The 57031-nt window shown below is 54.2% G+C and carries 57 protein-coding genes (1 of these 57 only partly in view); 41 read left to right on the top strand and 16 right to left on the bottom strand.

The genetic code is table 11. The features are described from left to right. Positions 1 to 140: 140 nt before the first annotated feature. Positions 141 to 1172, bottom strand: a complete 1032-nt coding sequence (gene apbE, locus WG891_RS05430; protein WP_337261814.1) for an FAD:protein FMN transferase ApbE — start codon at positions 1170 to 1172, stop codon at positions 141 to 143. 140 nt (positions 1173 to 1312) lie between these two features. Here apbE and WG891_RS05425 point away from each other — a divergent pair, with 140 nt between their 5' ends. Next, entirely contained in the window at positions 1313 to 2416 is a 1104-nt protein-coding gene (locus WG891_RS05425) for an SLC13 family permease (protein ID WP_337261813.1), read from the top strand. A gap of 28 nt (positions 2417 to 2444) precedes the next feature. On the opposite strand, the gene pepT is transcribed toward WG891_RS05425, so the two are convergent. Further along, positions 2445 to 3677 (bottom strand): peptidase T, encoded by a 1233-nt coding sequence (gene pepT, locus WG891_RS05420; protein ID WP_337261812.1) that lies wholly within the window; start codon positions 3675 to 3677, stop codon positions 2445 to 2447. Between the two features lie 178 nt (positions 3678 to 3855). Next, positions 3856 to 5355, bottom strand: coding sequence for a MocR-like pyridoxine biosynthesis transcription factor PdxR (gene pdxR / locus WG891_RS05415; protein ID WP_337261811.1), 1500 nt, complete (start codon positions 5353 to 5355; stop codon positions 3856 to 3858). 54 nt (positions 5356 to 5409) lie between these two features. On the opposite strand from pdxR (WG891_RS05415), the gene WG891_RS05410 reads away from it, so the two are divergent. Then, positions 5410 to 5862 carry a rhodanese-like domain-containing protein gene (locus WG891_RS05410; protein ID WP_156292536.1) on the top strand — a complete coding sequence of 151 codons (453 nt, stop codon included), beginning with the start codon at positions 5410 to 5412 and terminating at the stop codon, positions 5860 to 5862. On the opposite strand, the gene flk is transcribed toward WG891_RS05410, so the two are convergent. Further along, on the bottom strand, positions 5859 to 6884 hold the full coding sequence (flk, locus tag WG891_RS05405; RefSeq protein WP_337261810.1) for a flagella biosynthesis regulator Flk: 1026 nt from the start codon (positions 6882 to 6884) through the stop codon (positions 5859 to 5861). The two genes, WG891_RS05410 and flk, sit on opposite strands and share 4 nt — an antisense overlap. Before the next feature lie 179 nt (positions 6885 to 7063). Between flk and WG891_RS05400 the strand changes: the two genes are divergently transcribed. From WG891_RS05400 to WG891_RS05385, 4 genes are read left to right on the top strand one after another with little or no spacing between them, the layout of a single operon-like run. Continuing rightward, positions 7064 to 7429, top strand: a complete 366-nt coding sequence (locus WG891_RS05400) for a copper resistance protein (protein WP_156292538.1) — start codon at positions 7064 to 7066, stop codon at positions 7427 to 7429. 49 nt (positions 7430 to 7478) lie between these two features. Continuing rightward, positions 7479 to 9503, top strand: coding sequence for a protein-disulfide reductase DsbD family protein (locus WG891_RS05395; protein WP_337261809.1), 2025 nt, complete (start codon positions 7479 to 7481; stop codon positions 9501 to 9503). Further along, positions 9500 to 10204: a DsbA family protein gene (locus WG891_RS05390; RefSeq protein ID WP_337261808.1), complete on the top strand. Its 705-nt coding sequence runs from the start codon at positions 9500 to 9502 to the stop codon at positions 10202 to 10204. The genes WG891_RS05395 and WG891_RS05390 overlap by 4 nt, the downstream gene beginning before the upstream one ends. After that, positions 10197 to 10697 (top strand): protein disulfide oxidoreductase, encoded by a 501-nt coding sequence (locus tag WG891_RS05385; RefSeq protein WP_337261807.1) that lies wholly within the window; start codon positions 10197 to 10199, stop codon positions 10695 to 10697. The genes WG891_RS05390 and WG891_RS05385 overlap by 8 nt, the downstream gene beginning before the upstream one ends. On the opposite strand, the gene pdxR (WG891_RS05380) is transcribed toward WG891_RS05385, so the two are convergent. Further along, positions 10694 to 12148 carry a MocR-like pyridoxine biosynthesis transcription factor PdxR gene (pdxR, locus tag WG891_RS05380; protein WP_337261806.1) on the bottom strand — a complete coding sequence of 485 codons (1455 nt, stop codon included), beginning with the start codon at positions 12146 to 12148 and terminating at the stop codon, positions 10694 to 10696. The two genes, WG891_RS05385 and pdxR (WG891_RS05380), sit on opposite strands and share 4 nt — an antisense overlap. 170 nt (positions 12149 to 12318) lie before the next feature. On the opposite strand from pdxR (WG891_RS05380), the gene WG891_RS05375 reads away from it, so the two are divergent. Next, the gene (locus WG891_RS05375; RefSeq protein ID WP_337261805.1) at positions 12319 to 13308 is read left to right on the top strand and encodes a DMT family transporter; all 990 of its coding nucleotides are present in this window, start codon (positions 12319 to 12321) and stop codon (positions 13306 to 13308) included. A 30-nt stretch (positions 13309 to 13338) separates the two neighbouring features. Here the strand turns inward: WG891_RS05375 and WG891_RS05370 are convergent, their stop codons facing one another. The 3 genes from WG891_RS05370 to WG891_RS05360 are packed head-to-tail and all read right to left on the bottom strand — an operon-like array spanning position 13339 to position 16297. Beyond that, complete coding sequence (locus WG891_RS05370) at positions 13339 to 14859, bottom strand: tripartite tricarboxylate transporter permease (protein ID WP_156292542.1); 1521 nt, start codon at positions 14857 to 14859, stop codon at positions 13339 to 13341. 11 nt (positions 14860 to 14870) lie between these two features. Continuing rightward, positions 14871 to 15302 carry a tripartite tricarboxylate transporter TctB family protein gene (locus WG891_RS05365; protein ID WP_076941640.1) on the bottom strand — a complete coding sequence of 144 codons (432 nt, stop codon included), beginning with the start codon at positions 15300 to 15302 and terminating at the stop codon, positions 14871 to 14873. A 14-nt stretch (positions 15303 to 15316) separates the two neighbouring features. Next, on the bottom strand, positions 15317 to 16297 hold the full coding sequence (locus tag WG891_RS05360) for a Bug family tripartite tricarboxylate transporter substrate binding protein (protein ID WP_076941639.1): 981 nt from the start codon (positions 16295 to 16297) through the stop codon (positions 15317 to 15319). Between the two features lie 122 nt (positions 16298 to 16419). On the opposite strand from WG891_RS05360, the gene tctD reads away from it, so the two are divergent. Both tctD and WG891_RS05350 read left to right on the top strand, forming a co-directional pair. Continuing rightward, positions 16420 to 17094: a transcriptional regulator TctD gene (gene tctD, locus WG891_RS05355; RefSeq protein WP_076941638.1), complete on the top strand. Its 675-nt coding sequence runs from the start codon at positions 16420 to 16422 to the stop codon at positions 17092 to 17094. Next, positions 17081 to 18493, top strand: a complete 1413-nt coding sequence (locus WG891_RS05350; protein WP_337261804.1) for a sensor histidine kinase — start codon at positions 17081 to 17083, stop codon at positions 18491 to 18493. Before tctD ends, WG891_RS05350 begins: the two co-directional genes overlap by 14 nt. A gap of 13 nt (positions 18494 to 18506) precedes the next feature. On the opposite strand, the gene WG891_RS05345 is transcribed toward WG891_RS05350, so the two are convergent. Beyond that, positions 18507 to 19418, bottom strand: a complete 912-nt coding sequence (locus tag WG891_RS05345) for a DMT family transporter (protein ID WP_337261803.1) — start codon at positions 19416 to 19418, stop codon at positions 18507 to 18509. 108 nt (positions 19419 to 19526) lie between these two features. Here WG891_RS05345 and WG891_RS05340 point away from each other — a divergent pair, with 108 nt between their 5' ends. From WG891_RS05340 to hisP, 15 genes are all read left to right on the top strand, one after another. After that, positions 19527 to 20300: an AraC family transcriptional regulator gene (locus WG891_RS05340; protein WP_337261802.1), complete on the top strand. Its 774-nt coding sequence runs from the start codon at positions 19527 to 19529 to the stop codon at positions 20298 to 20300. Positions 20301 to 20374: 74 nt separating this feature from the next. Beyond that, positions 20375 to 21496: a DUF3410 domain-containing protein gene (locus tag WG891_RS05335; protein ID WP_337261801.1), complete on the top strand. Its 1122-nt coding sequence runs from the start codon at positions 20375 to 20377 to the stop codon at positions 21494 to 21496. Between the two features lie 201 nt (positions 21497 to 21697). Further along, on the top strand, positions 21698 to 22708 hold the full coding sequence (locus WG891_RS05330; RefSeq protein ID WP_076941633.1) for an aspartate-semialdehyde dehydrogenase: 1011 nt from the start codon (positions 21698 to 21700) through the stop codon (positions 22706 to 22708). Next, positions 22708 to 23529 (top strand): tRNA pseudouridine(38-40) synthase TruA, encoded by an 822-nt coding sequence (truA, locus tag WG891_RS05325; RefSeq protein WP_076941632.1) that lies wholly within the window; start codon positions 22708 to 22710, stop codon positions 23527 to 23529. Before WG891_RS05330 ends, truA begins: the two co-directional genes overlap by 1 nt. Before the next feature lie 80 nt (positions 23530 to 23609). Then, entirely contained in the window at positions 23610 to 24272 is a 663-nt protein-coding gene (locus WG891_RS05320; protein ID WP_076941631.1) for a DedA family protein, read from the top strand. Positions 24273 to 24505: 233 nt separating this feature from the next. Beyond that, positions 24506 to 25414, top strand: a complete 909-nt coding sequence (gene accD / locus WG891_RS05315) for an acetyl-CoA carboxylase, carboxyltransferase subunit beta (RefSeq protein WP_337261800.1) — start codon at positions 24506 to 24508, stop codon at positions 25412 to 25414. A gap of 119 nt (positions 25415 to 25533) precedes the next feature. Then, positions 25534 to 26799: a bifunctional tetrahydrofolate synthase/dihydrofolate synthase gene (folC, locus tag WG891_RS05310; protein ID WP_337261799.1), complete on the top strand. Its 1266-nt coding sequence runs from the start codon at positions 25534 to 25536 to the stop codon at positions 26797 to 26799. Beyond that, the gene (gene dedD / locus WG891_RS05305) at positions 26800 to 27546 is read left to right on the top strand and encodes a cell division protein DedD (protein WP_337261798.1); all 747 of its coding nucleotides are present in this window, start codon (positions 26800 to 26802) and stop codon (positions 27544 to 27546) included. It begins immediately after the preceding gene. Positions 27547 to 27835: 289 nt separating this feature from the next. Continuing rightward, on the top strand, positions 27836 to 28336 hold the full coding sequence (cvpA, locus tag WG891_RS05300) for a colicin V production protein (protein ID WP_037402622.1): 501 nt from the start codon (positions 27836 to 27838) through the stop codon (positions 28334 to 28336). A gap of 21 nt (positions 28337 to 28357) precedes the next feature. Next, positions 28358 to 29875 carry an amidophosphoribosyltransferase gene (purF, locus tag WG891_RS05295; RefSeq protein WP_337261797.1) on the top strand — a complete coding sequence of 506 codons (1518 nt, stop codon included), beginning with the start codon at positions 28358 to 28360 and terminating at the stop codon, positions 29873 to 29875. Between the two features lie 153 nt (positions 29876 to 30028). Then, a complete protein-coding gene (locus WG891_RS05290) occupies positions 30029 to 30601 on the top strand; it encodes a UbiX family flavin prenyltransferase (RefSeq protein WP_337261796.1) in 573 nt (190 codons plus the stop codon). Between the two features lie 301 nt (positions 30602 to 30902). Beyond that, complete coding sequence (hisJ, locus tag WG891_RS05285) at positions 30903 to 31685, top strand: histidine ABC transporter substrate-binding protein HisJ (RefSeq protein WP_337261795.1); 783 nt, start codon at positions 30903 to 30905, stop codon at positions 31683 to 31685. A 103-nt stretch (positions 31686 to 31788) separates the two neighbouring features. Beyond that, a complete protein-coding gene (locus WG891_RS05280) occupies positions 31789 to 32475 on the top strand; it encodes a histidine ABC transporter permease HisQ (RefSeq protein WP_076941624.1) in 687 nt (228 codons plus the stop codon). Further along, the gene (locus WG891_RS05275; RefSeq protein ID WP_337261794.1) at positions 32472 to 33179 is read left to right on the top strand and encodes an ABC transporter permease; all 708 of its coding nucleotides are present in this window, start codon (positions 32472 to 32474) and stop codon (positions 33177 to 33179) included. Before WG891_RS05280 ends, WG891_RS05275 begins: the two co-directional genes overlap by 4 nt. Before the next feature lie 17 nt (positions 33180 to 33196). After that, on the top strand, positions 33197 to 33970 hold the full coding sequence (gene hisP, locus WG891_RS05270) for a histidine ABC transporter ATP-binding protein HisP (RefSeq protein ID WP_337261793.1): 774 nt from the start codon (positions 33197 to 33199) through the stop codon (positions 33968 to 33970). Positions 33971 to 33986: 16 nt separating this feature from the next. Here hisP and WG891_RS05265 read toward each other — a convergent pair whose 3' ends face one another. The 5 genes from WG891_RS05265 to WG891_RS05245 form a co-directional block, all read right to left on the bottom strand. After that, positions 33987 to 34892 carry a TIGR01777 family oxidoreductase gene (locus WG891_RS05265; protein WP_337261792.1) on the bottom strand — a complete coding sequence of 302 codons (906 nt, stop codon included), beginning with the start codon at positions 34890 to 34892 and terminating at the stop codon, positions 33987 to 33989. Between the two features lie 27 nt (positions 34893 to 34919). Beyond that, entirely contained in the window at positions 34920 to 35297 is a 378-nt protein-coding gene (gene folX, locus WG891_RS05260; RefSeq protein WP_076941610.1) for a dihydroneopterin triphosphate 2'-epimerase, read from the bottom strand. 116 nt (positions 35298 to 35413) lie between these two features. After that, positions 35414 to 36043 carry a GSH-dependent disulfide bond oxidoreductase gene (gene yfcG / locus WG891_RS05255; RefSeq protein WP_076941609.1) on the bottom strand — a complete coding sequence of 210 codons (630 nt, stop codon included), beginning with the start codon at positions 36041 to 36043 and terminating at the stop codon, positions 35414 to 35416. 214 nt (positions 36044 to 36257) lie between these two features. Continuing rightward, entirely contained in the window at positions 36258 to 36581 is a 324-nt protein-coding gene (locus WG891_RS05250) for a cupin domain-containing protein (RefSeq protein WP_076941608.1), read from the bottom strand. A gap of 26 nt (positions 36582 to 36607) precedes the next feature. Then, positions 36608 to 37774, bottom strand: coding sequence for an oligogalacturonate lyase family protein (locus WG891_RS05245; protein ID WP_156292554.1), 1167 nt, complete (start codon positions 37772 to 37774; stop codon positions 36608 to 36610). Positions 37775 to 38222: 448 nt separating this feature from the next. Here WG891_RS05245 and WG891_RS05240 point away from each other — a divergent pair, with 448 nt between their 5' ends. The 11 genes from WG891_RS05240 to WG891_RS05190 all read left to right on the top strand — a co-directional run bounded on the left by WG891_RS05240 (position 38223) and on the right by WG891_RS05190 (position 49184). Continuing rightward, positions 38223 to 39797, top strand: coding sequence for an MFS transporter (locus tag WG891_RS05240; RefSeq protein ID WP_337261791.1), 1575 nt, complete (start codon positions 38223 to 38225; stop codon positions 39795 to 39797). A 450-nt stretch (positions 39798 to 40247) separates the two neighbouring features. Further along, positions 40248 to 41009: a 2-dehydro-3-deoxy-D-gluconate 5-dehydrogenase KduD gene (kduD, locus tag WG891_RS05235; RefSeq protein WP_337261790.1), complete on the top strand. Its 762-nt coding sequence runs from the start codon at positions 40248 to 40250 to the stop codon at positions 41007 to 41009. A 43-nt stretch (positions 41010 to 41052) separates the two neighbouring features. Further along, positions 41053 to 41697, top strand: coding sequence for an RpiB/LacA/LacB family sugar-phosphate isomerase (locus WG891_RS05230; protein ID WP_076941604.1), 645 nt, complete (start codon positions 41053 to 41055; stop codon positions 41695 to 41697). A 93-nt stretch (positions 41698 to 41790) separates the two neighbouring features. Continuing rightward, on the top strand, positions 41791 to 42342 hold the full coding sequence (gene yfcE / locus WG891_RS05225; RefSeq protein WP_337261789.1) for a phosphodiesterase: 552 nt from the start codon (positions 41791 to 41793) through the stop codon (positions 42340 to 42342). Between the two features lie 194 nt (positions 42343 to 42536). Further along, positions 42537 to 43112 carry an NUDIX hydrolase YfcD gene (gene yfcD / locus WG891_RS05220; RefSeq protein ID WP_337261788.1) on the top strand — a complete coding sequence of 192 codons (576 nt, stop codon included), beginning with the start codon at positions 42537 to 42539 and terminating at the stop codon, positions 43110 to 43112. A gap of 383 nt (positions 43113 to 43495) precedes the next feature. Further along, positions 43496 to 43870 carry a hypothetical protein gene (locus WG891_RS05215; RefSeq protein ID WP_337261787.1) on the top strand — a complete coding sequence of 125 codons (375 nt, stop codon included), beginning with the start codon at positions 43496 to 43498 and terminating at the stop codon, positions 43868 to 43870. Positions 43871 to 43943: 73 nt separating this feature from the next. Then, the gene (locus WG891_RS05210) at positions 43944 to 44834 is read left to right on the top strand and encodes a carbohydrate ABC transporter permease (protein ID WP_076941601.1); all 891 of its coding nucleotides are present in this window, start codon (positions 43944 to 43946) and stop codon (positions 44832 to 44834) included. Next, on the top strand, positions 44827 to 45741 hold the full coding sequence (locus WG891_RS05205; RefSeq protein ID WP_156292557.1) for a carbohydrate ABC transporter permease: 915 nt from the start codon (positions 44827 to 44829) through the stop codon (positions 45739 to 45741). The genes WG891_RS05210 and WG891_RS05205 overlap by 8 nt, the downstream gene beginning before the upstream one ends. Positions 45742 to 45754: 13 nt before the next feature. Then, positions 45755 to 46882: an ABC transporter ATP-binding protein gene (locus tag WG891_RS05200; protein WP_337261786.1), complete on the top strand. Its 1128-nt coding sequence runs from the start codon at positions 45755 to 45757 to the stop codon at positions 46880 to 46882. Positions 46883 to 46897: 15 nt separating this feature from the next. Next, positions 46898 to 48187, top strand: a complete 1290-nt coding sequence (locus WG891_RS05195; RefSeq protein ID WP_337261785.1) for an ABC transporter substrate-binding protein — start codon at positions 46898 to 46900, stop codon at positions 48185 to 48187. Positions 48188 to 48488: 301 nt separating this feature from the next. Then, positions 48489 to 49184, top strand: a complete 696-nt coding sequence (locus WG891_RS05190) for an oligogalacturonate-specific porin KdgM family protein (protein ID WP_337261784.1) — start codon at positions 48489 to 48491, stop codon at positions 49182 to 49184. A 138-nt stretch (positions 49185 to 49322) separates the two neighbouring features. Here WG891_RS05190 and WG891_RS05185 read toward each other — a convergent pair whose 3' ends face one another. Further along, positions 49323 to 50342, bottom strand: coding sequence for a LacI family DNA-binding transcriptional regulator (locus WG891_RS05185; RefSeq protein WP_337261783.1), 1020 nt, complete (start codon positions 50340 to 50342; stop codon positions 49323 to 49325). Between the two features lie 465 nt (positions 50343 to 50807). Here WG891_RS05185 and WG891_RS05180 point away from each other — a divergent pair, with 465 nt between their 5' ends. The 6 genes from WG891_RS05180 to WG891_RS05155 all read left to right on the top strand — a co-directional run bounded on the left by WG891_RS05180 (position 50808) and on the right by WG891_RS05155 (position 56506). Next, positions 50808 to 51251, top strand: coding sequence for a PTS sugar transporter subunit IIA (locus WG891_RS05180; RefSeq protein WP_337261782.1), 444 nt, complete (start codon positions 50808 to 50810; stop codon positions 51249 to 51251). Positions 51252 to 51497: 246 nt separating this feature from the next. After that, the gene (locus WG891_RS05175; RefSeq protein ID WP_076941594.1) at positions 51498 to 51779 is read left to right on the top strand and encodes a PTS sugar transporter subunit IIB; all 282 of its coding nucleotides are present in this window, start codon (positions 51498 to 51500) and stop codon (positions 51777 to 51779) included. A 23-nt stretch (positions 51780 to 51802) separates the two neighbouring features. Continuing rightward, complete coding sequence (locus WG891_RS05170; protein WP_337261781.1) at positions 51803 to 53182, top strand: PTS ascorbate transporter subunit IIC; 1380 nt, start codon at positions 51803 to 51805, stop codon at positions 53180 to 53182. Positions 53183 to 53196: 14 nt separating this feature from the next. Beyond that, the gene (locus tag WG891_RS05165) at positions 53197 to 54042 is read left to right on the top strand and encodes a transketolase (RefSeq protein ID WP_337261780.1); all 846 of its coding nucleotides are present in this window, start codon (positions 53197 to 53199) and stop codon (positions 54040 to 54042) included. Next, positions 54035 to 55000, top strand: a complete 966-nt coding sequence (locus WG891_RS05160; RefSeq protein WP_337261779.1) for a transketolase family protein — start codon at positions 54035 to 54037, stop codon at positions 54998 to 55000. The genes WG891_RS05165 and WG891_RS05160 overlap by 8 nt, the downstream gene beginning before the upstream one ends. Positions 55001 to 55981: 981 nt before the next feature. Further along, positions 55982 to 56506, top strand: coding sequence for a fimbrial protein (locus WG891_RS05155; RefSeq protein WP_337261778.1), 525 nt, complete (start codon positions 55982 to 55984; stop codon positions 56504 to 56506). An 80-nt stretch (positions 56507 to 56586) separates the two neighbouring features. Here the strand turns inward: WG891_RS05155 and pta are convergent, their stop codons facing one another. Next, positions 56587 to 57031, bottom strand: the end of a protein-coding gene (gene pta, locus WG891_RS05150) for a phosphate acetyltransferase (protein ID WP_337261777.1). Its footprint extends 1715 nt past the window's final position; the window shows 445 of its 2160 coding nt (coding positions 1716-2160); the start codon falls outside the window, past its right edge; its stop codon occupies positions 56587 to 56589.

The raw sequence follows: 57031 nt of genomic DNA, 5'->3' as shown, positions 1-57031 counted from the left end.
GGCTCTTGAGCCCCCTGCTCGGTCGCGTTCACTTTGAGTTAGGGTGAATATAAAGCGTCTAGCGACCGAAAATGATAACTATCCCAGTATGTAAACGAAAAACAGTTCGTAATAACCTTCACTATTTATGCCTAATGAGATTACTGCACCAAAAACGCCTTAAACTGCGGTGTCATTACCGCGCTGAAACCGTCGTCGGTCTTGCTGATCAGATACACCGCCAGCCCTTGCTCTTCCGCCAGCTTCAGCGCTTTTTCCGTGCCCAAGACCATCAGCCCGGTATCCCAGCCGTCGGCTTCCAGCGCCGTGGGGGCGATCACCGTGGCGGAAACCAGCCGGTGGTTAATCGGGCGGCCGGTGGCGGGATCGATCACATGGGAATAACGCTGCCCGTCCTGTTCGAAATAGTTACGGTAACTGCCCGAGGTGCTGATGCCATAACCCTGTAGATCGACCATGGCCTGTACCGCGTTTTCACGGTCGGTAGGTTTCTGAATCGCCACACGCCAAGGCTTGCCCTGGCCGTTGACGCCGCGTGAGGAGACGGCACCGCCCACCGACACCAGATAGTTGGTAATGCCCTTACGCGCCATCAGGCGCACCAACTGATCCACGCCATAACCTTCGCCCAGCGTGGAGAGATCGACATACATCTGCGGCAAATCTTTCTGCAGCCATTCGCCGCGGTTATCGCTGAGCAGTTTCAGGTGCTGCAGGCCGGTATTGCGCTTGGCTGCGTCGATTTGTGGTTGCTGTGGCGCCTTCACCACCCGCTTATCCGGCCCGAAGCCCCACAGGTTCACCAACGGGCCGACGGTGATATCCATCGCACCATGGGTATCGCGGCCAATGCGCTGGGCCATCAGGATAATATCGGCCATGCCGCGCGGAATGGGCTGCGGTTCGCTGCTGTGCGTCTGATTGAAGCGGGATAACACCGAATTCGGGCGATAGGTGGAAATATCGTCGTTGGCCTGTTCCAGCAGGGCATCGATCTCCTGCTGCAACTGCTGTTTATTCTGCTCAATCTCACCGCTGATCTTCACGCTGTAGAAGGTGCCCATGGTTTTGCCTTCAATGTCAATTTGCGGGCGGGTTGTGGTGTCGTTACAGGCGGCAAGCAGGGTGAGTGCTGCGGCCAGCAGTAACCTCTTGGCAAAGGTGTGAACCATGGGAGGATCCTTAAAAGTAAACGAAAGATGATGGATATAGAGCAAAGTGCGGCAAATGAAAAGCTTTTTCAGTGGCGTAATCTGCGCGCTTCGGCTAACGTCTTTGGCCTGCATTCTGGCTGTTTTGCGAAGCGAAAAATATGAGTTCACATGCTGTAACCCGCCTGTTGAGGCCGTTTCTTCACGACCGTTTTTTGCACGCGCTGCTGCTGATCGGCGTGCTGCTGTTTGCGCTTGAGCCGCAGCCGCTGGCCCAGTTTATCGACTGGCGTACCATTATTACCCTGCTGGGGCTGATGCTGCTGACCAAGGGCGTTGAGGTCAGCGGCTATTTCGATTTTATTGGCCGCCTGATCGTCAACAGGCTGCGCAGCGAGCGCTGGCTGGCGCTGTTTCTGGTGTTTTCCGCCGCGCTGCTGTCGTCATTCCTGACCAACGATGTGGCGCTGTTTATCGTCATTCCCCTGACCATTACGCTGAAAAAGCTTTCTGCGTTGCCGGTTAATCGGCTGATTATCTTCCAGGCGCTGGCGGTGAACGCCGGTTCGCTGCTGACGCCGATCGGTAACCCGCAAAATATTTTGCTGTGGAGCAAGTCGTCGTTGTCATTCCTCGGGTTTATCGGCCAGATGGCCCCTTTCGGCGTGGTGATGATGCTCAGCCTGTTGGCGGTGACCTGGTTCAGCTTTCCGGCGCGCGATATTGTGAAAAAGGCTCAAGCTCAGAGTTATCCTTATCAGAAACCCTTGCTGATCGGCTGTTTGGTGCTGTACGGGGTGTTCCTGATCTGCCTGGATTTTGCGCTGCCGCTTTACGGGCTATTGGCGGTGTTCGTCGGTTTCCTGCTGTTGGCGCGGCGGGTATTGCTGCAAATCGACTGGAGCCTGATTTTTGTGTTTATCACCATGTTTATCGATGTCGGACTGTTCACCCGCTTGCCAGCGATGCAGCCATGGTTTAGCCATATCGCTGCGCTGCCAGAGGGAGCGGTGTATGCCTTGGGCATCGGCCTGTCGCAGATTATCAGTAATGTGCCCGCCACCATTTTGCTGCTCAACTATGTGCCTTCCAGCGCCTTGGTGGCCTACGCGGTGAACGCCGGGGGCTTTGGCTTGGCGATCGGCTCCTTGGCTAACCTGATTGCGCTGCGGATGGCGGGGGATCGGCGGATCTGGCTGCGTTTCCATTACTATTCGCTGCCGTTTTTAGCATGGGCGGCGTTGGTTGGCTGGTGGCTGTTATAACGCCGCGGGGTGCCCCGCGGCGTGAAGGTTAACCGCGTGCGGCCAGCAGGCAGATGCTGCGGGTAACCTGATAGGACTTCACGAAGGAACTGATCGGCAGAAACTCGAAGCGCGAATGGAAGTTGTGCGCGCCAGTGAAGTAGTTTGGGGTGATCAGGCCACGGCTGGAAAGCGCTGCGCCGTCGGTACCGCCGCGCATCGGGATCACTTTCGGCGTAATGCCGTGTGCGGCCAGTGCACCGAAAATCAGCTCGATGGCGCGTTTATCCTCGCCGATGGAGTTGCTGATATTGCTGTAAATATCCTGCACCGTACAGCTGACCTTGGCGCGTGGATAGTTGGCAGCAACCTGCTGTACGACTTCCTGCAAACGCGCCTTACGGCGGTTGAAAGCGGCCAGATCAAAATCGCGGATTGACACTTTCAGCGTGGCGTTATTAGAGTTGGCCACCATATCGTTGAACCAGAAATACCCCTCGCGCCCTTCGGTGTGCTCCGGCGTATCCTGAATATCGAACTGATTGATGATATCGGTAGCGATGCGGATTGGGTTAATCAGCACGTTTTTCGCCGACATCGGGTGCGCCGTCACGCCTTCAATACGGATTTCCGCCCCGGCAGCGTTAAAGTTTTCATACACCACCTCGCCCAGTTCGCAGCAGTCGATGGTATAGGCGAAATCAACGTCAAAACGCGCCAGATCCAGCGCTTTGGCTCCGCGCAGGCCAACCTCTTCGTCCGGCACAAAGGCCACCACGATATCGCCGTGGCGATCGGTCGCGCTCAGGTTTGCCAGCAGCGTCATCACCACGGTTACCGCCGCTTTATTGTCGGCACCCAGCACGCTGGTGCCATCGCTGAAAATAATTTCTTCGTTGGGGTAAGCCAGAATTTCCGGGTGCTCGGCAGTGCGCAGCCAGATATCCTGCTCGGCGTTCAGGCACAGGTCTTCGCCGGTAAAGCGCAGGCGCTGCGGATGGATCTCGGCGGCCAGGCCTACGTCAACGGTATCAATATGGGTGATAAAACCGATGCGCGGCGCGCCGGGCTGATTGCCGGGCTTGCGTGCGGTAACGGTGGCGTGCTCATCAACCAACACGTCCTCCAGCCCAAGCTGATGCAGCTCAGCGGCTAACAGCTGTGCCATATCATGCTGACCCGCTGTGGTGGGCAGCGTGCTGGCCGCAGCATCACTCTGGCTGGTGACCGCCAGGTAGCGGAAAAAACGTTCGGTAAGTTGTTCGGCAATAGTGTTACTCATCAAGGTTCCTTGTAATCAAGATCGCAGGCAAGATAATGGTTTTAAAGCTAAATTAGCCCTTTGTCCAATGCAATAACGGGTTATACCCATCATACTTCAAGTTGCTTGGGTGTTGGCTGCCCTCACTCACCCCAGTCACTTACCTGAGTAAGCTCCTGGGGATTCATTCGGTTGCTGCCTACAAGCAACTCGAATTATTTTGGGTATAGTCAGGGGCAATTTTACTCAGTTGCTCAACGGCTGCGCTGATTTCCCCCGGCGTCAGGGCCGAGAAGCCCAGCAGCCAGCCGTCGCGCCGTGCCTGCGGTGTCATATACTGTGCCGCCAAGCCGGGGGTGATCACCCCCAATTGCTGTGCTTGCCGGGTTAAGCGGGCTTCCTGGCCGGGGGGCAACCAAACGGTCAGTTGCAAGCCACCGTTTGCCGGTTGCGCTGTGGCAAAGGCCTTCAGCCGCTGTTCCACCTGCAGCAGCAGCCCGTCGCGGCGGCTGCGATAGAGCTGGCGCATGTAACGGATATGCGCGGCAAAATGCCCTTGCTGGATAAACTCTGCCGTCACCGCCTGCATCAGTTGCGCGCTGTGGCCGTCGTACAGCGTGCGGGCGGTGGTGAACGCGGCGGCCCGTTCCGCGGGCACAATCAGATAGGCCAACCGCAGCGAAGGGAACAGCGTTTTGGAAAAGGTGCCGAGATACAGCACATTGCCATGGCGATCCTGGCTCTGCATGGCGGGCATCGGCTGGCCGTCGTAGTGAAACTCGCTGTCGTAATCATCTTCAATGATCCAACTCTGCTCACGCCGTGCTATCTCCAGCAACGCTACACGTCGTTCCAGGCTGAGGGCTACCCCGGTGGGGTAATGATGAGCAGGGGTCAGATACATCAGGCGCGGTGCGGGCAAGGTACTGCTGGGCTGCAGACCCGCCTCATCGACATTAACGGGGATCAGGTTAGCTCTGGCGCTGATAAAAGCGTTTCTGGCCCCGAGGTAGCCGGGTTCCTCCATCCACACATTGTCCCCTTGATCGAGCAACAGGGTGGCGATCAACTGCAATGCCTGCTGTGAACTGGTCAGCACGATGACCTGTTGGGCCGTACACTGCACTCCGCGAGTCTGGCCAACGTAACCGGCTATGGCTTCACGCAGTGGCAGATAACCCTGTGGATCGCCATAGCGCAACAGCGCTTCGCCGCGCAAGCGCAGTTGCTGAGCGGTGAGCTGTTGCCACAGTTTCAACGGGAACGCCCGCAGGTCTGGGGAGCCTGCGGCAAAGGGCAAGGGTTGCAGCGGATCGCGGCAGCCACCGGTGTGCAGAATCGCCTCGCCGCGCTGCGACAGCCGCAGTTGACCGGCCATTTTTCGCACCGGGAGCGGTTTATTGATGCGGATGGCGACAAAGGTGCCTTGGCCTACTCGGCGTTGCAGATAACCTTCGGCTTCCAGTTGCCGATACGCCGCTTCGGCGGTAACGCGCGAGACTTGCAGATCTGCGGCTAACAGGCGCGAAGAGGGCAGCCGCTGGCCCAGGGGCAGGGCCCCGCTGTGAATCGCGCGGCGCAAGGTATTGCAAACCCGTTCGCGCAGCGTGGTGGCGGCGTGTTCTGGCTGTTGAAACAGGGTCAGCAACACTTGCTGCATAATCGGTCTTATCATGGCGGGGAAATGGGTATCAACCATAAGACCAAAACCGGGCATGATTGTCACTCGTCTTTATGTAGAGGAACCGACACTATGAGCACAGCATCACTCGTTCTGGCATTCCCGCCCGCCAGCGCCGCACAAAGCCTGGATTATCTGGCGGCAAAGCTTAGCTACTACGCTGATTCATATGATGTGGCAGAGGATTTACGCAACGGCGTTGGCGGCATAGTGGTGATCGATACCCGCACCGAAGCGCAGTATGCCGCCGGGCATATTCCGGGGGCGATCAGCTTGCCGCACCGCCTGATGAATGAACAGAGCACCGCCGCATTGGATCGGCATAAGGTCTATGTCACTTATTGCGATGGCATCGGTTGCAACGGCTCCACCAAAGGCGCGTATCAACTGGCCAAGCTCGGGTTTCGGGTGAAAGAGCTGATCGGCGGGCTGGATTTTTGGCTGCGGGACGGGCATCCGCTGGCTACCGGTGATGAAACCGGAACCCTGCAGGGCCAGAGCGCGGCAGCGCAGTGTGGTTGTTAAAACAGCCAGATCAGCAACAGGGCCAGCACCGCAAGGAGCGTCACCAGCACCAAGGGTTTGCTGAGAGGGGATTGCAGCGACGGTGGCAGCACGGCAATCAACGCGTGGAGCAACGGCTGCGGCTGCATGGGTTCACTATGCGCAGGGTGATTATGGCCGGTTTTCTCCAGACGGCGCGTGAACAACTGCTGGATGACGTCATTGATCTGCGTATGAGTCAGCGGTGTATGCGGGCCGCTGTTGAAACGCGTGTGGCAATAGTCGCTGAGCTGTTGCTGTTCCTGCTGATCTGCGGGCTGTTTCAAGACGGCTAACAGATGGTGCAAGGTGGGGGCGCTTTGCGGGCTGAGCGCCACTTTCACCTGCAGAAATTGGCTGAGCAGTTGGAAATGGCGCGCGGGCAGGGGATCGTTAGTCTTTACCCCTACCAGATCGAACAGCGTCTGCCATATTTTGAGAGGTACTTCGCCAGTGGCAGCACTGAGCTTGGTCACCTGCTGTTGCAGATGCTGGTGTTCCGCAGGCAGCAGTGGACGATCGCTGGTGGTGGTTTGCTGCGGATGAGGAATCGTCAGGCCGCCGGTTTGCAGCAGGTTGAGCACCTGTTGTAACTGCGAAGGGCTTAACTGGCTCAATACCGTATGGCCAAACTGCTGGCGGATAAAATCGCTGACGGCCAAGCGGTTATTGCCCTGCGGCAGCAGATCGGTCAGCTGTTGCAGCAATTGGCGGCTGGCATGGCTTTGCTGCGCTAGGGTAAGGCGGTTTTGCAACAGCTGTTCTGCCGGTTGGAAATGGCGCGCCAGCAGTTCGTTGCTGTTGTCTGCCCCCAGTTCATGACGCAGGGTGGCCCAGATCTCTGCCGATTTGGCCGGGCTGAGCGCCATGATTTTCACGATCAGCTTTTCAAGCTGGGTACGCTGTGCCGGAGAGAGCGGCTGATCGTCGGCGTGTGGCACATTGCCCAGGTTCGGCGGGTGATCGAGAGAATTGGGGGCACCTGGCCCGCTCAAAGGTTGCATGTCACCCGTCCTTTGTGGCAAAGAGAATCGTCATACCCGGCGAAAGCACAGGTTTAATCAATTATGATACCTGTAATTCGCCGCTACCAATACCGCAGCAAGACATTTCTTTACAGGCCAATCGTTGCGTATCTGATATACGCCGCTAAGATAGGCGCAGATACCGGATTGGGGAAGTGATGATTAATCGGCCGCGGATTGCAAAATGGTTTTTATGCCTGGCTTGCCTGGTGATGCTGACCTGCATCACCCAGCGCACGGCGGGTTTGCATGCGTTGCAGCTGGCGATCGCCCTTCCTGCAGCGAGTGCCAGTTCATCGCCGATCGCCGGGGATGAGGCCGAAGCGGTGACGCCTTGTGAACTGAGCGCCAAGTCGTTGCTGGCGGCAGCGCCGGTGATGTTTGAAACCGCGCTGTTCGCCCTTGGCATGCTGCTGGTCTTGTTAGCCCCGATTCTTGCCCCGCGTTTGCGCCTCCCACCTCCCCGGGTGATCTCCCCGACTACCCTCAGGGTTCATCTTCGATTATGCGTGTTTCATGAATGAGTTAATCCCCCGTTCTACTTGGTGACTAACTTATTTATGGAGAAAAAACATGTTGAATATCATCAGGCTGGCTTTTGCTTGCCTGCTATTGCTGTGGTTGCCTGCGTCGCAGGCGGCGGACAGCGGCTGGTTGCAAAGCGCGCAAAACCAGCACGCTAAAGTCAGGCTGCGTGCCGATACCAGCAACGGCGCTGAAACCCGCGTATTGCTGTCGGTTGAACTAGAGAAGGGCTGGAAGACTTACTGGCGATCGCCGGGGGAAGGCGGCATTGCGCCTGCGATCGTCTGGCAGGGCAATCCCCCCGCTGCCACCTGGTTCTGGCCGCTTCCCCAGCGTTTTGACGTGGCGGGGATTTCCACTCAGGGCTATCACGATCGGGTGACCTTACCGCTGGTGCTGAAAGGGCCGATACCACGCCAGCTTGCGGGCACGCTGACGCTCTCGACCTGTAACAACGTCTGTATTCTGACCGATTACCCGTTCAACCTGGATCTCAGTGCGCCGAATGATGCGCAGTTCAATCACGACTTTGCGCAGGCAATGGGGCAGGTGCCGATCGCCAGCGGCCTGTTGGAGAGCATCCGCGCTGTTTATCAGCAGGGGGAACTGCAAATCAGCGCCGAACGAGCGGCAGGCTGGCAACAGCCGGAGCTGTTCTTCGACACGCTAAAGGATGCCTCTCTGGGCCAGCCCAAGGTGAGCCACGATGGCACGCAGCTACAAGCGCGCATCCCGGTGAGCGACGGCTGGGGTGAAGCAGCCCCCGATCTGCGCGGTAAAACGCTGCGGCTGGTGGTCAGCGATGGCGGCATGGCGCAGGAAGCCACGGTAACTATCGGCGAACCGCTCGGTTTTTCTCCCGTGAGCGATGTTGCCTTATGGCAGGCGGTGCTGATGGCGCTGGCCGGTGGTTTTATCCTGAACCTGATGCCCTGCGTGCTGCCGGTGCTTGGGATGAAACTGGGTTCGATTCTGCAGGTAGAACGGCGCGATCGGCGCAGCGTGCGCTTACAGTTCCTGGCATCATCGGGCGGTATTGTGGCGTCGTTTATGGCGCTGGCGTTGCTGATGACGCTGTTACGGCTCAGCAATCACGCGCTCGGCTGGGGCATTCAGTTCCAGAATCCATGGTTTATCGGCTTTATGGTGCTGGTGACCTTGCTGTTCAGCGCCAACCTGTTTGGCCTGTTCCACCTGCAGCTATCTTCTGCGCTCAATACCCGGCTGGCGACTCGTAACGGCGATGGCCTGAGCGGGCACTTCTGGCAGGGGGCCTTTGCCACACTGCTGGCAACGCCGTGTTCGGCTCCTTTTCTGGGCATCGCGGTGGCGTTTGCCTTGGCAGCACCGCTGCCGGTGCTGTGGGGCATGTTTATCGCGCTGGGGATCGGTATGAGTTTGCCCTGGCTGTTTATCGCCGCCTGGCCCGCGCTGGCGCTACGCTTACCGCGCCCTGGCCGCTGGATGAACGGCATGCGTCTGGTGCTTGGCCTGCTGATGCTGCTGTCTTCGCTGTGGCTGCTCAGCCTGCTGAGTAATCATATCGGTTGGCAACCCACGCTGATTACGGGGGCGGTGCTGATGCTGGGCCTGCTGTTGGCGGTTTGGCTGCGGCTGGGATGGCGTAGCGCTGCCAGCGTGGCGGCAGTGGGGGGAGTGGCGTTGCTGATCGCTGCGTTCAGCGCAGGCCTGTGGCGGCAACCGCTGCATGACAATATTGCCTGGCAGCCGTTGTCTGAGCAGGCCATCACCCAGGCGCTGGCGCAGCATAAACGGGTGTTTGTCGATGTGACCGCCGACTGGTGCGTGACCTGTAAAGTCAACAAGCTCAACGTGTTGATGCGTGATGACGTGCAAAAAGCCCTCAGCGCCGAGGATGTGGTAGCGCTGCGTGGCGATTGGAGCCGCCCATCGGCGGCGATCTCCGCCTTTCTGCAACAACGCGGCAGCGCCGGGATCCCGTTTAACCAAATCTATGGCCCCGGCAGCCCTCAAGGGGAAGTGATGTCACCGCTGTTAAGCCGTGACGCCGTGCTGAAAGCCCTCGCCAATGCCAAAGGAAGCGAACAATGAAAACATTACTGATTTTACTGATGCTGACGATCTCCCCCGCCTGGGCCGCAGCCCCGTTTACTGCTGAGCAGGAGGCACGGATTAAGACGCTGATTCACGAAACGCTGGTGGCCAACCCAGAGATTCTGGCCGAAGCGGCGAATGCCTGGCAGCAGCAGGCCAGCAATCAGGTGCTCAAGCAGCAGGAAAAAAACTTGTTTAACGATCCCGCCAGCCCGCGCCTGGGTGCCAAAAATGCCAAGCTGACGCTGGTGGTGTTTACCGATTACAACTGCCCGTACTGCAAACAGTTTGATCCGGTACTGGAGAAGATCGTCAAACACTATCCCGAGGTGGCGCTGGTGCTGAAGCTGGTGCCGTTCAAGGGAGAAAGCTCGATCGGTTCGGCGCGCGTTGCGCTAACCACCTGGCAACAGCACCCGGAACAGTTTTGGCCGCTGCATGAACGTTTGATGGCGAAAAAGGGCTTTCACGACAACGCCAGTATTGCGGCTGCTCAGCAGAAAACGGGCGTTACGCCGGTGACACCCAGCGAGCAGAGCATGACGACGCTGCGCAGCAACATGCAACTGGCAGAACAGTTGGGCGTGCAGGGCACGCCTGCCACCGTGATTGGCGATCAGATCTTGCCGGGTGCGGTATCCTATGAGGATCTGGAGGAACTCGTGCAGCAACAACTGGCAAAGGTGAAAAATGGCTAGATTAACGCGTTGGGCGCGTGAACTGGTGGTTCTGGCGCTGATCGTGCTGGTGGCCAGCTTTGCCATGGATTGGCTGCGCGCGCCACAGGCTCCTCCGGCTTTCAATAACCAGATGCTGGAAACGCTCGACGGTGAGCCGGTATCGCTGGCCCAGCTCAGCGCGAGTAAACCGCTGTTGGTTTACTTCTGGGCAAGCTGGTGTGGCGTTTGCCGCTTTACGACGCCAAGCGTCGCCAGACTGGCGGCCAACGGTGGCAATGTGCTGACCGTGGCGCTGCGTTCCGGTGATGATCGGCAGGTTGAGCAGTTTTTGGCTCACAAACAGCTACAGCTGCCGGTGGTTAACGATCGGCGCGGCGAGCTGTCGGCACAGTGGCAGGTGGGTGTGACGCCGACTTTTGTGGTGATTTCTCAGGGCAGGGTGGTGCAGAGCACCAACGGTTGGACCAGCTACTGGGGCATGAAACTGCGGCTGTGGTGGGCCGCGGTTTAATTGCTCTGCACCTTGAGGATCGCCCGGCTTAAGCGGGCGATCCCTTCCTCGATCAGTTCTGGCGTATTGGCGGCAAAATTCAGCCGCAACCCCTGGGCCCCGCGCGCTTCGTCGGCATGGAAACATTCACCGCGCGCAAAGGTGACGCCCTGCTGCCAGGCGGCGGGCATCAGCGCCGTGGTGGTGACAGCATCAGGCAACTGTAGCCAGATAAATAACCCCCCTTCCGGAACCTCAAAACGGCAACCCGTGGGCAAGTGCCGCTGCAACGCCGCCACCATGGCATCGCGATGCAGACGATAGACCCTTCCCGCCCGGCGTAGCTGTTTGTCGTAGCGGCCAACGGTGACAAAGGCATCCAGAGCCCGCTGAATCAGGTTAGAACTGGTGAAGCTGTCAACGTGTTTCAACCTGGACAAGCGCAGATAATGCTCGCTGTCGGCCACCAGGTAACCGATACGCATACTCGGCAACAGCATTTTGGAGAAGGTGCTGACGTAAATCACCGTGCCCGGCGCTGCCAACGCGCGCAGCGAGGGCAGGCTTTTGCCGTTGTAACGCAGATCGCCGACAAAATCGTCCTCCAGAATCACGATGCCCGCCTGCTGTGCCAGAGCCAGCAAACGGCGGCGGCGCGCTTCACTCATGCAGCGGCCCGTCGGATTGTTGAAGTTGGGAATGGTGTAGATCATCTTCGGCCGATGCTGCTTGATCAGCGCTGGCAGCAGCTCAACGCACATGCCGTGCCGATCGCTGGCAACGGAAACAATGTTGATCTGGTGCATGCGCAGCAGGCCCAGCGCTTCGGCATAGGTGGGCTCTTCGACGATCACCGTATCGCCCGGCTGCAACAGCGTCTGGAAAATCAGGCTGATGGCATGCTGGGAACCGTTGGTGATCAGCACCTGCTCGGCGCGGGTGGGGATACCCTGTGCGGTCAGGATGCGCCCCAGCGTGTCGCGCAGCGGGTAGTAACCGCAGTAATCCCCGTAGCTGAAGGCTTCCTCCGCGTGGCGGCTGAGGATCGACAGCAGTATTTTGCGAAACTCCTCCAGCGGGAACACTTTGGAACTGCCAACGCCGGCAGCAAAGTTGATGATATGTTCCGGCAAGGGGATATCCGGGTAGCCGTCCAGCCGCGAGGTCACGGTCGTGAAGCGATCGAGCGGGAATGGCGCCAGAGAAAGTGGTTGTTGGGGCTCTGGGAGTGGTGGCAGGTGGTGGACATAGGCACCGCTACCGCGCCGTTGTTGCAGCAATCCTTTGGCCGTCAGTTCGGCATAGGCGTTTTCCACCGTTAAGCGGCTGACGGACAGCTTGCCCGCCAGGCTGCGCGTTGACGGCAGTTTGTCGCCAGCGGCGAAGGTGCCGCTCAGAATGGCGCGGCGTAACGCCTCTTCGATTTGCAGATACAGCGGAATGTCCTGCTGGCGATCTAACGGAATATGCATGCAAACTGGCTCGGTAGCTGGAGGTGATTTTTAATATATCCTATTATTACCGGGCCTCAAGCAAAGAAAAGTGGCCTGCATAACATCGGGGTAAAGTGGCTATGGCGGCAAAATATGGCCGCGTTAGAATCTCAGCCAGAAGAGTTAGCTGACGAAGATGTGAGGGTGTTATGTCATCACCAACGGGGATTTCCGCCGCGCCGCCGCTTGCCAGTGGGCGTATTTTAGCTGGCCGCAGCCAAGGCTATGTGATTGCCATTATCAGCGCCATGTTGTTGGCGTTTACCGCGATCATTATCCGTGCGCTGACGCAGTATTTTCACCTGCCGACCTTTGTGCTGGCCTTTTGGCGCGCCGCGCTGGTGGCTTTGGTACTGTTGCCGCTGCTGTTGCTGTTCAGGCCAGAATGGGCGCGCCTGCGCCGCGAACAGGTGCTGTTCTACGCCGGTTACGGCCTGCTGCTGGCGCTGTTCAACGGCCTATGGACGCTGTCGGTGGCCCTGAACGGCGCTTCGGTAGCCACTATCCTGACGTATTGCTCGGTGGGTTTTACCCTGTTTCTTGGTTGGATGATATACCGCGAGCGTCTTAGCCCGCGTGAGTTGCTGGTGATCGTGATCAGCCTGGGCGGGTGTTTTCTGGTAAGTAACGGCGACAGTATGGGCAACACGCGCTTCGATCTGCTTGGGCTGGTGGTCGGGATGTTATCCGGCATTGGTTATACCCTGTACACCCTCGGCGGGCGCATCGCCAGCGAACGGCGTTACCCGGTGTGGAACACCATTTTGTATGTGTTTGGTTTTTCTGCGGTTTATCAGTGGCTGTTTAATACCCTGCTGACGTTTTTCCCGCTGGCGGCGTTTCACGGCATGACTGGCGATCTGTGGTTTTTGTCGCAGGGGGCGCAAGGTATTCAGTGGAGCGGTTGGCTGTTGTTGCTCACCTTGGCCGCCGGGCCGACGCTGTTGGGGTTCGGTCTGTACAATATCAGCCTGAAAACGCTGCCATTGGCGGTGGCGAACCTGATCCTGTCGCTGGAGCTGGTGTTCACCGCGGTGATCGCCTATTTCCTGCTGGACGAAAATATGAACCAGCTACAGCTGCTCGGCAGTGCGCTGGTGATGGGCGGGGTATTGATGCTGAGAAAGCGGGAAGGATAAAAAAGGGGCCGATTGTGGCCCCTTGGGTGATTACTCTACCTTGGCGGCCTCGACGGTAATGCTGCGGCGCTTGCGCAATTTGCGCAGCACCGGTGGCAGGACCAGCACGGCAACTGCCAGCACCAGCAGGCATTGTGCGATCGTGCTGCTCCACAGGATGCCAAACTCACCGTTGCTGATCGACAGCGCGCGGCGCAGGTTCTGTTCCAGCATTTCCCCCAGTACAAAACCGAGGATCAGCGGCGACATCGGGAAGTGCATTTTCCGCAGCAGATAGCCAAATACCCCGAGCCCGACCATCAACAGCAGATCGAAAGTGGTGCTGTGTACGGCATAAACCCCCACCGCCGAGATAGCGGCGATGGCTGGCACCAGGAACCATAACGGCACGGTCAGCATGCGCGTGAACAGGCCGATCAGCGGGATGTTCATGATCAGCAACATCACGTTGGCAATCAGCAGTGCGGCGATCAGCCCCCAAACGATATCCGGTTGCTCGGTGAACATCGCCGGGCCTGGGGTGATGTTATACAGCGTCAATGCCCCCATCATCACCGCCGTGGTGCCGGAGCCCGGTACCCCCAGCGTCAGCATCGGGATAAACGAGCCGCAGGCCGAGGCGTTGTTAGCGGCTTCTGGCGCGGCCACGCCACGAATGTCCCCTTTACCAAAGGACTCGCTGTTGCCGCTGATTCGCTTCTCGGTCATATAGGTCAGCGCGCTGGCGATGGTTGCCCCTGCGCCTGGCAGGATGCCGACGAAAAAGCCGATAAATGAAGAGCGCAGAGTGGGGCCAACGCACTCGGCGGCCTCTTTGCGGTTGAACAGCAGGCGACCGGTTTTGCGGATCAGTTTCTGGCCGGTGCTGGTGCTTTCCAGCATCAGCAGGATCTCACTGACGGAGAACAGGCCAATCACTACCACGATAAATTGAATGCCATCGGAGAGGTGTACGCTGTCGAAAGTGAAGCGGTAAACGCCGGTATTGGCATCCACTCCCACCGTCGCCAGCCCCAGGCCGATCAGCGCTGCCAGCAGCGACTTCAACGGGTTTTCGCTCATCATGCTGCCAAGGCAGGCGATAGCAAACACCATCAGCGCGAAGTATTCCGCCGGGCCAAAGGCCAGCGACCAGCGCGCCAGCATCGGGGCGAACAGGATGATCCCCATAATGGCAATCAGTGAACCGACAAAAGAGCTGACCGCCGAGATCGACAGCGCTACGCCGGCACGCCCTTGCTGCGCCATCGGGTAGCCGTCCAAGGCGGTCATGATCGCCGCGGCATCACCCGGCACGTTGAGCAGAATCGACGAGATACGCCCGCCGTACTCACAGCCGATGTACACCGTAGCCAGCAGGATCAACGCCGATTCTGCAGGCAATTTCAGCGCGAACGCCAGCGGCAGCAGGATCGCCACGCCGTTGATTGGCCCCAGGCCGGGCAGCAAACCAACGATGGTACCGACAAAACAGCCGATCAGAGCGATAACCAGGTTCTGTGGCAGCAGCGCCACTTCGAACCCTTGTGATAAATACATCCAGGTTTCCATTATCGTCTCCGTTAGCTCAGCCAGGCGCCGAGTGGCAGCGTGACATCGAGTAGGTAATCAAAGGCAAAAAACAGCGACACGCCCATGACCGCGCCAGAGATCAACGCGGCCCTGACCGTGGCCTGAAACAGCAGGCCAATGCTGAAGGTCAGCAGCGCGGTGGCCAGCGGGAAGCCGAGCCATTCAAACCCCCAGGCGTACAGCACCAGGGTAATGACCAGCACCAGCAGGCGTTGCAGCACTTGCTTATGCGGCCATTCGATGACCTGCGGCCGGCGCAACAGTAACAGCGCAGCACACAGCGCCATCAGCCCCAGAATCGCCAGTGGGAAAGGGCGCGGCCCCAAGGGTTCATAGCTGTATTCGCTTTGAATGCCCCAGCCGATGAACAGGCCGCCGAAGCACAGCAGCAGCCAGATGCAGGCAAAAATACGATCGCTCATAGGGTGCCCCGAGGTTATTTGGCCAGACCGAACGCTTTTGCCTGTTCACGGTACTGGTTCACCTGATTTTTCACGTAGGCATCCAGTTCCTGACCGGTCATGTTGAACTCAAACAGACCGCGCAGATCGCGTTGTTTCTTGAATTCGTCGGTTGCCATGGTTTTCTTGAAGGTGTCGATCCACCACTGGTACTCTTCTTCGCTGACTTTCGGGCCAACGTAGAAACCACGGATGATCGGCCAGACCAGATTAAAGCCTTGCTCTTTAGCGGTAGGCACGCTGGCCAGTTCACCCGGCAGGCGTTCTTCGGCGTACACTGCCAGCACGCGGATTTTGTCGCCCTGCAGGTGAGGCACCATCTCGCTCAGATCGCCAGATACCGCCTGAATGTGATTGCCTAACAGCGCAGTGACCGGTTCGCCGCCGCCTTCAAACGCCACGTAACGCATCTTGTGCGGATCGATGCCCACTTCGCGCGCCAGCAGCGCGGTTTTCATCCAGTCCTGGCTGCCGATGGAAGCCCCGGCACCAAATACCACGCTGTTCGGATCTTTCTTGAAGGCATCCATCAGGTCTTTCAGCGTTTTGTAAGGTGAGTCGGCGCGCACCGCGATCATGCCGTAATCGGTGCCCACGGCTGCCAGCCACTTCACGTCATCTACGCCGTAACGGCCAAATTTGCCTTGCGACAGGTTCAGCAGCGAACCGCCAGAGAAGGCCACCACGGTGCCGAACTCTGCCGGGCGCTGGGCGACGATGGCGTTATAGGCAACGGCACCAACGCCGCCGGGCATGTAGGTGACGCGCATTGGTTTATCGATCGCTTTGGTTTCTTGCAACGAAACCTGGATCAGTTTACAGGTAAGATCGAAACCGCCGCCGGGCTTGGCCGGGGCGATACACTCTGTGCGGCTGGGGGCGTCAATGGCGAAGGCCTGGTTAGCAGCAAACAGCAGCGCAGTGGCGGTAAGCGTACGGGTAATTATTGTTTTCATGGTTTTCCCCATTGGTTTTGTTTCAGATTGTGAGAATCCCCGCTGACACGGGGTTGCTGAATTGTTAAAACAACAACCTTTCATTTACCTTTCATCGAGCAGCAAAGTTTACAGGATGTGATATGCGTCTCTTGTTAGTAGAAGATCACCCCGAGTTATCTCATTGGCTACAAAAGGCCCTGACCGGGCTCGGGTTTGCGGTGGATGTCGCCGCAGATGGGGTGATTGCCGACCACTTGTTATTGAACGAGAGCTACGCACTGGTGGTGTTGGATGTAGCGTTACCGCGGCTGAATGGCCTGGATCTGCTGGCACGGTTGCGTAAACGCGGGCAGGAGTTACCGGTGCTGTTACTCACGGCGCGGGCAGACGTGGCCGATCGGGTGAAAGGGTTGAACTTGGGGGCTGACGATTACCTCACCAAACCCTTTGAACTGAATGAGCTGGAGGCGCGCATCCGGGCGCTGTTGCGCCGCAGCGTGGGTGGCATGCAGCGGGCGCTGAAATACGGTGCGCTGACCTACCACGATGAAGGCTATTTTCTGCTGGAGGAAAAGCCATTAGCCCTGACGCCGCGCGAACTGGCGGTGCTGACCGCCTTGATGCATCGCCGTGGCCGCCCGGTGGCCAAGCAGCAACTGTTTGAGCAGATATTTACCCTGACGGATGAAGCCAACCCGGAAAGCATCGAGCTGTACGTGCACCGGGTACGCAAAAAACTGCAGGGCAGTAACGTGATGATTGTGACGCTGCGCGGCTTGGGTTACAGCCTGGAGCTGTGCGATGAAATGGCTTAAAGCGCCGCGTTCGCTGTTCAATCAGTTGCTGTTGTTCTTTGGTTTGCCGCTGCTGATGCTAGGGGGGATCTCGATCTACACCCATTATTTCAGCGCGATGAGCGCCGCCACGCTGGCTTACGATCGCACGCTGCTGGCCTCGGCGCGTACGGTGGCGGAACGGCTGGTGGTGCGCAATCAGCGGTTGGAAGTGGACGTGCCTTACGTGGTGCTCGACAGCTTTGAGCGCAACATGAACGATCAGCTTTACTATCAGGTGATCTCACCGGAAGGGCAGAGTATCTCGGGGTACCACGACTTACCCAAAATGCCTGAGTATATTCCACGCTCCAACCTGTATCCGGCGTTGGTGCATTTCTACGATGCGCAATACCGTGGCCGCCCGATTCGGGTTGCCGCGCTGTTCCAGCCGGTGAATGAATCCGGTGTGATGGGCATGGCGACCATCGTGGTGGCAGAAACGCTGGAGTCCCGGCGCTATCTGGCGCGGCAGATGCTGCTGGCGGCGTTGCTGAGCCAGGGCACGGTGGTGGTTCTGACGCTGATCCTGGCCTATGTGCTGCTGAAAAAGGTGCTGAAGCCGATGCGCAAGCTTTCCGGCATGATGCTGCGGCGCGACCCAGGGGAACTGACCCCTCTGCCGATGGTGTTGCCGTGGTCTGAAATGCAGCCCTTGCTGCTGGCGTTCAACCGTTACATCGAACGATTGCGGGTGATGGTGGCGCGCCAGGAGCGCTTCAGTGCCGATGCTTCTCATCAGCTCAGAACGCCATTGACGGTGCTGAAAACTCAGGTGAGCGTCGCCCTGGCAAGCGATCGGCCCGAACAGTGGCGGGAAAGCCTGGAGGGGATGAGTCACACCCTCGACAGCACCATAGCGCTGACCGATCGCTTACTTCATCTCTCGCGCCTGAAAGCGCATGAGCGCGATGCCGATCGCCAACTGCAGCCGGTCGATCTGGCCCAGCTACTGCGTGATGCCTGTTTCTCTCGCTTACCCCAGGCGCGCAGCAAGCAGATCGATCTCGGCTATGAAGGCGTTGAGCAGTGCCGGATAGCCGGGGAGGCCCTGCTGCTCACCGAGCTGTGCGCCAACCTGCTCGACAACGCGCTGAAATACACGCCCCCTCAGGGGATTGTCACCGCGCGTCTGCTGATTGAAGAGCAGCAAGGGATCCTGGAGATTGAAGACAGCGGGCCGGGGATTGCCGCGGAACAGACGCAAGCGGCGCTGCAGCCGTTCCATCGGCTGGACAACGTGGGTGCCCAACCAGGAGCAGGATTAGGGCTGGCGTTGGTCAAAGATATCACCCATTACCACCACACCCGCCCGGAGCTGTTGGCCTCTCCCCAGCTAGGCGGCCTGTTGGTGCGGGTGCGTTTTACATTGCTGGCTTAATGTTGGCTGAGCATCACTCTTTACAGGTAACAGGCGTGATTTCAGCCGCTTTCTTTCGCCCCAGCGGGGTGCGCAAGCGCTGCGACAGGAGCACGCCCAGTAGGGTGACGCCGCCGCCAATCAGGTGATAGCTCTGTAAATGTTCATGCAGGAACAGCACGGCGATAATGGCGGTAAATACCGGGGCCAGATTCATAAAGATCGAAGCGGTATTAGCCCCCAGGCGCATGACCCCTTGGATCCACAGGAACGGCGCAAAAATTGAAGCGGGAATACCGGCGAACAACACCAGTGGGATGTTCTGGTTGTTGAGCTGAACGTCCGGCGTCAGCAGGAAGTTAGGCAGCAGCAACAGCACGCCAAACAGGATCTGCATGTACAAAGACTGCCAGTTTGGCAAGGCGATCGCCCAACGCTTGGTCAGCACGCTGTAGAGCGCATAAGATGCCGCAGCGGCAAGCATCATCAGTTCACCTTTGCCAATGCCATGCTCCAGTAATTGCCCCGGCTGACCGGCGCTCACCAGCCACACCAGGCCGCCAAGCGACAGAATAGCGCCCAGCGCGATGCCGACGGTAGGGGCGACACGCAGCACAACAATGCTGATTAATACGGTCAACAGCGGGATCAGCGAGTTAAGAATACCCATAAACAGTGCGCTAACGCTGTGCGCGGCGTAATACGCCAGGCTTTGGTACAGCACCATCCCCAGCAGGCCAAGAATCAGCAGTTTCCAGAGATTGGCGCGCACGGTTGGCCAATTGCGGATCACGCCCGGTAGTGCGAATGGGGTTAACACTATCAGGGCCAACAGCCAGCGGTAGAAAGAGATCGCTGCCGGATCGATGGCGGTGGCGGAAACTTTGCTGACGATGGCGTTGATCGACCAAATCAGCACGGCCAGGAAGGGGAAAAGCATATTCATGATAATTATTCTCAACAACTGATAAGCTACTGGCTAGTCTACCTGTGTCCGGTTTATTATATATAGTGATAACCAGACACTCTTTCGCGAAATCAAGACAACTTCACTATGGCTGAAACCCGTCATTCTCCCTCCGCCGAGGTGGCCGCACCACGCACCTTGTTTTTTCACTGCGAAGAAACCAATGCTGATACCGAATATCTGCCACATAGCCACGACTGGGGACAGGTGGTATGCGTTAAGACCGGCGTGATAGCGTTGAATATTGCCGGGCAGCGCTTTCTGGCACCGCCGGAGTTTGCGGTCTGGCTGCCAATCGGCATGGAGCATTCCAGCTATAACCGCAAGCCAGCGCTGTTTCGCACCATCAATATAGCCAAATCGCTGTGCGTGGGTTTGCCGGAGCAGGCGTGCTTGCTCAATGTGTCGCCGGTGTTCAGCGCCATCGTTGAAGACTGCCTGGCGCGCCGGATGTTGGAGCCGCAAACCGAAGAAGACCTGCGCCTGTGCCAGGTGCTGATCGATCAACTGCGTATTTCGCCGGTCCAGCAAACCTATCTGCCGACTTCGCAGGATAAATTCCTGGCTCCGGTGCTGCAGGCGCTGGAGCGCAGCCCGGCAGACAATACCTCGCTGGCGGTGTGGGCCGGGCGGGTATATACCACGGAAAGAACCCTTTCGCGCCGTTGTCAGCAGGAATTGGGGATGTCGTTCAGCGAATGGCGCCAGCGCCTGCGTTTTTTGCACGCACTTTCGCTGCTCGAACAAGGGAAAACCGTGCAGGAGGTGGCGCTGGATGTTGGCTACAGCTCGGCTTCCGCGTTTATCGTCATGTTCCAGCAGGTGGCTGGCACCACCCCGGAACGTTTTCGTCGCGCATAACAACGTTTGGGGTTCTGTACCATTCGGTGGCACACTATTTTGCCGCTTGAGCGCCAATCCCGTCGGAGAATAACGTGAAGATTTTAGTTGATGAAAATATGCCCTATGCGGTGGAGCTGTTCGGCCGCTTGGGTGAAACGCTGGCGGTGCCTGGCCGCCCGATCCCACGCGAGGCGCTGGCCGATGCCGACGCGCTGATGGTGCGCTCGGTGACGAAAGTGAACCAGGATCTGCTGGCAGGCACCGGTATTGGCTTTGTCGGCACCGCCACTGCGGGGACCGATCACGTTGATGAAGTGTGGTTGCAACAGGCCGGTATCGGCTTTTCGGCTGCGCCCGGATGTAACGCCATTGCGGTGGTGGAATATGTGTTTTCTGCCCTGATGCTGCTGGCCGAGCGTGATGGTTTCCACCTGCGCGATAAAACCGTCGGTATCGTCGGTGTGGGCAATGTGGGTTCCCGCTTGGATGCGCGCCTGAAAGCGTTGGGGGTGCGTACCTTGTTGTGCGATCCGCCGCGTGCCGATCGCGGTGATGCCGGTGAGTTCTGGCCATTGGAAAAGCTGGTGGCTGAAGCGGATGTGCTGACTTTCCACACCCCGCTGAACAAGTCCGGCCCGTATAAATCCCTGCACTTGGCTAACGCCGATCTGCTCGACGCGTTACCGGATGACCGTATCCTGATCAACGCCTGTCGTGGTGCGGTGGTGCACAACGCCGCCTTGCTCAAGGTGCTTGAGCAAGGTAAGCGGCTCAGCACGGTGCTGGACGTGTGGGAACCTGAGCCGGAGCTTTCCTTGCCGCTGCTGGATTGGGTGGACATTGGCACCGCCCATATTGCCGGTTATACGCTGGAGGGCAAAGCGCGCGGCACCACTCAGGTATTTGAAGCCTTCGCCCAGCATCTGGGGCAGCCGCAGCAGATCGCACTGGCTTCACTGCTGCCAGTGCCGGAATTCAGCGAGGTTCGCCTCAACGGGCCGCTGGATGAAGGCAAGTTAAAACGATTGATGCACTTGGTGTATGATGTGCGCCGCGATGATGCGCCGCTGCGTAACGTGGCCGGGTTGCCGGGCGAGTTTGATCGCTTGCGTAAGCATTATCAGGAGCGCCGCGAATGGTCTTCGCTGCGGGTGCTGTGTGATGACAGCGCCAGCGCGGAACTGCTGCATAAGCTGGGCTTTGGCGTGCAATAATGCATAGTTATGCAGTAAAGGTGTAAGGGATCGCCCCCTATCCCTGTGGAAGAGGGCCGGGGTGAGGGGCTGTCGTCTAGTGAGTGCCCCCTAATCCTTTCCCCAAAAGAGAGGGGGAAAGGATGAGCTTTAAACCAACTTTTTATACTCGGGCGGTGGTTTTACCGCCCGCTTGCAAATGAATACTCTGGAGATAACCCAATGTCTGACGGCTGGAATATCGCTCTGCTCGGCGCGACGGGCGCAGTAGGTGAAGCGTTGCTGGAATTGTTGCAGGAACGTCAGTTCCCGGTGGGTGAACTCTATCCTTTAGCCAGTGAACGCAGCGCCGGTGCCACGGTGCGCTTCAACGGCAAGTCCCTGTTGGTGCAAAACGCCGAAGAATTTGACTGGTCGCAGGCGCAGTTGGCATTTTTTGTCGCCGGGACGCAAGCGGCCGCCCGCTATGCGGATGAGGCCGGCAACATGGGCTGCCTGGTGATTGACACCAGCGGCCTGTTTGCTCTGGAGCCGGATGTGCCGCTGGTGGTGCCAGGCGTTAACCCGCAGGTGCTGGCAGATTACCGTAACCGCAATATCGTGGCGGTGGCCGATAGCATGGTGAGCCAACTGCTGACGGCGATTAAACCTCTCACCGAGCAGGCGGGGCTTTCGCGTTTACACGTCACTACGCTGATGTCGGTTTCGGCACGTGGCAAAGTGGCGGTGGACGATCTGGCGGGCCAGAGTGCGCGTCTGCTGAACGGCATTCCTGCCGAACCGGGCGTGTTTGCCAAACAATTGGCCTTCAACATTCTGCCGTTGATGGCGGATGAGCAGGGCAGCGTGCGTGAAGAGCGCCTGATCGTCGATCAGGTGCGTAAAGTATTACAGGACGAAGGGCTGCCTATCTCGGTAAGCTGCGTCCAGTCACCGGTATTTTACGGCCATGCGCAGGTGGTGCATCTGGAAGCGTTACGCCCGATCGCCGCAGAAGAAGCACGCAGCGAGCTGGAACAGGCCGAAGATATTCAACTGAGTGAAGAAGACGATTATCCGACCCAGGTGACGGAAGCTTCCGGCAGCGATGTGTTGTGCATCGGCTGCCTGCGTAATGATTACGGTATTCCTGAAATGCTGCAGTTCTGGTCGGTGGCCGACAACGTGCGCTTTGGCGGCGCGCTGATGGCGATCGAAACCGCTGAGCGCCTGTTGCAGGAGCAGATGTACTGATGTCTGAAGTGGAGTTGCCAACCCCGCCGTTGCTGAAGATTGCGCTGGGGATTGAGTATGATGGCAGCCGATATTACGGCTGGCAGCGTCAGCAGGAAGTGGCAAGCGTGCAGGCCTGCCTGGAAAAGGCGCTGAGCAAGGTTGCGGATGCGCCGATCGGCGTATTTTGCGCCGGGCGAACCGACGCTGGGGTGCATGCCACCGGCCAGGTGGTGCATTTTGAGACCGCGGCGCTCCGCAAGGAGGCGGCCTGGACGATGGGCGTCAACAGCCATCTGCCGCCGGATATCGCCGTGCGCTGGGTCAAGGAGGTCAGCAGTGATTTCCATGCCCGTTTCAGCGCCACCGCCCGCCGCTATCGTTACATCATCTTTAATCATCGTTATCGCCCGGCGGTGCTGCAGCAAGGGGTCACCCATTTTTACCATCCGCTGGATGCCGATCGCATGCATCGTGCGGCGCAGGCGTTGTTAGGAGAGAACGATTTTACGTCGTTTCGCGCCGTGCAGTGCCAGTCGCGTACCCCGTGGCGTAACGTCAAGCAGGTTAAAGTGACGCGTTACGGCGAATATATTGTGGTGGATATCAAGGCCAATGCCTTTGTACACCATATGGTGCGTAACATTGTGGGTAGCCTGATGGAGATTGGCTGCGGGAATCAGAGTGAGAACTGGATGGCCGAACTGTTGGCGCTGAAGGATCGCAACCTGGCGGCCGCTACGGCGCGGGCAGAGGGGTTGTATCTGGTCGCCGTCGATTATCCTGAGCAGTTTGCTTTACCGCGGCCACCGATGGGGCCGCTGTTTTTAGCTGACGATTAAGCAGCCTGATGGCAGGTTAATGCGTTGTTCACTGGTGTAAATACCGGGTGGGAGAGACACTCGGTTAGACGAGAGAGTTTATGGATATCATTAAGTTTATCATTGATTTCATTCTGCATATTGACGTGCATCTGGCTGAACTGGTGGCGCAATATGGCATGTGGGTTTACGCCATTCTGTTCCTGATCCTGTTCTGTGAAACCGGGCTGGTGGTGACGCCGTTCCTGCCGGGAGATTCTCTGCTGTTTGTTGCCGGTGCGCTGGCTGCGCTGCCGTCTAACGATCTCAACGTACACACCATGGTGGCATTGATGGTGATCGCCGCGGTGATCGGCGATGCCGTCAACTATACGATTGGCCGGTTGTTTGGCGAGAAGCTGTTCAGCAACCCGGATTCAAAAATTTTCCGCCGCAGCTATCTGGATAAAACGCATCAATTTTATGAAAGACACGGCGGAAAAACCATTATCCTGGCGCGATTTGTGCCGATCGTGCGGACATTCGCCCCGTTTGTTGCCGGGATGGGGCACATGTCCTATCGTCATTTTGCTGCGTATAACGTGATTGGTGCGCTACTTTGGGTGCTGCTGTTCACTTATGCTGGTTACCTTTTTGGCGACCTGCCGATCGTGCAGGAAAACTTGAAATTGTTGATCGTTGGGATCATCTTTGTTTCAATTCTGCCGGGCATTATTGAAATCTGGCGCCACAAACGCGCGGCTGCCCGCCAGCAAAAACAGTAAAAACAGCGCTTAACCTATCGGTTCGACCAGTTTTTTATCCACAGGACCGGGCCGATATGGTTTAATGAGCGACATTTATGGTCTGTTCCTGCGAACAACCTTGAAACCAGTGCCTCGGCAGCACGCCTATCGTGCTGATTTCGGGCGCTTTTTCACTGGGTCTGTTTTCGGGGGGATTGTTACAGCATGAACAGCGGACTGGCGTCTGCCAGGTTCAAACAGAAAGGTCATCGATGAGCTGGATTGAACGAATTCTTAACAAGAGCAATATTACACAAACCCGCAAGGTGAGCATTCCCGAAGGGGTTTGGACCAAGTGCGATAGCTGCGGCCAGGTTCTCTATCGTGCCGAGCTGGAGCGCAATCTTGAAGTGTGCCCGAAGTGCGATCACCATATGCGTATGTCAGCGCGTATGCGTTTGCATACCCTGCTGGATGAAGACAGCGAGGTGGAGTTGGGCAGCGAACTGGAGCCGAAAGACGTTCTGAAGTTCAAGGATTCCAAAAAGTATAAAGACCGCCTGGTGGCTGCACAGAAAGCGACAGGTGAGAAAGACGCGCTGGTGGTGATGAAAGGCACGCTGTACGGCATGCCGGTGGTAGCCGCTTCCTTCGAATTTGCTTTTATTGGTGGTTCGATGTCTTCCGTCGTCGGCGCGCGCTTTGTGCGTGCGGTAGAACAGGCGCTGGAAGATAACTGCCCGCTGATCTGCTTCTCTGCCAGCGGCGGCGCGCGCATGCAGGAAGCGCTGATGTCGCTGATGCAGATGGCGAAAACCAGTGCTGCACTCGCCAAACTGCAGGAGCGCGGTCTGCCGTATATTTCTGTGCTGACCGATCCGACCATGGGCGGTGTTTCCGCCAGCTTGGCGATGCTGGGTGATATCAATATTGCCGAGCCAAAAGCGCTGATTGGCTTTGCCGGCCCACGGGTTATCGAACAGACCGTACGCGAAAAACTGCCGCCGGGCTTCCAGCGCAGCGAGTTCCTGATCGAAAAGGGCGCGATTGACATGATCGTACGCCGTCCGGTGATGCGTCAGACTTTGGCGAGCATTCTTTCCAAACTGACCAACCAACCGCAGCCGCAGTTTGACGACGCGGCACCGGTTGCTGCACAAGAAAATCAGGCTGATGCCTGATCCGCAGAAGAGCGGCCGCACCGGTCACTGACCGGTGCGGTATTTCAATCGCCATTTTGTGGCTAGCGTGATTGAAAACGCAAAGCGTCGCCTTACGGGTATATGAAGCGATGGAACCCATGCAAAACCACCCAATTCCCCAAGCCACGTCGCCATTGAGCTCGTGGCTTTATTATCTGGAACGCTTGCACAGCCAGGCGATCGAACTCGGCCTGGAGCGCGTGCAGCGCGTTGCGGCACATCTTGACCTGCTCACACCTGCTCCCACGGTATTTACCGTTGCCGGTACCAACGGCAAAGGCACCACCTGCCGTACGCTGGAAGCTATCCTGCTGGCCGCCGGGTTACGTGTTGGTGTCTACAGTTCACCGCACCTGGTGCGTTATACCGAGCGGGTACGCGTTCAGGGGGAGGAACTGAGCGAAGCGGAACATAGCCGCTCGTTTGCGGCCATTGAAGCCGGGCGTGGTGCAACCTCTCTGACCTATTTCGAATTCGGTACGCTGTCGGCGTTGCAACTGTTCAAACAGGCTAAGCTTGACGTGGTGATCCTGGAAGTCGGGCTGGGCGGGCGCTTGGACGCGACCAATATCGTCGACCCGAGCGTGGCGGTGGTAACCAGTATCGCCCTGGATCACACCGACTGGCTGGGGAGCGATCGCGAAAGCATTGGCCGTGAGAAAGCGGGGATTTTCCGCAGCGGCAAACCGGCGATCGTCGGCGAACCGGATATGCCGCTCAGCATTCAGCAAGTGGCAGAGAATCTGGCCGTTCCGCTGTACCGCCGTGGCGATGCCTGGAACTTCAGCGAGCAGGGTGAACGCTGGCAATGGGAGGGGGATGGCACCAGGCTGACCAATCTGCCGCTGCCAAACGTGCCGCTGGCCAATGCGGCAACCGCGCTGGCAGCACTGCACTATTCTGCGCTTGAGATCGATGAGAAAGCGATTTTTGCCGGATTACAGCAGGCAACTCTGCCAGGGCGCTTCCAGATTGTGCAGCGGGAACCGTTGCTGATCCTGGACGTGGCGCATAACCCGCATGCGGCGGCCTATCTGGCCGGGCAACTGGCGAAGTTGCCACGCAATGGCGGCAAGGTGCGTGCCGTGGTGGGCATGCTGTCGGATAAAGACATTGCCGGTACGCTGGCTTGCCTGAGCGGGCAGGTGGATGTCTGGTACTGCGCCCCGCTGGAGGGCCCGCGCGGTGCCAGCGTTGCGCTGCTGGCGCAGCATTTAACGGAACCGCGGCAGTTTAGCGATGTCCAAACTGCCTGGCGTCAGGCGATGCAGGATGCAGATCTTCAGGACATTGTGATCGTCTGCGGTTCGTTCCACACCGTTGCACACGTGATGGCGGCGTTAGACGAGAGGCGGGGAGCGTGAGTGGCAAGTAAATTTCAGAACCGACTGGTTGGCACCGTGATTCTGGTTGCTCTGGGGGTCATTATCCTGCCGGGGTTGCTGGACGGAAAGAAGAGACATTATGAGGATGAGTTCGCAGCCATTCCTCTGGTGCCGAAACCGGGTGATGTGCATGAAACCGACGTGATACCGCCGGTGAATCAGCCGTTGCCTGCACAGCCGCCGGAAGGGGCAGGTGCCTTGGTTGAACAGCAAGCGGCATCCGAAGCAGCAGCCCAGCAGGTGGTAAATAATCAACGTGGGCAGCAGCAGGAACAGCAGCAGCCAGCCGCGGTAACTCCACCGCCGATCGAAACCAAGCCGGTGCCACAGCCCAAGCCGAAACCGGTGGACACCAAACCGGTGGAGGTGAAGCCAAAACCGATTGTGCCACCGAAGGTGGAACCTAAGCCAGAAGTGAAGCCGGAGCCTAAACCCGAACCGAAGCCAGAGCCAAAACCCGCGGCTGAAGAAAAAGCGCCGGTAGGGCAGGCTTATGTGGTGCAGCTGGGGGCGCTGAAAAATGCCGCCAAGGTTAACGAGATCGTCGCCTCGCTGCGTTTATCTGGCTACCGCGCTTATACCGTGCCTTCAACCCCGGTGCAGGGCGAGATTACGCGGATCTTCGTCGGGCCGGATGCGTCGAAGCAGAAGCTGCAAGCGTCACTGCCTGCATTGAATGGCATTAGTGGCCTGAGCGGGCAGGTGAAAGCCTATAGTGCACGCTGACAGGCTCCCGCTCCCTCCTCTCCGGGGGAGGGGCGGTAGAAACATCAATGAAAGTGCGCCTTTCAAGGGCGAAACCACCTATGTGGGCGCGGCGATTAAGAAATTTTTTATCGCCGTTTTTTATTTGTTACGTGGTGGGAAATCCCCTACGCAAACGTTTTCTTTTTCTGTTAGAATTCGCCGCGAATTGGTCATACCCGATAGCATTCGAGCCGTATCGAGGCACTCAGCAGCGATGCAGCGTGAAGGATAAAGGGAGTGCAAGGGGCGATTCATTATTGGAATGGTCATGGTCTGGATTGATTACGTCATTTTAGCGTTGATTGGATTTTCGGCTCTGGTGAGCCTGATCCGAGGTTTTGTACGTGAAGCCTTGTCACTGGTGACATGGGGATGTGCGTTCTTTGTTGCCAGCCATTTCTACCCTTACCTTGCAGCCTATTTCACTCGTTTTGAAGATGAACTGGTAAGGAACGGCATTGCGATTGCCATTTTGTTTATCGCAACGCTGATTGTAGGCGCTATCGTTAACTATGTGATTGGTTCACTGGTAGAGAAAACGGGGTTATCGGGCACCGATCGGGTGCTGGGCGTGTGTTTCGGCGCATTGCGCGGCGTGTTGATTGTGGCGGCGATACTGTTTTTCCTGGATACCTTTACCACCCTGTCACAAAGTGCGGATTGGAAACAGTCACAGCTTATTCCCCAGTTCAGCTATATCATCAGGTGGTTTTTTGACTACCTGCAGAGCACGTCGAGTTTCTTACCGTCCCATTTACCGGGGCAGTAGCGGCTTAGAGGAAAAAACAACATGTGCGGTATTGTCGGTATCGCCGGTTTTATGCCGGTAAACCAGTCGATTTATGATGCGTTGACGGTGCTTCAGCACCGTGGACAAGATGCCGCAGGCATCGTCACCATTGATGCCCATAACGGGTTCCGTCTGCGTAAAGCAAACGGTCTGGTGAAGGATGTGTTTGAAGCACGGCATATGCAACGTTTGCAGGGCAATATGGGGATCGGCCACGTGCGTTACCCCACTGCAGGCAGCTCCAGTGCTTCAGAGGCGCAGCCTTTCTACGTCAACTCGCCGTTCGGTATTACGCTGGCTCACAACGGCAACCTGACCAACGCCCATGAACTGCGCCAGAAGTTGTTTGAAAGTGGCCGCCGTCATGTCAACACCACGTCCGATTCCGAGATTCTGCTGAACGTGCTGGCCACCGAGCTTGACCGTTTCCAGCACTATCCGCTGGAGTCCGATAATATTTTCACCGCGGTAGCGGCAATGCATCAGCAACTGCGCGGTGCCTATGCCTGTGTGGCGATGATTATCGGTCATGGACTGGTCGCGTTCCGCGATCCTAACGGTATTCGCCCCTTGGTGATCGGCAAGCGCGCGTTGGAAGATGGCCGCTGTGAGTACATGGTGGCATCCGAGAGCGTCGCGCTGGATACGCTGGGCTTTGAATTCTTGCGGGACGTGGCACCGGGTGAAGCGGTCTACATCACCGAAAAAGGCCAACTGTTCACCCGCCAGTGTGCAGAGAACCCCAAAACCAATCCATGCCTGTTCGAATATGTCTACTTTGCCCGCCCAGATTCCTTTATGGACAAGATTTCTGTCTACAGCGCCCGCGTGCGTATGGGGCAAAAGCTGGGCGAAAAGATTGCTCGCGAGTGGGAAGATCTGGATATCGATGTGGTGATCCCGATCCCGGAAACTTCTTGTGATATCGCGCTGGAAATCGCGCGTATCCTGGATAAACCCTATCGTCAGGGCTTTGTGAAAAACCGCTATGTCGGCCGCACTTTTATCATGCCTGGCCAGCAGGCTCGCCGCCAGTCGGTGCGCCGTAAGCTGAATGCCAATCGTGCCGAGTTCCGCGACAAGAACGTGCTGTTGGTGGATGACTCGATCGTTCGTGGCACCACTTCTGAGCAGATTGTGGAAATGGCACGTGATGCCGGGGCTAAACGCGTTTATCTGGCTTCTGCCGCGCCGGAAATCCGTTTCCCGAACGTTTATGGTATTGATATGCCGAGTGCCACCGAGCTTATCGCCCACGGGCGTGAGGTGGATGAAATCCGCCAACTCATCGGCGCCGATGGCCTGATTTTCCAGGATCTGAACGATCTGATCGAAGCGGTACGCGAAGAGAATCCAGACATTACCCAGTTTGAATGCTCGGTGTTTAACGGCATTTACGTGACCAAAGATGTTGACCAGAGCTATCTGGAATATCTGGAAGCGCTGCGTAATGACGATGCCAAAGCGTTGCGCGGGCAAACGGAAGCGGAAAACCTGGAAATGCACAACGAAGGCTAGGCATACAGCCTGGTTTCGCGCCAAAAAGATGCACCGCGCTGCCCACGGCGGTGCATCTCCTCTCTCCTCTGATAGAGTAAGCAACGAAGGTTGCTGCAAAGTCTGCCAAGATTCGACTATCCTAACCAGATATTCCAGGCAGAGGCCCCATTCATGAAAAAACTCATTATCGGTATTTCCGGCGCCAGCGGCGCAATCTACGGCGTACGTCTGTTGCAGGTATTACGTGGCGTTGAAGGTGTGGAAACCCATCTGGTAATGAGCCATGCCGCGCGACAGACATTGGCACTGGAAACCTCACTGAACCTGCGCGATGTCCAGGCATTGGCCGATGTGGTGCATGACGTGCGCGATATTGCTGCCACGATCTCGTCTGGTTCATTCAAAACGCTAGGAATGGTCATTTTACCTTGCTCAATCAAAACCTTATCCGGTATTGTCAATAGCTACAGCGATGGTTTGCTGACGCGTGCTGCGGATGTGGTGCTGAAAGAACGTCGGCCTTTGGTGCTGTGCGTGCGCGAAACGCCGCTGCACCTTGGGCATTTGCGCCTGATGACGCAGGCGGCGGAAATGGGCGCGGTGATCATGCCACCCGTACCGGCTTTCTACCATCGCCCAGAGAGCGTTGAAGATATTATCGATCAGACGGTTAACCGGGTGATCGATCAGTTTGACATCGAGCTGCCGCAGGATTTATTCACGCGTTGGCAGGGCGCGAATTAACAAAGTTATCCCTGATTTAATACATTTGTGCAACACAGCACTGATTTAGTGCGCACTATGCACCATAATGATCCTGCTTCACCACGCTCACTGTTTCAGGGTTAGGTTGTATGCGGGTTACCCACCTCGGCGGCCAACGCTGCCGATCACTATTTGCGGTTATCGTCCCAGGAAACAGTTTTGTACCGGCCGGAGCCGTTCCCTCCGCCAGGTAACAACAAATGTGGCACGATTACTGCAAATTGGTTTGGGTGGAAATAAAGCCTGTAGCGGCATCAAAAAATCAATTTGAGGGTAATTTATGAAAAAGCGGGTTTTGGTTCTCCCTTTAGTCTTGGCTTTAAGCGCAATCGGCAGTGCATTTGCTGCGATACCATCAACGCTGAAAGTGGGTACAGATCCAACCTATGCGCCCTTTGAGTCCAAAAATGCTCAAGGGGAACTGGTAGGGTTTGATATCGATCTGGCTAAAGAGTTATGCAAACGTATAAATACCCAATGTACCTTTGTGGAAAGCGATTTTGATGCGCTGATCCCCTCTCTGAAAGCGAAGAAAATTGACGCTATCATCTCTTCACTGTCAATTACCGAAAAACGTCAGCAGGAAATTGCGTTTACCGACAAACTGTTTGCTGCCAACTCCCGCCTGATTGCGCCGAAAGGCTCAACGCTGCTGCCAAATGTGGAATCGCTGAAAGGCAAGAGCGTCGGCGTGTTGCAGGGAACGACGCAGGAAGCCTATGCCAATGCCATGTGGCAGCCGAAAGGGGTCACGGTGGTGCCTTACCAGAACCAGGATCTGGTGTATGCCGATCTGGCATCTGGGCGTATTGATGCGGCATTCCAGGATGAAGTGGCGGGCAGTGATGGGTTCCTGAAACAGCCTCCAGGCAAGAATTACGCTTTCGCCGGCGAATCGGTGAAGGATGATAAATTCTTCGGCGTGGGTACCGGTATGGGGTTACGCAAGGATGAAACCGAGCTGAAAGCCGCGCTGGATAAAGCGTTTGCTGAGATGCGCAAAGACGGTACTTACGATAAGTTCGCGAAAAAATACTTCGATTTTGACGTTTACGGCGGTTGATTCCCGTCCCGTACCCCATTGTGGTTCCGAGCCCGGCGTTGCTGCCGGGCCCGTTTGGATCACATGCGGTGGGGCGGGATCCAATAACGACAGGATGAAGTAAATGCTGCAAGGCTATTCCCAATTGATTTTTGAGGGTGCTCTGGTCACGCTGGAGTTGGCTCTCAGTTCTGTTCTGCTGGCGGTGATGATTGGTTTGATCGGCGCTGGCGGCAAGCTTTCCCAAAATCGCATTGTCTCAACCCTATTCGGCGCCTATACCACCCTGATCCGCGGTGTGCCGGATTTGGTGCTGATGCTGCTGATCTTCTATGGCCTGCAGATTGCTCTGAACAGCGTTACCGAATTACTCGGTTTCTCGCAGATTGATATCGATCCGCTCAGCGCGGGGATTATCACCCTGGGTTTTATCTACGGCGCCTATTTCACCGAAACCTTCCGTGGTGCCTATCTGGCCGTTCCGCGCGGCCAGATTGAGGCGGCAACGGCGTTTGGCTTATCGGGCGGCCAGATTTTCCGCCGCATCTTGTTCCCCGCAATGATGCGTTTTGCCTTACCCGGTATCGGCAACAACTGGCAGGTGATCCTGAAGGCCACGGCGCTGGTGTCGATTCTTGGCCTGAACGATCTGGTAAAGGCAACGCAGTTGGCGGGTAAAGGCACCTATCAGCCTTTCTTCTACGCACTGGTGGCCGGGATGGTGTATCTGTTTTTTACTACCGTTTCCAATGGCGTATTGCTGTGGCTTGAACGGCGTTATTCACTGGGCGTCAAAAGGGCCGAGCTATGATCGATATTCTGCATCAATATTGGCAATCACTGTTGTGGAGTGATGGCTATCGGTTTACCGGGGTGGCGGTGACGCTGTGGCTGCTGATTTCATCGGTGGCGATGGGCGGGCTGCTGGCGATCCCGATGGCGGTGGCGCGGGTTTCTTCTATTCCCTGGCTGCGCCTGCCGGTGTGGTTTTACACCTATGTCTTCCGTGGTACCCCGCTGTACGTGCAGTTGCTGGTGTTTTACTCCGGTATGTACAGCCTGGAAATTGTACGGGGGACCGAGTTCCTCAATGCATTTTTCCGCAGCGGGCTGAATTGCACCATTTTGGCGTTGACGCTCAACACCTGCGCGTATACCACCGAGATCTTCGCCGGAGCCATTCGCGCAGTGCCGCACGGGGAAATTGAAGCTGCCAATGCCTATGGTTTTTCGCGCTTTAAAATGTATCGCTGCATTATCTTGCCTTCGGCGCTGCGCAGCGCATTACCCGCGTACAGCAACGAAGTTATTCTGATGCTGCATTCGACGGCGTTGGCCTTTACCGCCACGGTGCCGGATCTGCTGAAGATTGCCCGGGATATCAACGCGGCAACCTATCAACCGTTCTATGCCTTCGGCATTGCAGCGGTGTTGTATCTGATTATCTCCTATACGTTGATCAGCCTGTTCCGTAAGGCAGAGAAACGTTGGATGGCACACGTAACTCATCGATGAATGACGGGAATAACACCATGTCTGAAAATAAATTAGCCGTCACCGAACTGCACAAGCGTTATGGCGATCATGAAGTGCTGAAAGGGGTTTCCCTGGCAGCCAATGCGGGGGATGTGATCAGTATTATCGGTTCTTCCGGCTCTGGTAAAAGTACCTTCCTGCGCTGCATTAACTTCCTGGAGAAGCCGAGCGAGGGAGCGATCAGCCTGAATAATGAAGATATCCGCATGGTGCGCGACAAAGATGGCCAGTTGAAGGTGTTTGACAAGAAGCAACTGCAATTGCTGCGTACCCGCCTGACGATGGTATTCCAGCATTTTAACCTGTGGAGCCACATGACGGTGCTGGAAAACGTGATGGAAGCGCCAGTGCAGGTATTGGGCTTGAGCAAGGCAGAGGCCCGCGACCGTGCGATACGTTATCTGGATAAGGTCGGTATTGACGAGCGGGCGCGGGGCAAATACCCGGTGCACCTTTCCGGCGGGCAGCAGCAGCGGGTGTCGATTGCCCGGGCATTGGCGATGGAGCCGGAAGTGTTGTTGTTTGACGAACCGACCTCAGCGCTGGATCCTGAGCTGGTGGGCGAAGTGCTGCGCATCATGCAGAAACTGGCCGAAGAGGGCAAAACCATGGTGGTGGTGACTCATGAAATGGAGTTTGCGCGCCATGTCTCAAACCACGTGATTTTCCTGCATCAGGGGTTAATCGAAGAACAGGGGCCACCTGCCGAAGTTTTCGGTAACCCGAAAAGCCCGCGTTTGCAGCAGTTTCTCTCGGGTGCCCTTAAGTAAGGGCACCACATATCACCTAGGCCTGCTGGTTGATCACATCATCCAGCGCCTGTTCCAACTCAAAGAAACGGAAGCTGAAACCGGCTTCTTCCAGCCTTCTGGGCACGGCGCGTTGGCCACCCAGCACCAACACCGCCGCTTCGCCCATGAGCAGCCGCATAGCGCACGCGGGAACACGCAGAAACGCCGGGCGATCCAGCACCTTGGCCAGAGTTGCCGCAAACTGTTCATTATGTACCGGATAAGGTGCGACCATATTGAATGGGCCACGCAGATTGCGGTTATCCAGCAGGTAAATAATGCCGTTAACCATATCGTCGATATGGATCCAGGGCAGATACTGGCGGCCATCACCGATTGGCCCGCCGAGGCCGATGCGGAAGGGCGGCAGCATTTTCGCCAGCGCGCCACCTTTGGGCGCCAGCACTACGCCGGTGCGCAGCAGGCAGACGCGGGTCGTGCTGCTCTGCGCACGCAGCGCCAGGGCTTCCCAGCGCTGGCACAGTTGGTGGGTAAACTCATCGTGCGGAGTTTCATCTTCGGTCACCACGGCCTGCCCCTGATCGCCGTAATAACCCACGGCCGATCCTGAGATAAACACCGCAGGCGGGGTGGTGCTGGCGTTGATCAGCGCCGCCAGCCGTTCGGTTAATTCCCAGCGGCTACGGCACAGGCGATCTTTCTGGGCTTTGTTCCAACGCTTGTCAGCAATCGGCTCACCCGCCAGATTGATGACGGCATCGAAGCCGTCCAGAGAGTGTTGATCGCTGAGTGAAGGCCAATAACTCACCTGCTCGCCAAATTTGTCGTGCGCACTTTTTACGTTGCGTGACAGCACGGTAATTTCATGTGAAAGGTGCAGCAGTTGCCGAGTCAGGCTACTGCCAATCAGCCCGGTAGCGCCGGTAATCAGGATCCGCATGGTCCGCCTCCCTGAGCGGTGTGAGTATTATGCTGCGTCGCGGCGATAGATCATGGTCATAGAAACCGAATCGGCATAACGCAGGGCCAGCAGTTTATCTATCTCTACTTCAGCATAGGTTACCCACGGATGTTGTTTCACGATATCGAGCACATCCTGAGTTAATTTTTCCAGCAATGCGAAGCGGTTACCTTCAATGTGGTGAATGATGGCTTTGGTAATGGTGCGATAGTTCAGGGCATCTTCGATGTTTTCACTGTTACGTGCTTTATCCGCCGGGTAATGGATCGTCACGTTGATCAGGATATCCTGACGATTATTGATTTCTTCTTCCTTGATACCGATGAAGGTACGTAACCGCAGGTTTTTAATGCGGATAATGGCATCGGGTTGGCAGGATGGCATCAGAGATTCTCCAGAGGTCTGAATGTTTGTGAACAGAATACACGGAAAGTGAGGAAATGATAACGCAGCCAAGCGGTTAAAGAGAGCCACAGGGGCGGTGGCTCACAGTCAATGGCTTACGCCTGCTCGGCCAGCTTGTAGGCACGCTGGGTTGCCGGGCGGTTGCTGATGCGTTCAAACCAATTGCGTACCGCCGGATAATCAGCCAGATCGATACGCTGCCGAGGGTGAGAAACGACCCACGGATAAGTGGCGATATCGGCAATGCTGTAATTATCCCCTCCCAGATACGGGTGCTTTTGCAACTCGGCTTCCAGTACGCCATACAGGCGCTTGGTCTCCACCTGATAACGCTCGATAGCGTAGGGCACAGGCTGTGGGGCGTAGTGGTTGAAGTGGTGATTCTGGCCGAGCATTGGGCCAAATCCGGCGACCTGCCAGAATAACCACTGCAGCGTGGTTGCGCGTTCACGCAACCCTTTGCTCAGTAGTTTGCCGGTTTTCTCCGCCAGATAGAGCAGGATTTCACCTGATTCAAACAGGCTGATGGGGGCTCCGCCATCAAGCGGTTGCTGATCGACAATGGCCGGGATTTTATTGTTGGGAGAGATCGCCAGAAACGCCGGTTTGAACTGATCGCCAGCACTGATATTTACGCGATGGATACGGTAGGGTAAGCCCACTTCCTCCAGGAACAGCGTAATTTTGTGACCATTGGGAGTAGGCGCGTAATACAGGTCAATCATAATTTCTCCTACGGTAAGGTGATCTGTAAATCATTACACATACGTTACTGTAATCTGTACCACAGACAAAGGTATATCAGATTTCAACAAATAAGGGCGATCAACGTAGCGGTTACGCAGAACAGACGATGGCGATAACGGCAAGGCGGATGAGGCGGGCTGTAAGATTGTCGCAATCCCCGGTGCTTGCGCGCCGGGGATCTAAGGGAAAGGCTTAGCTCAGGAAGTCTGCGCGTTGCGGAGTAAAGGTATCCAGCAGGGTTCCGGCCTCCAGGCAGACGCAGCCGTGAACGACGTTAGGCTTTTTGTACAGGGTATCTCCTGCACTCACCTCTTTAGTGACACCATCAATGGTGAAACTGAAGCGGCCTGAAAGCACATAGGTAAGCTGCTCGTGCGGATGGCTGTGCAGCGTGCCGACGGCGTCTTTGCTGAAGTTGACTTCCACTGCCATCATGGTTCCGCCGTGAGCGAGAATACGCCGCGTGATGCCGTTACCCAAATCCTCAAGCGCACATTCTTGTTTGTAGATGAACATGACTTTTCCTCAGTAATAAACCGTAATTAAGCAAACAGATTTTCAGGCAATCTTGCCAGATAGAGCGCAGGTTCACCTTCAAAATCGGAAGTGAACAGCACTTGGCGATTGTCTGGGGTGAAAGACGGGTGAGGGTGCGTTACCTGACGATCGCCCTTCAGTACGCGCCATGAGCTGTTGTGTGCGGCCAAACGGGCCTGGCGCTTGCCTTTGGCATCGAACACATAGAGCCAAGGATCGTTCTCGATGGTATAGCCCGCCGAATCCTTGATATCGACCGGGGATGCAGAACCATCGCCCACCAGCAGGCTGCCGTCGTGGTTGCTCATCAGATGAGAGCAGGCAGGCATGCTCATCACCACTTCATTGACACCGCTTTCGGGATCGAAACGGCAGATGTTGCGATCCTGCTGGCCTTTCATATATGAAACGTACATCAGCGCAGAGCCGTCTGGTACCCAGAATTCATGAGTGCAGCTCTCACCTTCGGCGTGGGTTTTCACCTTACGCATATTGCTGCCGTCTTCATTAATCATCCACATACGGGCATCGACCAGATCGTGTGGCCCTTCGTGGCAGAAAGCCACGCAGTTATCGTGGTAAGGGCGATAAATCGGGTGGCCCAGCCAGATATTGTCCTGATAGATCACCCGTGAGTCGCCGCTGTTGAGATCGACACGCAGCAGGCGGCAGCGAGGGTTTTTGGTGAAGAAGGCGTGGAAAATTTTCCAATCGGTCAGCGGTTGCCAGTCGTTACGATCGATTTCGATGCCCACCAGGCTGGTACATTCGCTGTTGGCGACCCAGGTACCGTAACCTACCCACTCTTCCGGCACCTGATAAACGGTTTGTTCATGGCAGTTGCTGAGTTCAACCCGGCGCAGTTCGCGCTCATTTTTCACGTAGTAGAGGAAGCGATCGTCTGGCGATAAGAAACCGCCGAACGTATTGTCGCCAGCGCCTTCGGTTAACTGAACCGCCTGCTGCTTTTCCAGATCCAGCAGATAGTAGTTACGGTGGCCATCAAATTCCCCAGCGAACAACAGTTTGCGCCCGTCATTGGTGAAGCATTTCTGATAGAAATAGTTCCGGTGGCACAGTACGTCTGGCGGCGTTAAGCGGGTGATTTGCGCGCCGGTACTCGCATCGGTTGAACGATGGAAATTGAATTCGAGGATTGAACCTTTAGCCACGATGGCCTCCCTTAAATTGATTGATGAACCGCCGAGACTGAACAGTTCCTTAATTACTAAAACGTTGTTTCATTAAATTAGAAAAATGATATCAAAGTGGTGCGGCAGGCCAACCTATACGGGTGATTTATGCGACCGATATCGCATAAATTGCTTCGCTCATCCGGTTTTACTCAAGATGCCCGTTTGCATCATGGTTAGTGGGGGCATAACTGGTGCATGCTGTGTCGCCCTTTGCTGCAAGCGAGGTTAGGGCCAGGAAAACCAGTATTATCCCAGGAAAGGAGACGTAGCCGGATGCTGCTCACGCTTAAAAACACCGCAATTGATTATCCTTACTTTTTTCTGTGATTTTCTTCACATCAATATAGCGCCCTGGCAAGTATAAAACATCATTCCTAAAAAAATGAAATAATAGTTCATTTTAATAACGAAATGAGAGCGGTAGATGAGAACAAAGAGTATTCAGCCCTTGGGAGAAGGGCGGGTGGTCACGCTGGGGCACCAGTTGGCCTATGGTGGCGGCAACCTGTTGGGCAGCGGAGCCCTGGCAATCAGCGGAGCTTGGTTACTGTATTTTTACACCACGTTTTGTGGGCTGACGCTGTTGGAAGCCTCATTTATCTTTTCTGTCGCCAGCGTGATTGATGCCATCAGTAATCCGGTGATGGGGTACCTGACCGATAACTTTGGTAATACCTGGCTGGGTAAACGTTTTGGTCGGCGGCGTTTCTTTGTCTTGATTGGTGCGCCACTGATGATTTTTTACCCTTTGCTGTGGGTAGAAGGCTTCGGCTTCTGGTACTACCTTGCCACCTATGTGATTTTCGAACTGATTTACACCTCGGTGATGGTGCCTTATGAAACATTGGCGACCGAAATGACCGAGGATTTCGCGGTGCGCTCCAAGCTTACCGGCTATAAAGCGATTTTTGGCAAGATGGCCAATTTCCTGGCTGCCTTTATTCCTGGTCAGTTCATCCTCATTTACGGTAAAGAATCGGCGCAACCCTTCCTGTATACCGGTATCACCTATGGCGTGATTCTGTTTATTGCTATCGGCATGCTTTATCTGTTCTCTTGGGAGCGGAAAGATGACGGGGGGGCGCTCGTGAAGCAGAAGCAGTCGCTGCTGAATACGCTGATCTCTCTGGCCAGAGATATGCAATCGACATTCTATCTGCGGGTGTTCCGCAAGCATTTGGGCATGTATCTGTTTGGCTTTGGTGCCGAGTGGCTGTTTGCCTCTGTCTTTACCTATTTCGTGATCTTTGTGCTGCAGTACGATCCGGCGATTCTTGCCGGGCTAAACAGCCTGAATGCCATGCTGCAGTTGTTCTCAACGGCGCTGTTTATCGGCCTCTGTGTGAAAAAAGGCTTCAGCAAGCCATACAGCTGGGCGTTGGGTATCGTCATTTTTGCCGTTTGCTGTTACTCCTTGCTGCGTTTCTTTAACCTGCCAGCGCATTATGCGACGGCCGCGATTATCGGGGTGACCGTGATCTTTGGCCTGGGGACTGGCGGGGTGTATTACATTCCCTGGACGGTATATACCTTCCTGGCCGATGTGGATGAAGTGTTTACCGGCCGCCGCCGCGAAGGGATCTACGCGGGTGCCATGACCTTCTCTGGCAAAATTGTCCGCTCAATCATCGTCTTCACCATGGGGGCGATCCTCAGCTATTACGGGTTCCAGTCGAAATCCCATACTCAGCCAGAAACCGCCATCACGGCCATCTCCTGGGTGTTCTTTGCCGGGGTGATCATGCTGGCGCTGGTGGCCATCGTCTTCAGTGGCCAGATGACCCTCAATCGCCAAACCCACCGCGTTGTTTTGGATGAAGTCGCACGTATCAAAGCCGGTGGAAAGCTGGGTGATATTCAACCTGAAGTTCGTGTGGTGATCGAAAAGCTGGTGGGCCTGCCTTATGAGCAATGCTGGGGTAACAGCCAGATCTGCCAGAAAATGAATATTGCCCCTGAGGTAAAAGCTATGGTACGTGCATCCGCTTCACAGGTCTGATCTGCTCCTGGTTCAGCGGCAATGTTTCCCTGCGTACGAAACCACGGGAACATACAGGCGCCGTCGCCGGGCGGATTGCCGGGAAATATTATGTTTTTCTTGGCTGAGGACAAATAGCGTTGGATCGGGCTCTTTTGAGCCCGATTGATTTACAGCAGGTAAGTTACATCCGCAATTTATGGCTGCACTGAGCAAGCAGGAGCCACAATTTCGACTATGATATCGATCGCCATCAAATAAATGAAAAATACCTTTCACAAAAATCAAAACAATGTTTCAACTTTATTGATTGCGTTCGGGATAAGCGTTAGACTTGCCACATCATGATGACAGGGAGCGGCAACAGCGCCTTCTCTGTGCGGCAGCAAGCTGCAGATACTGATGGGATTGCAACGCTATCCCCACTTTTTGATAAGGGCCGATGATGCCCTGAGTACTAAGGAAAAGAGCATGATTCTCGATAATTTTTCGTTGCAGGGTAAAGTGGCTGTCGTAACCGGTTGTGATACCGGTTTGGGTCAGGGTATGGCTCTTGGGCTGGCGCAGGCGGGTTGTGATATCGTCGGCATCAACGTGGTTGAGCCAACAGAGACCATCGCGAAAGTTACAGAGCTGGGCCGCCGTTTTCTGAGCCTGAAAGCCGACCTGAGCAACCTGGACGTGCTGCCTTCCCTGATTGAACGTGCCGTGGCAGAGTTTGGCCATATCGATATTCTGGTGAACAACGCAGGTATCATCCGCCGTCAGGACGCGCTGGAGTTCAGCGAAAAAGATTGGGATGATGTGATGAACCTGAACATTAAAACCGTCTTCTTCATGTCTCAGGCCGTGGCGCGTCAATTCATTGCTCAGGGTAAGGGCGGCAAGATCATCAACATCGCATCGATGCTGTCTTATCAGGGTGGGATCCGCGTGCCTTCCTACACTGCGTCAAAGAGCGCGGTTATGGGCGTGACCCGTCTGTTGGCCAACGAATGGGCCAGCCATGGTATCAATGTTAACGCCCTGGCTCCGGGCTATATGGCAACCAATAACACTCGCCAGTTGCGTGACGATCAGGCTCGCAGCGAAGCTATCCTTGAGCGTATTCCTGCCGGACGTTGGGGCCTGCCAGAAGATCTGATGGGGCCGGCGGTATTCCTGGCTTCACCGGCTTCAGATTATGTTAACGGCTTTACCCTGGCGGTAGACGGCGGCTGGTTGGCGCGCTAAGTCTGAACAATAACGCATTGATTTTATTTGCAGAGAGGAAATGATGAATATTGCACTGATGATGGAAAACAGCCAGGCGGGTAAAAATGCGCTGGTTCTCGAACAACTGCAGGCCGTAGCGGCTGACAATCATGATGCGGTGTTCAACGTCGGTATGAGTGATGAGAAAGATCACCATCTGACCTATATCCATCTGGGGATCATGGCCAGCATCCTGCTGAATTCAGAAGCGGTCGATTTTGTGATCACCGGCTGCGGCACCGGCCAGGGCGCAATGATGTCACTGAATGCCCACCCAGGCGTGGTTTGCGGTTACTGCATTGAGCCTGCGGACGCCTTCCTGTTCGCCCAAGTCAACAACGGTAACGCACTTGCTCTGCCGTTCGCCAAAGGTTTCGGCTGGGGTGCGGAACTGAACATCCGTTACATCTTTGAGAAAGCCTTTACCGGCCGTAGAGGTGAAGGTTATCCGGTCGATCGTAAGGAACCTCAGGTACGCAACGCCGGTATTCTGAACCAGGTTAAGCGTGCGGTGAGCAAAGATAACTATCTTGATACGCTGCGTGCTATTGACCCGGAACTGGTGAAAACCGCAGTCAGCGGCGCCCGTTTCCAGGAATGCCTGTTTGCACATGGCAAGAAAGCCGAAATCGTGGCATTCGTAAAAGATATTATCAACCGCGCTTGATTGTTCTTCAGGTGGCCGCTGGTCGGCCACCTGCTTCATCAGTGACCGTGACTGCGTTAGAATGGGTTTCATATTCCGTACCTAGGGAAGCTTATGAAGCTGATGTTCGCCTCGGACCTGCACGGTTCACTCTCCGCCACTGAAAAAATTCTTGAGCTGTTTACGCAAAATCGTGCCGATTGGCTGATCCTGTTGGGGGATTTGCTCAATCATGGGCCGCGCAATGCGCTGCCAGATGCCTATCAACCTGCGCAGGTTGCTGAGCAACTGAATCTCTATCGCGACAAGATCGTTGCCGTTCGTGGCAATTGTGATAGTGAAGTCGACCAGATGTTGCTCTCATTTCCTATCACCGCCTCCTTTCAGCAAGTGCTATTGCCAACCCGGCGACTGTTTTTAACCCATGGTCATCTTTATCATCCCGCTCTGTTGCCGCCTTTATCCCACGGTGATGTACTGGTTTATGGCCATACGCACTTACCACAGGCAGAACGACAGGGAGATATTTATTGTTTTAATCCTGGGTCCGTCAGCATCCCCAAGGGGGGCTTTCCTGCCAGTTATGGCATACTGGATCAGGATATTTTACGCGTGGTTGATTTGCACAGCGGCAAGGCTGTTGCAGAGCTGGCATTAACACACTAGTTTATATATCTACCAGGTTGCAGGTGCGGATAGGCGAATCGTCACTCTTGGTGCTAAAGCGGTGAGTCAGGTCGGGGCAGCAGTCTGCAGCGTGAGAAATGAAGGGCGTACGCACAGTAAAAAATCATAAAAAGTGCGTTGATTGACTAACCCGTGCGCGGCATTTATCGCGCCAAAATAGAAGGTTTTAGAGGATGGCGGAACAGGATCAGGCTGCAGATACCGAATGGGTGGATATCGTCAACGAGCAAAACGAAGTGATTGCTCAATCCAGTCGTCAACAGATGCGTGCTCAGCGGCTGCGTCATCGTGCGACCTATATTGTGGTGCATGATGGCATGGGGCGGATTTTGGTACAGCGTCGCACGGAAAACAAAGATTTCTACCCGGGCTGGTTGGATGCCTGTGCCGGTGGGGTAGTACAAAGCGGTGAAAATGTGCTGGACTCCGCCCGCCGCGAAGCGGAGGAGGAGTTGGGGATCGCCGGTGTCCCTTTTGCTGAGCATGGCATGTTTTATTTTGAAGAGGATCAATGTCGCATTTGGGGGGCGCTATTCAGCTGCGTGTCACACGGTCCTTTTGCCTTGCAGGAAGAGGAGGTCGCCGAGGTAAGCTGGATGATGCCGGAAGAGATCACCGCCCGCTGCGATGAGTTTACCCCGGATTCACTGAAGGCACTGTCGTTGTGGTTGACGCGCAATAACGAGCAGGATTACGGCAAACCCTTGCCGCGTGAGAGCACCGTAGAATCCGGCGAAGAGCATCTCTGATTCACGCCATAGGGCTGTGTTGCTGCGCGGTGGTGTAGAGCACAGCCTGACTTTTTCCATCGAACCCTTTCTTAACCTTGCCCGATCCCCTCATCAGACTGTGTGCTGCCATTTTGTTCATAACACAATTGGCTAACCTATTTTCCACAAATCAAGATCGTTACTACCACAATTGACAATCATTTATTTTATCTTAATTATCAATTGGTTATGCTTTTTCTGTCATGGTGTTTTTAATTGAGTGGCTAGTTGGTCAAAAAAAATAAAACAACGTTCCTACTTTGGTCACACTTTTGCCATCCGCCCAATGACGCTGAGAAAAATTTAGATATAATAATTTGAAATAGTGTTTCAGTTTGTTGGCTGGCGTGTGGAGACCTCAAATGGATTTAATCTGCTGCACTAAAGTGTTCGACAACGTCATGATGGATCGGCCATCAGCGTTTTGCCGGCAGCCTAGTCAGGCCAAAGGGAGTGGGTACACTCAAGGCTCATCTGTGCGGAATGGATTCGTTCTGCTTTGCCATTTTATCCATCGGTGGTGTCAACATCATGCCCAGGGAATGCATGATGCAAATTTTTCAGTATTTTATATAAAAAAATTATTATCTATTTTTTTAGGGTATGCATTGCGGCTGCCTGTCATTGTCTTTACTGACAAGCAGTTACAAACAAAGAGTGATATTTTTTCACTGCTTCAGCGCGGCATGCGGGGATCAGAGTGGAGGTTAAAACACAGTACCTTGAGTTGTATCTGATGACTGTCGGGTCTCTTTATAACATTAATTAAACTTTCTTTATTTAATTTTTCAATCTCTATGGGTAATAACCATGAATGAAAACAGAATGCTGGGATTAGCCTATATATCGCCTTACATCATAGGGCTGATAATATTTACGGCGTTTCCCTTCGTGTCATCATTCTTGTTAAGTTTTACAGAATATGACCTGATGAACCCGCCAGTGTTTAACGGAGTTGAAAACTACCGTTATATGCTTATGGAAGACCACCTCTTTTGGAAATCCATGGGCGTCACCTTTGCCTATGTGTTTCTGACCATTCCCTTAAAGTTGGCATTTGCACTGGGAATTGCTTTCGTTCTTAATTTTAAACTGCGCGGTATTGGATTTTTCCGCACCGCTTATTACATTCCTTCAATTCTTGGCAGTAGCGTTGCGATCGCCGTATTGTGGCGCGCGCTGTTCGCCATTGATGGCCTGTTAAACAGCTTTATCGGCGTATTTGGCGCGGACCCTATCAACTGGTTGGGTGAACCTTCATTGGCGCTGATGTCGGTGACGCTGTTGCGCGTGTGGCAATTTGGCTCTGCCATGGTGATTTTCCTGGCCGCATTGCAGAACGTGCCGCAGTCACAGTATGAAGCCGCGATGATCGATGGCGCGTCGAAATGGCAGATGTTTATGAAAGTCACCGTGCCGCTGATCACGCCGGTTATTTTCTTCAACTTTATCATGCAGACAACGCAGGCGTTCCAGGAGTTTACCGCACCTTATGTCATCACGGGTGGCGGCCCAACTCACTATACATACCTGTTCTCACTTTATATTTACGATACTGCCTTTAAATATTTTGATATGGGTTACGGTGCTGCGCTGGCTTGGATATTGTTCCTGGTTGTGGCCTTGTTTGCCTCAGTTGCCTTTAAATCATCGAAGTATTGGGTCTTCTACTCAGCAGATAAGGGAGGCAAAAATGGCTGATATGCATCAAGACAACGTCATCATAAGCGATGCTCAGAAGGTTGCTGAGCAAGAAGTACAGCGGACGTTACGCAAAGAGAAAATCAGTGCGATGATCCGTTATGTCATCCTGCTGTTTGTGGGGTTACTGATGCTTTATCCACTGGTGTGGATGTTCTCTGCGTCGTTCAAGCCTAATCATGAAATATTTACGACATTGGGACTATGGCCTGATAATCCAACCTCAGACGGTTTTGTTAATGGTTGGAAAACCGGCACGGAATATAACTTTGGCCACTACATGCTTAATACCTTTAAGTTTGTGATTCCTAAAGTCATATTAACCATTATCTCTTCAACCATTGTCGCCTATGGGTTTGCCCGTTTTGAGATCCCTTGGAAAAAATTCTGGTTTGCAACGCTGATTACCACCATGTTGCTGCCGAGCACGGTATTACTGATCCCTCAGTACATCATGTTCCGTGAAATGGGGATGCTGGACAGCTATTTGCCACTGTATCTGCCGTTGGCATTTGCGACTCAGGGGTTCTTCGTTTTCATGCTGATCCAGTTCTTGCGCGGTGTACCGCGTGATATGGAAGAGGCCGCCCAGATTGATGGTTGTAATTCTTTCCAGGTGCTGTGGTATGTGGTGGTGCCGATTCTGAAACCGGCAATTATTTCAGTTGCCCTGTTCCAGTTCATGTGGTCGATGAACGACTTTATTGGGCCACTGATTTATGTTTACAGCGTGGATAAATACCCTATTGCCCTGGCGCTGAAAATGTCCATCGACGTCACTGAAGGTGCTCCGTGGAATGAAATTCTGGCAATGGCAAGTATCTCTATTCTGCCGTCTATCATCGTGTTCTTCCTGGCCCAACGCTATTTCGTGCAGGGTGTTACCAGCAGCGGTATTAAAGGTTAATTGAGGATTTATCATGGCTGAAGTCGTATTTAATAATTTACAGAAAGTGTACACCAACGGTTTTAAAGCCGTTCATGGTATCAATTTAACCATTGCTGACGGTGAATTCATGGTAATCGTCGGGCCGTCCGGCTGCGCCAAGTCCACCACGCTGCGTATGTTGGCAGGGTTGGAAACCATCAGCGGTGGTGAAGTACGTATCGGCGATCGCGTGGTGAACAACCTGGCACCTAAATCCCGCGGTATTGCCATGGTGTTCCAGAACTATGCGCTCTATCCGCACATGACGGTGAAAGAGAACCTGGCTTTTGGCCTGAAGCTGAGCAAGCTGCCTAAGGAGCAGATCGAGGAGCAGGTAATGGAAGCTGCCAAGATTCTGGAGCTGGGAGAGTTAATGGATCGCTTACCGCGCCAGCTCTCCGGTGGGCAGGCACAGCGTGTGGCCGTGGGCCGGGCCATCGTCAAGAAACCGGATGTTTTCCTGTTCGATGAGCCGTTGTCCAACCTGGATGCCAAGTTACGTGCGTCGATGCGTATCCGTATTTCCGATCTGCACAAGCAGCTGAAAAAAAGCGGTAAACCGGCGACAACGGTTTATGTTACCCACGACCAGACAGAAGCGATGACCATGGGCGACCGTATCTGTGTCATGAAACTTGGTCATATCATGCAGGTAGATACCCCGGATAACCTTTATCACTTCCCGAAAAACATGTTCGTGGCAGGGTTTATCGGGGCGCCAGAGATGAATATCAAACCTAGCAAACTGGTAGAACAAGACGGCAAAGTTGGTTTGACCGTGGGCAATTACACCCTGACGCTGAATCAGCACCAGCAGGAGAAAGTGGCGGGGCATGTCGGTGAAGACGTATTCTTTGGCGTTCGTCCTGAATTTATCACTATTTCAGAGTCGCCTTTCGAAGAAAATCACTCTCAGGGTGAGTTAGTGCGCGTTGAAAACATGGGCCACGAGTTCTTTGTCTACCTCAAGGTGAATGATTTTGAGTTGACCTGTCGCATTCCATCTGATGATGTCAAACCTATCCTTAAAAATGGGCTACATCGTCCTGTTTACTTTAAATTTGACATGAATAAATGCCATATATTTGATGCGAAAACAGAAAAAAATATCTCTCTTTAACAGGAGTTGTAGACAATGAAAAAAAGATTATTACAAGTTTTGATTGCTTCATCTATTGCTGTGTTTGCGCACCAGTCGTTTGCTGCTGAACAGGTTGATTTGCGTATGTCTTGGTGGGGCGGCAATAGCCGCCATCAGATGACGCTGAAAGCGATTGAAGAATTCCAGAAGCAACACCCGGATATTAAGGTTAAGTCAGAATATACCGGTTGGGATGGCCACCTCTCTCGTTTGACCACGCAGATTGCAGGTGGGACCGAGCCGGATGTTATGCAGACTAACTGGAACTGGCTGCCTATCTTTTCAAAAGACGGCACAGGTTTCTATGATTTAAATAAGGTCAGTGAGTATCTGGATCTGACCCAGTTTGATCCGAAGGAACTGAAGACCACCACGGTTAATGACAAGCTGAATGGGATTCCGATCTCCGTCACCGCGCGTGTCTTCTACCTGAATGATGTGACCTGGAAAAATGCTGGCGTAGAGTATCCCAAAACGTGGGATGAACTCATGGCTGCGGGTAAGAAATTCCAAGAAGTGTTGGGTGAAAAATATTATCCCGTGGTGCTTGAGCATCAGGATTCCTTCGCCCTGTTACGTTCATATATGATACAGAAGCATAATGTTGATATCGTAAATGAAGATAAGAAGAAGTTTAATTACACGCCAGAGCAGTGGGTTGAATTCTTCCAGATGTATAAAGATATGGTAGATAACCATGTTATGCCTTCATCCAAATATTTTGCTTCTTTTGGTAAGAGCAATATGTATGAAATGAAGCCTTGGATTGCTGGTGAATTCGCAGGAACTTACATGTGGAACTCCACCATTAAGAAATATTCCGACAACCTGAAGCCACCGGCAAAACTTGAGTTGGGCCATTATCCGATGCTGGAAGGGGCTAAAGATGCCGGGTTATTCTTTAAACCTGCTCAAATGTTCTCAATTGGTAAAAGCAGTAAGCATCCGCGTGAGGCTGCGATGCTGATTAACTTCCTGTTGAACAGCAAAGAGGGCGTTGAAGCGCTGGGTCTGGAGCGTGGTGTACCACTGAGTAAAACGGCTGTCACTCAATTACGTGAAAGTGGTGTGATTAAAGATACCGATCCCGCCGTTGCGGGTTTGAATCTGGCGCTGTCTTTACCGCATGCCATCAATGCTTCACCTTATTTCGACGATCCGCAGATTGTGGTGTTGTTCCAAGATGCGATTCAATCGATCGATTACGGTAAGAAAACGGTTAAAGAAACGGCCGCTGATTTCCAATCTCAGGGTGACCGTATCCTGAAGCGTGCGATGAGATAAATATTATCGGTGTCACTCCGCCATGTTATATGGCGGAGTTTAATTCAGTAGAATAATAATGATGTAACATAATAAAAACCAAATTATACACTATGGGGGAAATATCATTTCTTCTATCTTGAATAGTAAAAATCACTCATTATTACTTGCTGATTATCAGTGGGGGAGAATGTGACTTAATCAAGATAGGGTTCTAATAAGTGTTTATATGATTTACTCACTGGATTTTTCAATATCTCTGGCATTCCCTTTGTTTTAGGGCGTAATTTCTTGAATAATTAAATTATAACGGATGGGAAAAATGAAATTAAAATTATTAACTTTGGTGATGACGTCAGTAATCAGCCTCAGCGCCGCTGCAGTAACCATTGATTATCGCCATGAGCTTATGGATACCGCTAAAGGTGATCATAAAGATCGTTTGCTGATGTCACATCGCTTTGCGAATGGTTTTGGTTTATCTTTAGAAGCCAAGTGGCGCCAAGATCCTTCAGATACGACACCCAATAAACTTTATCATGAGCAGGTGAGTAACGGTACTGAAGTGGTCGCCAGCTATCAGCAAAGCCTGACAGATGAGTTTTCTTTGCAGCCAGGTTTCTCGCTGGAATCTAGCAGTAATAATAACGGTTACCGGCCTTTCTTGCGCGCACAATATAACCTGAGCAAAGATCTCTATGTTGCCGCCAGATACCGTTATGAGTACAAGCGTACTACCTCAAAAGGTTCTGATGCGGATGAGAAAACTAACCGTGGTGATTTCTGGTTAGGTTATACCTTCTTGAAAGACTGGCAGGCGGAATATAATTACGTTTACAAAAACAGTAACCAAATTATCTTCGATGATGGTAAAACAGATTACGAGCATAACGTTAAATTGGCTTATAAGTGGGATAAAAACTGGAAGCCTTATGTTGAAGTCGGTAACGTAAAACAGGATAGCAAGAGCGATCATCGCCAGACCCGTTACCGTGTTGGTATCTCTTACAGCTTCTAATTGTACACGCAGGGCCGTTATTACCGCCTGATGTTGTGAAATACATCAGGCGGTTCCACGATGCTCTTGTATTAAGGCCGCATCGGGATAAAACGCTTCAACGACCTCATATTGCCTGCCGCAATGCGGAGCTAATGCTCAGCAACTATCGCGGCGGCACAGTGCTGAAGGAATAGTGCCTTCGGGCTGCCATTCCTCATCATTCAGGCGCGCCAGCAGGGCTTTACCGGCCTGAATGCCAATCTCTTTGTGCGGCACCGTCATGGTGGTGAGCGGCGGTTGGCAGACTTGGCTGACGTCGCTATTACCAAAACCGACTATTGCCAACTGATCCGGCACTTTGATTCTGCGCCGCTGGCATTCATACAGCGCGCCGCAGGCTAGTTCGTCTGACGCACAGACCAAAGCATCCAGTTCAGGCCAGGCCAGCAGGAATTCTGGCAATTGCTGTGTTCCGGTACTAAAACTGGCTGGCTGCGCGGCATTGATTACTCGATGCGGTGACATGTGATTGCGCAGCAATGCCTTGTGCCAGCCCTGCAGATGTTGTTGGAAAATCCACTGTTCCTGATTGGCACAAAGCAGACCAATGTTCTGGTAACCGCTGGCAATGACCGTTTGTGTCAACTGATACATTGCCGCGACATAGTCAATGCCGATATTCATATCGATCGGGTCAGTACGTATGGCACCAATTTCAACCACAGGAATGTGGGCAGCCATCAATGCCTGACGCGTATTGGGCGAATGCTCAACGCTGAGCAACACGGCCGCGGCCAGGTTGTAGGAGAGTAAGGTTTCCAGCAGCTTTTCTTCACGTTCCAGATGGTGCTGTGATTCGGCCAGCATGATCTGGTAACCCGCCGGTTGCAGTACGCGCTGTAACCCGGCAAACATGTCGGCACATCCCGACTCTGAAAAGCTGGGGACCACCATGGCGATGGTGTAAGAGGACGCCGAAGCCAGCGAACTGGCGGCCAGATTGGGCAAGTAGCCGAGTTCACTGACTGCGGCTTCGATTTTTTCTCTTAGCTTGTCTGAAACCTGCTCTGGCGTGCGTAGCGCTCGTGATACGGTCATGCTACCCACGCCGGCTAATTGGGCAACGTCGGCCAGCGTAACCCGGCCTGTACTGCGTCGTTTTTTACCGATCGACATTCGTAATCCTGACTGAAATGCGCCGATGCGCATAAATGAGCTAATAATCCGAACCTACCATCCCTATACCCAAAATAATTCGAGTTGCTTGCGCTGGCCCGCAGGGCGGCCTCTGTCATGAGGCTCATAATCCCTAGGAACATAGCTGACTATGTGACTAGGGTGAACAAGAGCAGCCAACACCCAAGCAACGTGAAGTATGAAGGGTATAGAAGGTTCGGCAATCCCGCGATGGCTTACATTCTAACCCGTTCCCTGCTGGAGCGATCAAAAAACTGCGCGCGGCTATTATCAGGCCCGGTATATTTGATAGCGCTATCACAGTTCTGCATGATAGATTTTTGGTAGCGCTATCTTTGCGACTTTTATCACAGTTGATGGCTTGGTCGTTGATTAAAGTTTTATCGTCGCCAAGGAAGGCATGCCGGTAACACTGAACGTCACCCATCTATCTGAGGAGGAAACGTGCTCAACGACTGGCTTAACGCCGACCATATTCAACTGTGTGAAAAAGTCGCGGACTGGCAGGAAGCGGTAGCACTGAGTGCTCAACCGCTGTTGCAACGAGGCGTTATTACCCGCGACTATCTGGCGGCCATATTCCGCCAATACCAGACGCTGGGGCCATATTTCGTTCTGGCACCCGGTATCGCCATGCCACATGCCAGGCCAGAGGAGGGCGCGAAAGCATTAGGTCTTTCGCTGTTAAAAATTAACCAGGGAGTGCGTTTTCATTCCGAAGATAACGACCCGGTATTCGTGGTGGTGATGCTTTCTGCTCCAGATAGCAGCAGTCACATAGAGCTTATCTCGCATTTGGCTGAATTATTTTCAGATAACGAAGCCATGGAAAGAATATTCCGCGCCGAGAGTCAACAGCAGATTGAGGATATTATCGCCAATTATTAATTCTTAACGTTATACTCGTCATACTTCAAGTTGCATGTGCGTTGGCTACGTTTGCTCACCCCTGTCACATAGTGGTCTATGCTCCTGGGGATTATGAGCCTCAGAGAGGCTCACCCTACAGGCCAGCGCTTGCCGCCTTCCCGCAACTCGAATTATTTAGAGTATATACCAAGGTATGGCAGTTAATCGCATCAGATAACCCTCTGGTGACGTTACCTCATATTCAAAATTCAGCAGGTGAAAATAATGAAAATTATGGCTATTTGTGGTTCGGGGTTGGGCAGTAGTTTTATGGTAGAAATGAATATCAAGAAAGTGCTGAAAAAAATGGCGATTGAGGCGGAAGTTGAACATTCCGATCTCTCCTCGGCTACGCCGGGCGCGGCTGATATTTTCGTGATGGCAAAAGACATCGCCGACAGCGCCAGCGTCCCGGCCAGTCAACTGGTGGTGATCAGTAATATCATCGACATCAATGAACTCGAAGCTAAGCTGCGCGCTTATTTTGAAGCTCACTCCATCATTTAATCAAAGCCATTAGCGAGGTGGATATGTTTATCCAGGAAACGCTTAAATTTGTGGTTGATATATTGAAAGTCCCTGCGGTGCTGGTAGGCGTTATTGCATTAATTGGCTTGCTGGCACAAAAGAAATCATTTTCTGATGTGGTGAAAGGTACGGTAAAAACTATTCTCGGCTTTATTGTGCTCGGTGGTGGTGCCACGGTGTTGGTCGGCTCCCTTAACCCATTGGGGGGGATGTTTGAACACGCCTTTAATATTCAGGGAATCATTCCAAATAATGAAGCCATCGTATCCATCTCTTTGGAGAAATATGGTGCTTCCACCGCGCTGATTATGGCATTTGGTATGGTAGCGAATATTATCGTCGCCCGTTTTACCCGGCTGAAGTATATCTTCTTGACCGGCCACCATACCTTTTATATGGCCTGCATGATCGGCATTATCCTGACGGTGGCCGGTTTTGAAGGGGTACAGTTGGTGTTTACCGGCGCACTGACCTTAGGGTTGGTGATGGCATTTTTCCCGGCGATTGCCCAGCGCTATATGCGCCGCATTACCGGGAATGATGATATCGCCTTCGGGCATTTCGGCACGCTGGGTTACGTGCTTGCCGGTTGGATCGGTACACGCGTCGGCAAAGGCTCACGTTCCACCGAAGAGATGAACCTCCCGAAGAACCTCAGCTTCTTACGCGATAGCTCCATTTCTATCTCGATGACCATGATTGTCATCTATCTGATCCTGGCGATTTGTGCCGGACAAACGTATGTCGAAAGCCAACTCAGCGGCGGGCAGAACTATCTGGTGTATTCGATTATCCAGGCGATTACCTTTGCTGCAGGGGTGTTCATCATCCTGCAAGGGGTGCGTTTGATTCTGGCGGAGATCGTTCCGGCCTTTACCGGCTTTTCAGAGAGACTGGTGCCCAACGCCCGCCCGGCGCTGGATTGCCCGGTGGTCTACCCCTATGCCCCTAATGCCGTGCTGATTGGCTTTCTGTTTAGCTTCCTCGGTGGGTTGGTGGGGCTGTTCCTGCTTGGGCAAATGAAAATGGTGCTGATCCTGCCGGGCGTCGTCCCGCATTTCTTTACCGGTGCGACCGCCGGGGTATTTGGTAATGCTACCGGTGGGCGGCGTGGTGCGATGCTGGGGGCATTTGCCAATGGCCTGCTGATTACCTTCTTGCCGGTGCTGTTGCTACCGGTGCTGGGAGCATTGGGCTTTGCCAATACCACCTTCTCCGATGCGGATTTTGGTGTGATAGGGATTGTGCTGGGCAATATGGCGCGTTTCATGACCAAAGAAACGATCATGGTCGCGATCATTGCCATCTTCGCATTATTGGTTGCACATAATTTTCTGAGCAAAGGCAAAAGCGCTCCGACTGCAGATCGCGTTGAGAAATAAGTGAGGGCGGTTTAATGAACAACACAGTGACTGAGATTGGCCAATTGCGTGCGCTGGCGCGGACGATCCGCGTGGAAACGCTGAAAGCCCTCACCGGGCTGGGGTTTGGCCACTATGGGGGCTGCATGTCGATCGTGGAAACGCTGGCAGTCTTGTATGGCGAAGTGATGCGTATCGATCCGGCAGATCCCGACTGGCCGGAGCGCGACTACTTTGTGCTGTCAAAGGGCCATGCCGGCCCGGCACTTTACAGCACGCTGGCGATTAAGGGCTATTTTCCGCTTGAGCAGTTGAACACGCTGAATCAGAACGGCACCCGCTTGCCGAGCCACCCGGATCGTCTGCTGACTCGTGGTGTGGATGCGACCACCGGCTCTCTCGGGCAAGGCGTTTCCATTGCTGCAGGGATCGCGCTTTCACACCGGCTGGCAGGCCGACGCAATCGGGTATTCAGCATTTTGGGGGATGGCGAACTCAACGAAGGGCAGTGCTGGGAAGCGTTCCAGTTTATTGCTCACCACAACCTGCATAACCTGACGCTGTTTATCGATTACAACAAGCAGCAGTTGGATGGCGCGCTGGATGAGGTGATCAAACCTTTCGATCTGGCAGGCAAATTCACCGCCTTTGGCTTTGAGGTGCAAACCGTGCTGGGGGATGACATTGCGGCGATCCGTGACGCGGTGCTGCCGGTACGTAGCGGTGAACAACGCCCGCTGGTGGTGATCCTGGATAGCATTAAGGGGCAGGGCGTCGCCTATCTGGAGAATCTGCAGAACTCTCATCACTTGCGCTTAACGCCGGATGTGCAGCAGGAAATCGAAAAGGCCATTGCCGATCTGGAGGTTGCTGATGTTTAACGTGGTCACGCAGTTGGAAAACGACGGCATAGAGATGCGCAAAGTGTACGCCGGAATGATGCGCCAACAGATCGAGGCGGGTAAACCGGTAATCGCGCTGGAAGCCGATCTGATGAGCTCGATGGCGATGGATGGGGTACATAAAGATCATCCGCAGCATGTGATCAACTGCGGCATTATGGAGGCTAATGTGATCGGGGTTTCCGCCGGATTGTCGCTGACCGGGCGGATCCCCTTTGTGCATACCTTCAGCGCATTTGCCAGCCGGCGTTGTTTCGATCAGCTTTTTATGTCGTTGGATTATCAGCGCAATAACGTGAAGGTGATCGCTTCGGATGCCGGGGTGAGCGCCTGCCATAACGGCGGCACGCACATGTCGTTTGAAGATATGGGCATCGTACGCGGGCTGGCGCATTCGGTGGTGCTGGAGGTGACCGACGCCACGATGTTTCAGGATATCCTGCAGCAACTGGTGGAACTGAAAGGCTTCTACTGGGTGCGCACGATCCGCAAACAGGCAACGCGTATTTATCAGGACGGCTCCCGTTTCACCATCGGTAAGGCCAATCTGCTGCGTGACGGCAGTGAGATCACGTTGATTGCCAACGGCATCATGGTAGCCGAAGCGCTGAAGGCGGCACTGGCGTTGGAACAGCAAGGCATCAGCGCTGCGGTGATCGATATGTTCACGCTCAAGCCGATCGATCGTGACATTATTAAGACCTATGCAGCAAAAACCGGCAAAATTGTCACCTGCGAAAACCACAGTATCCATAACGGACTGGGCTCTGCCGTGGCGGAGGTGCTGGTAGAAGAGTGCCCGGTACCGATGCGCAGGGTTGGCGTGAAACAACGTTACGGGCAAGTGGGAACACAGGCGTTTTTGCAGCAGGAGTACGGCTTGACGGCCGAACATATCCTGCAGGCGGCACATCAGTTGCTGAATGGTGTGGTGTAGTCGCGTGTAAGTGCCACAGGTATTGACTTGGCTCACAGCGCCATTGGCGCTGTGAGCTTTTTTTCATCTGGCGCACCGTGAAAGTAGGGGAGGGGTGTAGTGATGCGAGAAAATACTGAGATTCGATGAGTGGGGAGGAATCCTGTATTCATGCTATTGCTTGCTTGTTCATTTGAATAATGAATAAAAATGAGTATATAACTTAAGCGAAATATTTGAATTATCCTGCCACTATTCTTGGCGGGGCAGTGATTACGTTCTGGAATGTTAATGCGCGTGATTTATTTCAAGAGCGAATACACCGGATGTGGCTCCCATTAGTTAATGAGTAACATTGATTTTATCGCGACATGAGGCGAAGAGAGATAATCTTAAAATGCTTTAAAGTGTGGGTTATGTCGGTGCGAGCATTGTGTTTTTAGTGCTGAAACTCATGTTAAATATGATTTTTCCTTACTGGTTTTCTAGGTTTTTTCTTGGTTTTTTATTTGAATAAGCTTATTTTAATTTATTTAATCCTTTTAATTCAATTTCTTGTGTTTTTATGTCATTGCGGATTGATAAGGGTTTAATTATGTTTCTGTGATAGGCTAAAGCTCATTAAAACATTTACTTTACTCTTTACATTAAAGCGCTTTTAACTAGAATGGGCCGCATCAGGTTAAGGTGTTATTGGTCGGTTATGGGGTTCATGGCTTTAAGACCATGATTTCAGCGATAGGGCGACTGTCGCTGTATTGGCGTTGCGTTAAATGTGTAAAGTCGCCAACCCACGATAGAACGTATAGGTTATGTTTGGATTGCTCTATATGCTCATCTCAAAACCTGCTTGGTTTTCCTTCTGATAATAATTTATAGCGTTGAGATGTTTGAGCCACTGCTTAAACGGGTTCTCTCGTTCGGCTTGTCTGATGCTGCAAGTAAAATAGCATTAATTTTATATAGGGCAATTTATACCCATAGAATATGGAGTTTCTAATAGTGAAAAAAATTTTTTGTGTTACTACCTTGGTTGCCGCAAGTTTAGGTCTGTCGGCAGGCGCATCGGCTGCTGATGGTCAGGTAAACTTCGAAGGGCAAATTATTACCGAGGCTTGCCAGGTTGTTAATAATATGAGTAATCCTGCGGAAGTGCCGTTGGGCAAGGTGGCGGCGAGCGCTCTCGCTAAAAAGGGTGATACTGCGAGCCCGCAGAAATTCATTTTGAGCCTGAAAAATTGTCCGCCTTCTGTGAGTGCCGCTCAAGTCTCGTTTGATGGCGATGCTGCCACTAGCGAAAACAATTCGTTAGCTCTTACTCAAGTGGCTAATATGGCGACAGGGGTGGGTGTTCAAATCTCCGATACCTCAGCCGTATTGCCTTTACGGACCCCTTCAGTGGCCTACCCACTGACTGCCGGTGTGGATAATGATTTGGCGTTCGTTGCACGCTATGTTGCAACAACAGATACCGTTACCCCAGGGCCAGCAAATGCGGTAGCAACTTTTGGTATCACTTATAACTAATCGCATTTGAGCGAATGAAGTTTAGCGGCCCGTTTCATCACGGGCCGCTTTTTTACTACTTTAGCAGGTAAGAAATGTTATCAGGCTTGCTCTACCAGGGCATCGGCCTGAGCAGACTGAATCGCCGTCAGCGCCACGGTGTAGACGATATCGTCCACCAGTGCGCCACGTGACAGATCGTTTACCGGTTTGCGCATCCCTTGCAGCATCGGCCCGATAGACACCAGATCGGCAGAGCGCTGTACTGCTTTATAGGTGGTGTTACCGGTGTTCAGATCTGGGAAGATGAACACGGTGGCTTTACCTGCCACTGGCGAGTTAGGCGCTTTAGATTTGGCAACGTCAGCCATGATCGCCGCATCGTACTGCAGTGGGCCATCGATGATCAGGTCTGGGCGTTTCTCCTGCGCCAGGCGGGTGGCTTCACGCACTTTCTCAACGTCACTGCCTGCACCTGAATTACCGGTAGAGTAAGAGATCATAGCCACGCGCGGTTCGATACCGAAGGCGGCAGCGGAGTCGGCA

Origin of the sequence: Serratia sp. MMO-28 (genome assembly GCF_037199905.1) — a bacterium.
Lineage (GTDB): Bacteria > Pseudomonadota > Gammaproteobacteria > Enterobacterales > Enterobacteriaceae > Chania > Chania oryzae.
This window is presented reverse-complemented; position numbering and strand designations above follow the sequence as displayed.

Bases quoted from the DNA above. Each gene is read 5' to 3' on its own strand.
- WG891_RS05185 (WP_337261783.1), bottom strand. From the start codon at position 50,342: ATGTCGATCGGTAAAAAACGACGCAGTACAGGCCGGGTTACGCTGGCC.
- purF (WP_337261797.1), top strand. From the start codon at position 28,358: ATGTGCGGTATTGTCGGTATCGCCGGTTTTATGCCGGTAAACCAGTCG.
- apbE (WP_337261814.1), bottom strand. From the start codon at position 1,172: ATGGTTCACACCTTTGCCAAGAGGTTACTGCTGGCCGCAGCACTCACC.
- WG891_RS05345 (WP_337261803.1), bottom strand. From the start codon at position 19,418: ATGAATATGCTTTTCCCCTTCCTGGCCGTGCTGATTTGGTCGATCAAC.
- WG891_RS05165 (WP_337261780.1), top strand. From the start codon at position 53,197: ATGAACAACACAGTGACTGAGATTGGCCAATTGCGTGCGCTGGCGCGG.
- kduD (WP_337261790.1), top strand. From the start codon at position 40,248: ATGATTCTCGATAATTTTTCGTTGCAGGGTAAAGTGGCTGTCGTAACC.
- WG891_RS05365 (WP_076941640.1), bottom strand. From the start codon at position 15,302: ATGAGCGATCGTATTTTTGCCTGCATCTGGCTGCTGCTGTGCTTCGGC.
- WG891_RS05170 (WP_337261781.1), top strand. From the start codon at position 51,803: ATGTTTATCCAGGAAACGCTTAAATTTGTGGTTGATATATTGAAAGTC.
- folX (WP_076941610.1), bottom strand. From the start codon at position 35,297: ATGCCATCCTGCCAACCCGATGCCATTATCCGCATTAAAAACCTGCGG.
- WG891_RS05320 (WP_076941631.1), top strand. From the start codon at position 23,610: ATGGATATCATTAAGTTTATCATTGATTTCATTCTGCATATTGACGTG.
- WG891_RS05290 (WP_337261796.1), top strand. From the start codon at position 30,029: ATGAAAAAACTCATTATCGGTATTTCCGGCGCCAGCGGCGCAATCTAC.
- yfcG (WP_076941609.1), bottom strand. From the start codon at position 36,043: ATGATTGACCTGTATTACGCGCCTACTCCCAATGGTCACAAAATTACG.
- WG891_RS05195 (WP_337261785.1), top strand. From the start codon at position 46,898: ATGAAAAAAAGATTATTACAAGTTTTGATTGCTTCATCTATTGCTGTG.
- pdxR (WP_337261811.1), bottom strand. From the start codon at position 5,355: ATGGTTGATACCCATTTCCCCGCCATGATAAGACCGATTATGCAGCAA.
- tctD (WP_076941638.1), top strand. From the start codon at position 16,420: ATGCGTCTCTTGTTAGTAGAAGATCACCCCGAGTTATCTCATTGGCTA.
- WG891_RS05265 (WP_337261792.1), bottom strand. From the start codon at position 34,892: ATGCGGATCCTGATTACCGGCGCTACCGGGCTGATTGGCAGTAGCCTG.
- pepT (WP_337261812.1), bottom strand. From the start codon at position 3,677: ATGAGTAACACTATTGCCGAACAACTTACCGAACGTTTTTTCCGCTAC.
- accD (WP_337261800.1), top strand. From the start codon at position 24,506: ATGAGCTGGATTGAACGAATTCTTAACAAGAGCAATATTACACAAACC.
- WG891_RS05400 (WP_156292538.1), top strand. From the start codon at position 7,064: ATGATTAATCGGCCGCGGATTGCAAAATGGTTTTTATGCCTGGCTTGC.
- WG891_RS05190 (WP_337261784.1), top strand. From the start codon at position 48,489: ATGAAATTAAAATTATTAACTTTGGTGATGACGTCAGTAATCAGCCTC.
- WG891_RS05250 (WP_076941608.1), bottom strand. From the start codon at position 36,581: ATGTTCATCTACAAACAAGAATGTGCGCTTGAGGATTTGGGTAACGGC.
- WG891_RS05340 (WP_337261802.1), top strand. From the start codon at position 19,527: ATGGCTGAAACCCGTCATTCTCCCTCCGCCGAGGTGGCCGCACCACGC.
- WG891_RS05175 (WP_076941594.1), top strand. From the start codon at position 51,498: ATGAAAATTATGGCTATTTGTGGTTCGGGGTTGGGCAGTAGTTTTATG.
- WG891_RS05215 (WP_337261787.1), top strand. From the start codon at position 43,496: ATGGATTTAATCTGCTGCACTAAAGTGTTCGACAACGTCATGATGGAT.
- WG891_RS05280 (WP_076941624.1), top strand. From the start codon at position 31,789: ATGCTGCAAGGCTATTCCCAATTGATTTTTGAGGGTGCTCTGGTCACG.
- WG891_RS05395 (WP_337261809.1), top strand. From the start codon at position 7,479: ATGTTGAATATCATCAGGCTGGCTTTTGCTTGCCTGCTATTGCTGTGG.
- truA (WP_076941632.1), top strand. From the start codon at position 22,708: ATGTCTGAAGTGGAGTTGCCAACCCCGCCGTTGCTGAAGATTGCGCTG.
- cvpA (WP_037402622.1), top strand. From the start codon at position 27,836: ATGGTCTGGATTGATTACGTCATTTTAGCGTTGATTGGATTTTCGGCT.
- WG891_RS05360 (WP_076941639.1), bottom strand. From the start codon at position 16,297: ATGAAAACAATAATTACCCGTACGCTTACCGCCACTGCGCTGCTGTTT.
- WG891_RS05210 (WP_076941601.1), top strand. From the start codon at position 43,944: ATGAATGAAAACAGAATGCTGGGATTAGCCTATATATCGCCTTACATC.
- WG891_RS05425 (WP_337261813.1), top strand. From the start codon at position 1,313: ATGAGTTCACATGCTGTAACCCGCCTGTTGAGGCCGTTTCTTCACGAC.
- yfcE (WP_337261789.1), top strand. From the start codon at position 41,791: ATGAAGCTGATGTTCGCCTCGGACCTGCACGGTTCACTCTCCGCCACT.
- WG891_RS05410 (WP_156292536.1), top strand. From the start codon at position 5,410: ATGAGCACAGCATCACTCGTTCTGGCATTCCCGCCCGCCAGCGCCGCA.
- WG891_RS05370 (WP_156292542.1), bottom strand. From the start codon at position 14,859: ATGGAAACCTGGATGTATTTATCACAAGGGTTCGAAGTGGCGCTGCTG.
- WG891_RS05275 (WP_337261794.1), top strand. From the start codon at position 32,472: ATGATCGATATTCTGCATCAATATTGGCAATCACTGTTGTGGAGTGAT.
- WG891_RS05375 (WP_337261805.1), top strand. From the start codon at position 12,319: ATGTCATCACCAACGGGGATTTCCGCCGCGCCGCCGCTTGCCAGTGGG.
- WG891_RS05385 (WP_337261807.1), top strand. From the start codon at position 10,197: ATGGCTAGATTAACGCGTTGGGCGCGTGAACTGGTGGTTCTGGCGCTG.
- WG891_RS05160 (WP_337261779.1), top strand. From the start codon at position 54,035: ATGTTTAACGTGGTCACGCAGTTGGAAAACGACGGCATAGAGATGCGC.
- WG891_RS05240 (WP_337261791.1), top strand. From the start codon at position 38,223: ATGAGAACAAAGAGTATTCAGCCCTTGGGAGAAGGGCGGGTGGTCACG.
- hisP (WP_337261793.1), top strand. From the start codon at position 33,197: ATGTCTGAAAATAAATTAGCCGTCACCGAACTGCACAAGCGTTATGGC.
- folC (WP_337261799.1), top strand. From the start codon at position 25,534: ATGCAAAACCACCCAATTCCCCAAGCCACGTCGCCATTGAGCTCGTGG.
- WG891_RS05390 (WP_337261808.1), top strand. From the start codon at position 9,500: ATGAAAACATTACTGATTTTACTGATGCTGACGATCTCCCCCGCCTGG.
- flk (WP_337261810.1), bottom strand. From the start codon at position 6,884: ATGCAACCTTTGAGCGGGCCAGGTGCCCCCAATTCTCTCGATCACCCG.
- WG891_RS05230 (WP_076941604.1), top strand. From the start codon at position 41,053: ATGAATATTGCACTGATGATGGAAAACAGCCAGGCGGGTAAAAATGCG.
- WG891_RS05330 (WP_076941633.1), top strand. From the start codon at position 21,698: ATGTCTGACGGCTGGAATATCGCTCTGCTCGGCGCGACGGGCGCAGTA.
- WG891_RS05205 (WP_156292557.1), top strand. From the start codon at position 44,827: ATGGCTGATATGCATCAAGACAACGTCATCATAAGCGATGCTCAGAAG.
- WG891_RS05200 (WP_337261786.1), top strand. From the start codon at position 45,755: ATGGCTGAAGTCGTATTTAATAATTTACAGAAAGTGTACACCAACGGT.
- WG891_RS05350 (WP_337261804.1), top strand. From the start codon at position 17,081: ATGAAATGGCTTAAAGCGCCGCGTTCGCTGTTCAATCAGTTGCTGTTG.
- pdxR (WP_337261806.1), bottom strand. From the start codon at position 12,148: ATGCATATTCCGTTAGATCGCCAGCAGGACATTCCGCTGTATCTGCAA.
- hisJ (WP_337261795.1), top strand. From the start codon at position 30,903: ATGAAAAAGCGGGTTTTGGTTCTCCCTTTAGTCTTGGCTTTAAGCGCA.
- yfcD (WP_337261788.1), top strand. From the start codon at position 42,537: ATGGCGGAACAGGATCAGGCTGCAGATACCGAATGGGTGGATATCGTC.